The sequence below is a fragment of the Massilia sp. CT11-108 genome, assembly GCF_047302915.1.
Classification (GTDB): Bacteria; Pseudomonadota; Gammaproteobacteria; order Burkholderiales; family Burkholderiaceae_D; genus Telluria; species Telluria orientalis.
In genome coordinates this window covers 1-53,404 of record NZ_JBKYMO010000004.1, presented here as the reverse complement: position 1 = coordinate 53,404, position 53,404 = coordinate 1, and the positions used below count along the sequence as shown (strand labels likewise).

Sequence of the window (53,404 nt, the reverse complement as noted above, 5' to 3'; positions counted from 1 at the left end):
TTCGAACGTGCACAGCTCGCTGGCCAGCAGCGACAGCGGCGCGGGCCGCGGGGGGGGGCAATAAAGCGCGCCGCAAAGCCCCACCGGGGCGCCCGGGGCGGGGGGGGTGGTGGGGGGGCCGCCCGCCGGCGGGGGGGCGCGCGCCCCCCCCCCCTTTTTTTTTAAATCAACCGCCCACCCCCGACATCAACACCTCTATTTTCGGCGGCCGCGTCATTTTTTTAAAACCCCCGGGGCGTGACGCCCACGACGAGGTCGCAGCTCGCGCCCGGCTGCAGGGTGAACGGCACGGCCGCGCAGGCGCCCGTATCCGCCTGCAACGCGTACGGGCCGGTGAACGTGGCGGCCGTCACGGTGGCCGCGTTGGCGCCGGTATTGGCCAGCGTGATGCGGTGCGTGGGCGAGGTGCCGTTGACGTCGGCCGCGCCGAAGTCGAAGGATTGCGGGTTCACGGTCAGCATCGGCACGGGCACGGCGACGCCAGTGCCACCGAGTGCGACCGTGAACTGGTTGCCCGCGTCCGTCATCAGGACGAGGGTCGCGGCGCGCTGGCCGGCGGCCGTCGGTTTGAAGCCGACGTCGATCGTGCAGCTGGCCGACGCCGCAACCGACACGTTGGTGGCGCAGGTGCCGCCGAGGACGAAGTCGGACGCCTGCGCGCCATCCAGCACGAGCGATGCGACCTTCAGCGCGGCCGTGCCGCCGTTCGACAGGGTGATCGTGTGGGTCGCGGCGCTCTTGCCGACCTGCGTATCCGCGAAGGCGACGGGGCCCGCTTCCGACAGCGCCGGTTTCGCCGCCGGCGCCGTGGTGCCGGTACCGCTGATCGACACCTGCAGCGGCGCCGCATTCGACGTCACGGCCAGCGTGGCCGCGGCGGTGCCGGATGCCGTCGGCGCGAAGGCCAGGGTCACGGTGCAGTTGGCGCCGACATCCAGGGTCGTGCCGCACGTTTTGCTCGCGATGGTGACGGTGGATGCGCCCGAGACGGCGACGCCGTTCAAGGTGAGCGCCACGTTGCCCGTGTTGGCGAGGGTGACGGTCTGCGTCGCGGCCGGCGCCCCGATCGTCTGCGTGCCGAACGCCACAGCCGATGGATTGGCCTTGACGGCCGGTGCGGGCGCGGCGACGGTGCCGGACAATGCCACGGTCACGGCGCCGTTCGACGCGTTCGAGCCCAGCGACAGGTTGCCGCTGAACGCGCCGTTCGTCGACGAATTCGCGGTCACGGTCACGGTGCAACTGCCGCCGGCCGGGACGGCCGTGCCGGTCGCGCACGTGCCGCCCAGCGTGAACACGCCCGCGTTGGCGCCGCCGACGGCGATGCTGGAGAAGGTCAGCGCGGCCTGGCCCGTGTTGTTGACGGTGATGCTCTTCGCGGGCGACGCGACGCCGGCGACGAGGGCGCCGAAGTCGATCGCATTGGCCGACAGCGCGACGGTCGCCTGCGCGACGGCGTTGCCGGTACCGGAGAGGGCCACGGTGCTGGAGCCGCCCGTCGCGTTGTGCGCGATGACGAGCGATGCGCCGCGTGCGCCGGAGACGGTGGGTTTGAAGGTGACCTGCACGGTGCAGTTGGCGCCCGCCGCCAGCGACGTGCCGTTGGCGCAGGTGCCGCCGCTGATGGCGTAGTCGCCCGCGGCCGCGCCGGACAGGGTCAACGTACCCACGTTCAGGGCTGCGTTGCCCGTGTTGGACAAGGTGGTGGCGAGCGGCGATGCCGACTGGCCGATGGTGCTGGCCGCAAAGCTCAGCGAGGCCGGATTGACGGCAGCCGCCGGTGCGGCGGTCACGGTCGGGTTGCCGATGAAGGCGGCGAGGTCCGCGATTTCCGCCGTCGTGAATTTGCCGTTGAACAGCGTGCCCATGCCGCCCTTGTTGGCGCTGAAGGCGCTGCTGATCACGCTCGGGTTATTCGCCGCGGCGAGGATGCCGTTGACGTTGGCGGCGGGTGACGGCCCGTGGCACGACGCGCAGGACGTGCCGCCGCTGGTCGGCCCGTTCAGGTACAGGTTCTTGCCGTTCAGTGCATCGGCCGCGTGCACGGCCGGGACGAACGCAAGGACGGCGAGAACGGTATAAACACTTCTTTGCAGCCCGGTCATAGTGACTCCCAGATTCGTTCAAAGGGCACAGCCACCAAGGGCCAGTGCATTCATCCCGCAGTGCGCCAGCGCGCACCAGCGCCAGTCGCGGACGCGCTGGTAGAGCAGCGCCAGCGCCAGTCCCGGTGGCAGCACGAGCGCCGCCGCGTGCCAGCCGGCGCCCACATGCAGCAGCGCGAACGCGGCCGCCGACAAAGCTACCGGTATCGGTACCGATGCAAACGCCGCGCGCCGGATCAGCCACTCCTGCAAGCCGGCACGCACCACCCACTCCTCCAGCACGGGCGCCAGCAACAGCAGTCGCGCCAGGGCGGCGGCGTCGGGCGCAACGAGCTGGCCGGTGCAGACCAGGTGCTGGGACAGCAGGGCAATGGGTGGCATATCAGGTTGTTACTGCGGAAATCGTCCGGTTAATACCGGCCGTTGTGAAAAGGTTCAGTCCGTTTGAAAAAAAAATTCGCTGGACGAACCAATGAGCACCATTGCGGTGTCAAAACGCCATGTTTGCCACTTCCGCCACACGGTTTAATGCGCGGAAATGGATCGTCGTCAAAGAGACATCGTGGGTAGAATCGTTGTGGTTGAGGCTCTTCAACTCGTGCGCGTTTGCGCCAGATCGACACGGCATGGCTGCGCCGCTTGGCAGACTACGTTCATGACACATTACCGCGACAACCGGGTCCCGGGCGGGACCTTTTTCTTTACGGTGCGCTTGTTGGATCGAGACAGCACCTTACTTACGGACCATTTCTCGGCTTTCGGCGAAGCGATGCGCCAGGCGCGCATCCGCAAACCGTTCCACGTCGATGCCTGGGTCGTGCTGCCGAACCACGCGCACGCCATCTGGACCCTGCCGCCGGGCGACCACGACTGCGCGTCGCGCTGGCGCGCCGTCAAGATCGCCTTTTCCAAGGCCTTGCATAAAGCCTGCCTGCCGGGCGGCGCCAAGGGCAAGGGCGATGGCGGCACGGGCGACGGCGCCATCTGGGAACGTCACTATCGCGACTACCGCGTGGGCGACGACGAGGAATACGCCAGCCTCGTCGACTACGTGCACGGCAACCCGATGCGCCATGGCCTCTGCCAACAGCCATCGGAATGGCCGTGGTCGTCGCTGCACCGTTTTATTTCGGCCGGATTCACGCCGCCCGCGCTGCCGCTGGCGCTGCCGCCGTGGATGCGGCCGGCAGGCCAGCCCGGGCACATCGCACGTCCGTAGCGGGCGAAAAAAAAGGCCTGCATGTGCAGGCCTTTCTACCTTGGGAGTAAAGCTGGAGACGCTTAGAAGCTGTAGCGCGCACCCACGGTCCAAGCGTCGGCCTTGGCGCCGAAATCCTTGCTCTTGCCGTAGCGCTCGTACTCTGCGGTCAGGGCAACCTGCTGGTTCAGGTTGTACTGCACGCCGACCGCGCCGTAGGCACCGGTATCGGTGTTCTTCATGTTCAGCGCGGCGGTTTCCAGCTTGCGCTCGCTGTGCTGCAGGCCCAGCTTGCCGTACACGGAGAACTGGTCGTTGACCGGGTAGTTGTACTTGCCGGCGACATAGTAGCTGTTGCCCTTGGTGCGGCCGCTGCCGTTGACGCCGTTGGCGGTGTAGTTGAAATCCGAGTTGCGGAAGTCGGTATAGCCGGCTTCGACGCCCCAGTTCTGGTCGAATTCATAGCCGCCGAAGATCTTGCCCGAGGCCTTGTAGCCGTCGCTGTCGAAATTCGTCAGGCCGCCGACCGAGGAATTCACGTGGTCCGCCGTGGCGATGCCGACGCCGACGTAGGCGCGCGGTTGGGTCTGGGTGGTCTGGGCTTGGGCCGCGCCGACGGCGGCAGTGGTGGCGATCAGTGCAACGATGAGCTTTTTCATGTTACGGATTCCCTTTGCGTTGTTTGACTGGTTCGCGATTCGATCGTGAATCGTGATGTGGTCAAGATAGCACCGCGAATTGGTGAAGTCCGTGCAGAACTCGTAAGACTTGTAATCGAATGTAACTTAATGACCCTAAATTCAGTAGTGCTTTAACGAAAATTGGGCAGAGATAACAACGATTTAGCTCACGTAACGAAAAGTTAGATTGATGCGTGGTCCAACCAGTTTGGCCGTCTTGTTGATGCCGTGCTGCCAGTTCGCCTGCAGGTTCCCCGCCATCAACAGCAGGCTGCCATCCGTCAGGTCCAGTTTGACGGTGCGTTTGCTGCGCTTGTGGCGCAGGATGAATGTGCGGGAGGCGCCGTAGCTGAGCGAGGCGATGACCGGCTGCGGTCCCAGTTCCGGCTCGTCGTCGCTGTGCATGCCCATGCTGTCCGCGCCGTCGCGGTAGTGATTCAGCAGGACGCTGTTGTAGCGCCGTCCCGTCGCCTGCTCGACCGCGGCGCGCAGTGTTTCCAGCAGCGGTGTCAGCGGCAGCGGATGCAGGGTCAGGCCGGAATAGGTATAGCCGGCTTCGCCATACCAGGCCGTCAGGCGGGGTTGCAGATAGCGCTTGCCATACACGACGACGGTGTCGGCACGCCATGATGTCTCGGCAAGCAGGCGCGCCAGGATCTCGGCATTGCCGATCGGTATAGGAAGCTGGGCCAGCATGGACAACTCGCCATCCTCGATCGGGATGGGGATCAAATCCATGCTTGTGGAAAACAAATCCATTCGACAATATTGCTATGATGAGAGGATCTCATCGACCAGGCATTTTCTCATGAACAAACGCCAGTTCCTCGGCGCCGCGGCGGTCGCGGGCGCCCTTCCGATCGCCGGCCACGCGGCGCAACCGTCCGGCCGCGGCCCTGCCCTGCTGACAGTCACTGGAGACATTTCGCACAGCAATCGCGGGCCGCTCGACCCGGCGCTGGACCAGATGATGCACAAGCACCAGGTCACGTTCGCGAAAGCCTGGGCGTTCGATTACGCCAGCCTGCTGGCCCTGCCGCCCGTGACGATCCGCCCGACCCTGGAGTACGACGGCAGGCCGCACACGCTGCGCGGCCCGCTACTGACGGACGTGCTGGCGCGCGCCGGCGCAACGGTGGGCGACAGGACGATCCTGATCTTGCGCGCGGTGGATGGCTACAACGTGGAACTGCCGGTCGCGCAGGCGCGTGCGCGGCGCTTCATCGTGGCCACGCACATCGATGGCAATCCGATGCCGCTGGGAGGACTTGGGCCGCTATGGGCCGTGTACGACGCCGACCGGGTGGCCGAGATGGCGGCACTGCCGCTGCCGCAGCGCTTTGCCGCCTGCCCGTGGGCGCTGTACCACGTGGAGGTGAAAGCCTGATCAGGCGTAGGCTTCGGCCAGGCTCATCACGCGCGGCGTGACCTTGATGCCGACGTTGCCGAACAGGGTGTCGAGCGCGGCCAGGTTGGCCGTGCATTCCTCGGTCTTCCAACCGTTGAACAGGTCGGTGCCGTTCTTCTGGAAATGCAGGTCGAGGACTTTGCCCTTGTCCTTGTGGACATAGGTCTGTTGGTAAGTGCTCTCGAAGCCGAGCTCGGCCAGGGCCGTCAGCACGGCCCGCGGCGGATTGTCCGGATCGGTGGCCATGAATACGCCGAACGTCTTACCCGGCGGCTTTGCTGCCACGTCGACTTCATAAATGCCCGGTGCCTTGGTGACACTCGTACTTTTCAGGAACAGCATGCTGTCGTCCTCCACGCATGACGGCGGCGCCGTCATCCAATAAATTAAAATCAGACACAGCTTATTGCAGTATGGGAACTTTGTCGACGAATGGTTTTCGAGATTTTGCTCTAGTGCAACAGGTCAGGCGGACAATAACCCGATGACACTGCCCGCAACGAGGGCACCGCACGCCAGCATGCCGACGATGAAGCCGATCTCGCGCTTGGCCGGATCGCGGTAATAGCCGAGCGCATACAGAATCCGTCCGACGCACCACAGCAGCCCGCCCGCGGCCGCCCAGCGATCGCCCAGATAGTGGCCGCACAGCCATAGCGGCGCCAGCACCAGCGGCAATTGTTCCAGCGTGTTCGCCTGCGCCCGTTGCGCGCTCTGGAACGGCAGCGGCCCCTCCATCATTGGGGCGGGCACGTTGTACTTGTTCCTGGCCCAGCCGGCCATGACGCCGGTCCAGAAATACACGCCCAGTGCGGCCAGCGTGGCCCATGCAGTCAACATCATGTGGTCTCCAACAAAAAAGCCCATCTGTTTGGGCAGACAGGCTTTTTACAACATGACGCACAACGGCGCAATCACGCCGGTCCAGGTTTTCAGCTCCGGCGGCGGCGCACACCCAGCGCCAGCATGCCGGCACCGACCAATGCAAGCGATGCGGGCTCCGGTACGTAGGCGCCATTGACCCGGATCGCCGGCACGTTATAGTAACTTTCGAAACGTCCCAATGCCTCACCGTCGAGTGAACGGTAGATCCCCTGATCCCAGGATTCGTCACGGTTGTAATAATAAAAATTCTGGTTGGATTCACCGTCGAACGAGAACTCGATCAGGTAATTCCAGTATTCGTTGATCACGACGTCGGGAACGTTGAAGTCGATCCACGCGAGCCCGTTGGTGGTGACCACCGAACTGCCGGACGCGAGCGTGTCGAGCTTCGCGACGTCGTTGCCCAACGAGTCGATCGTATATATGCCCCAATGCAATTCGGTGTTGGCCAGGTCCACATAGACGCCGACGCTCGATATGGTTTCCTGGGTCGTCACCCGGAAACCGATACCGCGCCCCATGGACCACGCGTCGTTCGAATGCGTCGAACCGATGTACCCCGCCGGGTCGTTAGGCGGGATAAAAGTGATCGGCGCAGCCGCCGCCAGACTGCTCACCACAAACATCGTGCTCGCTACACCGGCTTTCCAGAATTTGTTAAACATGGATTTGCCCTCCCCTCGTGTTTTAGCGCGAGAGGAGACGCAAAAATAATGCCCGAATTTTTTCTTTCGAAAATACAGGGCGTTACGCCATCAAGGAAAAATCCCGACAGTGAATTGTAAATTCCGTCGACAAAATACGTGACATGGCGTTACATACCGCGAGGCTTGCGCCGCGCCAGATCCCATGTCGCGGAGGCGAGGGCGTCGTACAGTGCGCCCGTCGGACCGTCCCAGGCCGCGACGGCCGCGTGCTGGCGCGCCACGGTCGCCGCATCGCCGCGCGCGATGGGTCCGGACAGCGCCGCTTCCGGCCCCAGCCGCAGCACATTCGATAAAGTTTCGGTCGCGAGCGGCCGCGCCAGTTCGCGCGCCACGTCGGCCGGGATGCCGGCGGCCTCGTAGGCGCGCAGCGCGGCATCCATCACGGTCACCAGGTAGTTCGACGCGAACACGGCGGCCGCGTGATACACGGTCTTGGCGGCGGGGTCGATCCGCACGGGCCGCGCACCGATCGCCTCGAAGGCGGGCAGCAGGACCGCCAGCGCGGCTACATCGCCTTCCACGCCGCAGAACGTGCCGTCGAACGCCGCCGCGACCGCGGCCGGATCGGCGAAGCTGCGCACCGGATGCACGCTGGCCACGACAGCCCCCGCCTGGCGCAACGCCTCCAGCGCCGTGGACGCCTTGGCGCCGCTGCAATGAAACACGACGGCGCCCGCCATCGGCGCGGATTGCGCCAGGGCGGCGGCGACACCGGCGATGGCATCGTCCGCCACGGCCAGCATCCACACGTCGGCCGGCCGCAACGTGCCATCGCCATCGGCCGGCGTACCGGCGCCGATGAATGCGACGGCGTCGCGCGCGCTGTCAGGGCCGCGCGTTTTGACGTCCTGCACGGCGAACACGCCGCGCGCAACAAACAGGCGGCCGAGGGCGCGGCCCACGTGGCCGGCGCCGACGATGTTCAGGGTCGTCATCATTGACTGGACTCAGAAACGGGACTTAGAAACGGGAGCCCGGCTGGCGCAGGAATTCGACTTCTTCCGGCGTCGACGCGCGCCCGAGGATCTCGTTACGGTGCGGGAAGCGGCCGAAGCGCGCGATCACGCCGCGGTGGCGGTGCGCGTAATCGAGCATCTCGTCGAAGCCCGGATGTTCGGCCGCCAGCACGCCGAACAGTTCGACGGCGCGCTCCTGCATGTACGCGTCCTCGGCGTGCTCGAACGGCATGTAGGCGAAGGCGCGCTGCAGCGGCGGCAGCTCGCGGTCGGCGCCGCTGTCGACGAGAGATTTCGCGGCCGCCAGCGCCAGCGCATCGCCGGCGAAGGACAGGGGCGTGTTGCGATGGGCGTTGCGGGTGAACTGGTCGAGCACGAGGATGCGCGCGAGGGTGCCCCGCGGTCCCTGCGCATCCCATTCGCGCAGGCCGCCGGCCAGCGCCTGTTCGATGGCGGCGCCGAAGCGGTCGCGGATGACGGCATCGAATTCGTCCTTCTTGACGAACCATTCGCGGCGCGGTTTTCCGGCGTCAAGGCTGCCCGGTGCGCCGAACCAGAAATCGAGAACGTCCTGGGGTGTCATTCATGTCCCTTCATATCAATTGCGTGCATGCGAAAGCTGGAAGCCGTCCACGCCTTCGAACGTGCACAGCTCGCTGGCCAGCAGCGACAGCGGCGCGCCCGGCTTGCCGGGCAATTCCAGCGCGACGAAATGCCACTCCTGGCAGCCCTTCTCGCTGGAGATCGTGAGCGAGCCGCCGGCGATCTCGTAGCCGCGCTCCAGCGCCGCCTGGCGCAGCGTCTCTTCCTGCGGATAGACGCCGGGCTTGAAGTGCAGCGTGACGGCCACCGCATGGCGCGACGGCAGCAGGCCCACGGCCTTGTTCAGGTAGATCATGATCATCGCGGAGAAGAACGCGAGACCCATCGCGGCCATGTAGAACCCGAGGCCCACGAGGATGCCGATCACGGACGACGACCAGATCGACGCCGCCGTCGTCAGGCCGCTGATGTTGAAGCCCGAACGCATGATGACGCCGGCGCCGAGGAAACCGATGCCCGTCACGACGCCCTGGATCACGCGCGTGGGATCCACCAGTGCCACGGACGACCCGTGCCCGCCGAACCAGTGGCTCGGATAGCCGGCGACGATCGTCAGCGCGCACGACGCCATGCACACGAGGCCATACGTGCGCATGCCGGCCGCGCGGCCGTGGTACGAACGCTCGTAGCCGACCATGAGGCCCAGCAGCAGCGCGCCCGCCAGGTTCAGGAGGATCAGCGCGTTCGTGGCCAGTTCGGCCTGCGACCAGTACGCGCCGACCAGCTCCGGCAGCGTGAGGGCCAGGTCGTTCGATGCGGGAGCCGTCAAGGCTTTTTCCTGACCAGCTGTTTTTCGAATTCGACGTCGTGCTTGCTGATGCGCTTGACCTCTTGCGGACCGAGGCCGTTGACGAACGCCACGAACTCGTCGAGCTCGAGCGGCGCGCACAACGGCGGCGCGCCCGGCTTTTCGGACAGGAAGAACAGGCCGTCGCCGGTGCGCGCCATCGAATACGACGTCACGCCGGTGCGCCGCTTGAGTCGGTCGACGGCGGCACTGGCGCGGGTGGAACGTGCTCCTGCCATGTCAGATCTCCTTGGTACGCAGTTCGAGCCAGTCGCGCGCGGCGCCGGTCACGTGCGGCAGCAGGCGCGCGCGCACGCTGCGGTGGTAGTCGTTGAGCCACGCGACCTCGTCGCCGCGCATCAGCGACAGGTCGATGCAGCGCGTGTCGATGGGGCACAGGGTCAAGGTCTCGAAGCCGAGGAATTCGCTTTGAGGATCAATGGCTCCATCGCCCACCACGCGCGTCAGCACGAGGTTCTCGATGCGGATGCCCCACTGGCCGGGGCGGTAGATGCCCGGCTCGTTCGACGTGATCATGCCCGGTTCCATGGCCGTATGCGGCTCCGGCGGCGCCGACGGCGAGATCACCTGCGGCCCCTCGTGCACGTTGAGGAAGTAGCCGACGCCATGGCCGGTGCCGTGGCCGTAATCGATTCCAGCCGCCCAGATCGGGGCGCGCGCCAGCGCATCGAGCATCGGCCCTTTCGTCCCGCGCGGGAAGCGCGCGACGGACAGCGCGATCATCCCTTTCAGCACCAGGGTGAAGTCGCGCTTTTGCGCGGCGGACGGCGTGCCGACGGGGACGACGCGCGTGATGTCCGTCGTGCCGCCCAGGTACTGGCCGCCGGAGTCGATCAGCAGCAGGCCGTCGCCCTCGATCACGGCGCAGTTGTCTTCGGACGCACGGTAGTGCATGATCGCGCCGTTCGCATTGAAGCCGGCGATGGTGCCGAAGCTGGGGCTGACGAAGTGCGGACGGCGGGCGCGGGCCGCCGTGATCTGCTCGTCGATGTGGACTTCGTTCAGCGGCGTGCGGTTCGGATCGGCCAGCGTCCGCTCGAGCCATGCGAAAAATTCGCACAGGGCGGCGCCGTCCTGTTCCATCGTGTCGCGCACGTGGTCCATCTCGGCATCGAGCTTGCGCGATTTCGCCAGGGTCGTCGGGTTGATGGCTTCCACCACGCGCACATGCGCCGGCACGGCGGCGCGCATGCCGGCCGTGATGCGGCGCGGATCGACCAGCAGCGTGCTGTCGGGCGGCAGCGCCGCCAGCGCCTGCCGCGCCCCCTCGTACGGCGCCACGCGCACGCCGTCCTGTTCCAGGCGCGCACGCAGGCTCCCATCGATCTTGCCGTCGGCGACGAACAACGTGGCGCCCATCGCTTCCACGAGCGCGTGCGCGAGAAACACGGGATTGAAGCTGACGTCGGCGCCGCGCAGGTTGAACAGGTAGGCGATGTCGTCGAGCGTGGAGATGAAGTGACGTTCGGCGCCGAGCCTCGCCATCGCGTTGCGCGTCGCATGCAGTTTATCGGCGCGATCGAGCACCGCGAATGGCGCCACATGTTCGTAGACCGGCTCGGGCGGCAGGCCCGGGCGGTCATCCCAGATCTCGTCCAGCAGGTCGAGGTCCGTGCGCAGTTTCACACCGCGGGCGGCCAGCGCATCGCCCAGCAGGCGCGCGACGGCGAGACCCAGCACGCGCGCGTCCACGGCGACCGTCCGGCCTGCGTCGAGGGTGTCGGCCAGCCAGTCGATGTGCAGCAGGCTCGCGCCGGACGGGATCTTCATCAGCCGGATGCCCGTGCCGGCCAGTTCGTTCTCGGCCTGCGTGTAGTAGCGGCCGTCCGTCCACACGCCGGCGAAGTCGTGCGTGGCGATGAACGTGCCGACGGACCCCGTGAACCCGGACAGCCATTCGCGGCCCTTCCAGCGGCCGGGCAGGTATTCGGACAGGTGCGGATCGGCGGACGGTACGATGAAGGCATCGACCTGGTGGCGCGCCATCGCGGCGCGCAGCTTCTCGAGGCGCTCGGCGCGCACACGGGTGGAATCAGGTGCTGGCATGGTGGCTCGGTTGTCGGGTGATGTGTTTATCAAGCCGGTATGATACGCCCTCTGAAGCATACCGCCGACCCGCGCCGCCGGAAATCGCGCGCAAGCGCAAACTGACGGATAATCGCACGCCCAGGGATCAATCCGATCCTGCAACCGACCCTGAAATATCATGCAAGACTTTCACTACAACCGCGCCCGCGCGCTGCTGGCCAATGCCGAGGAAATCGTCAGCGCGGACACCGTCCAGGCGGCCGTACGCAACGTCGCCGAAGTGCTGAACCAGCGTTTCGACAATGACGACACGGGGGAATTTCCCCTGGTGCTGGGCGTCATGGGCGGCGCGGTGGTGTTCACCGGCAACCTGCTCCCGCAATTGACGTTCCCGCTCGAATTCGACTACATCCACGTCACCCGTTACGGCGACCTGGACCGTGGCGGCGAAGTCGTGTGGAAAGTCATCCCGCGCCAGGACGTCACGGGCCGCACGATCATCATCGTCGACGACATCCTCGACGAAGGCGAAACGCTGGCCCACGTGAAGCAGCGCCTGCTGGACATGGGCGCGGCCGAGGTGATCCTGGCCGTGTTTGCGGACAAGGAACTCGGTAAAGTGAAACCGGTGCAGGCGGACATCGTCGGCCTGACGGTGCCGAACCAGTTCGTCGTCGGCTTCGGCATGGATGCGCACGGGTATTGGCGCAATTTGCCGGGGTTGTGGGTGATTCGGGATGCGGACAAGGTGCTGGGCTAAGCGCCCGCCCCGTCGTTCCCGCGAAAGCGGGAACCCATACTGAGTTTCCGAAGTCGAAAAAGCTGCGTACTTCGGTACTTCAGCATGGATCCCCGCTTTCGCGGGGATGACGTGATCAGGCCTTCAGGCCCAGCCTTTCCCTTGCCGCCTGATACTGCTGCGTCAGGCGCTCCACCATCTCCGCGACAGTCGGCACGTCATCCATCAGCCCGACGCCCTGCCCCGCGCCCCAGATATCGCGCCACGCCTTGGCGCTGCCGGAACCAAAACTCATCTTGCTCTTGTCCGACACCGGCAGGTTGTCCGGATCCAGCCCGGCCGCCACGATCGATTTTTTCAGGTAGTTGCCGTGCACGCCCGTGAACAGATTCGTGTAGACGACGTCGGCCGCCGTCGATTCCACGATCGCGCTGCGGTAGGCGTCGGTGACGTTCGATTCGCGCGTGGCCAGCCAGCGCGAGCCGATGTAGGCGAAGTCGGCGCCCATCGCCTGCGCGGCGAGGATGGCGTCGCCCGTCGCGATGGAACCCGACAGCGCGATCGGGCCGTCGAAGAATTTGCGCACTTCGCCGACCAGCGCGAACGGCGACAGCGCGCCCGCATGGCCGCCGGCGCCGGCCGCGACGAGGATCAGGCCGTCGACACCCGCTTCCAGCGCCTTTTCCGCGTGACGGATCGAAACCACGTCGTGCATGACGATGCCGCCATAGGCGTGCACGGCGTCCAGCATCTCTTTCGGCGGCGCGCGCAGCGACGAGATGATGATCGGCACCTGGTGCTTCACGCACACGGCCACGTCGTGTTCCAGGCGGTCGTTCGACTGGTGCACGATCTGGTTGACGGCGATCGGGCCCACCTTCCGGTCCGGATGCAGTTCCTGGTAATCCGCCAGCTCGCGCTGCAGGTCCGTCAGCCACGTGTCGAGCAGCTCGGCCGGACGCGCGTTCAGCGCGGGAAAGGAACCGACGATGCCCGCCTTGCACTGCGCGGCCACCAGCGCGGGACCGCTGGCGATGAACATCGGCGACGCGATGACGGGGAGGGACAGGTTTTGCAGGACGGGAGGCAGCGCCATGGGTTTCTCGCGATAGTTGATCGGACCCGTCGATTATGGATTAGAAAAGCACGATCGTGCTAGATTCCGAGCTCTAAATTTGCAGCGCCGGCATCAATCGAACGGAATCTGTTCTTCGCGCCGGCGGATCTCCGCCCACACGGCGCGCTTGGTGTCGTCGTCGGCGCGGCCCCACGCGACGATCTCGTCGATGGTGCGCAGGCAGCCCTCGCACAGGCCCGTCACGGGCGACATCTTGCACACATTGATGCATGGGGACGGCACGGGCGTCTGTTGTTCCGGCAAAAGACGTGTCTCGTTCATGCCGCGGCCTGTGCAACTGTCGGTATTGTGTCGCGCCACTTGGAGCGCCGACTGGTCTGGGATATAGGACACATGGTGCGCAGATTAACCTACCGGGACGAATCGCGCTTGACCGACAAGCCCACCCGCGTAGACTGGGGCTCTTCCGTTGCGCGTTGCGCTTACCCCATCTGTAAGGTTCGCGCAAGCTTTGCCATCAAGACTGAACCCTCGATCGATGCCTCAGCCACGCGCCGGCGCATTGCCGACACACCCCACAAGGAGTGCCGATGTCCCTGAATCACAAGTTCCTGGCGCAAATGCGCGCTGCAACCCGATCCCTGATGCGCCGCGGCCCGTCCGTTGCCCGCACCGTCATCCGGGAATCCGTCAAGAATGCCACCGCCGTGCAGACCGCAGCGGTCAAAAGCGTGGAATCCATCACGCCGCCGGCCTCGAATTATCCGACCTACGACGCCTTTTCCGACATGCTGGCCGACCTGTCCCGCCTGGGCCAGAGTGCGAATCCGTTCAATGTGCCCCCGCTGTCGACGGGCGCGGCCGCGATCGGCCTGCCCGGCCATTTCATCGACGCCAGTTATTCGAACGACGCGGGCACCCGCGACTACAAACTGTATATCCCGAGCACGTATGCCGGACAGCCGGCGCCGCTGCTCGTGATGCTGCACGGCTGCTCGCAGCATCCCGACGACTTCGCGCTCGGCACGGGCATGAACGCCCTCGCCGAGGAATATGGCTGCCTCGTCGCTTATCCGGCCCAGTCGCAGCAGGCCAACGCGACGCGCTGCTGGAACTGGTTCAGCGCCGCGGACCAGCAGCGCGGCCAGGGCGAGCCATCGATCATCGCCGGGCTCACGCAGGACATCATGGCGCGCTACGTGATCGATCCGAAGCACGTCTACGTCGCGGGCCTGTCCGCGGGCGGCGCGATGGCGGCCATCATGGGCACGCTGTATCCGGAGCTGTACGCGGCCGTCGGTGTCCACTCCGGCCTGCCGTTCGCGGCGGCGCACGACCTGCCGTCGGCGATGGCCGCGATGAAGGGCGATTTCCGCACCGGCCACAAGCCGGGTAAATCGTTGCCGATCATCGTGTTCCACGGCGACCGCGACACGACCGTGCATCCGGCCAACGGCCACGAACTGATCAACCAGCGCCGGCGCCACCCATCGGAAGACGTCGTCGTCGAACCCGGCAACGTGCCAGATGGCCACGCCTATACGCGCACCGTGCACCGCCGGCCCGACGGCAGCATCCACGCGGAACACTGGGAGATCCACGGTTCCGGCCACGCCTGGTCGGGCGGCGATACGCGCGGCAGCTATACGGATGGCAAAGGCCCGAACGCGAGCCGCGAAATGATGCGGTTCTTCCGGACGGCGCGCTGACGCTTACATACCCGGCGCCTTGTCGGCCTGTTGCGCGATATGCTGTTCGAGGCAGGCCGGACACCAGCACCCGGCCGCTGCGCCGGGCACCGGCAGCGGGACCACGGGCGGCAGCTTCGTGCACCAGCACGGTGCACCATCGGTACCATCCGCCATCGCGCAACCGAATTCGGCGCCGCATTGTGAACAAGTGCTCATGCAAAGGTGACATCGTGTATCCAGATGTAATGCACCTTAACGGCCGGTGCCGGAAAATACAACATAGAACTTCTATAATGGCCACTGCGGTAGGCTATTGCCTGTAAAATCTCGCAAATTCTTTTCCGGACCCCCAATGAACGCAACGCTGAGCAATCTGACGGGCGACGACCAGAACAACGACCTGACTGCGGTCTCGCCGCAGATCAAGGCACAGATCCTGGCCGAAGCGCTCCCCTACATCCGTAATTTCCACGGCAAGACGATCGTCATCAAGTACGGCGGCAACGCGATGACCGACGAGCGCCTGAAGCACGGCTTCGCGCGCGACGTGATCCTGCTGAAGCTGGTCGGCATGAATCCGGTCGTGGTGCACGGCGGCGGTCCGCAGATCGACAACGCCCTGAAAAAAATCGGCAAGCAGGGCACCTTCGTGCAAGGCATGCGCATCACCGACGAAGAAACCATGGAAGTGGTGGAGTGGGTGCTGGGCGGCGAAGTCCAGCAGGACATCGTCATGCTGATCAACCACTACGGCGGCCAGGCCGTGGGCCTGACCGGCAAGGACGGCGGCCTGATCCGCGCACGCAGGATGGCCATGCCGGACAAGGAAAAGCCGGGCGAGTTCCTCGACATCGGTTTCGTCGGCGAAATCGAAGCGATCAATCCGGCCGTCGTGAAAGCGCTGCAGGACGACGCCTTCATCCCGATCATCTCGCCGATCGGTTTCGGCCAGGACGGCCAGGCCTACAACATCAACGCCGACGTCGTCGCCGGCAAGATCGCGGAAATCCTGAAAGCCGAAAAGCTGATCATGATGACGAATATCGCCGGCGTGCAGGACAAGAGCGGCAACCTGGTCACCGACCTGTCGGCACGCGAGATCGACGAGATGTTCGCAGACGGCACGATTTCCGGCGGCATGCTGCCAAAAATCTCGTCGGCGCTGGACGCCGCCAAGTCGGGCGTGAACACCGTGCACATCATCGATGGCCGCATCGAGCACTCTTTGTTGCTGGAAGTCTTGACCGAACAGGCTTTTGGCACTATGATCCGCTCGCACTGAATTTCTGTGGCGTCTGAATGGCGCCACAAGAATCACTGCCCTTGTAGCTCAGTGGTAGAGCACTCCCTTGGTAAGGGAGAGGCCACGTGTTCAATCCACGTCAAGGGCACCAGGATTTGTCCAGATTCCCGCCTGTTTTGGTATCCCCGATGCCTGACGTAACGGATAAGACAAGCATCTTGTTCACGCTGCGCGTTTGCGCGGCAGGAATGCAGGACACTCGCGGCGCGATGACAAGCGTCAGGATGCGAGAGAGGAGTAAAAGCTGGAGCGGTAGTTCAGTTGGTTAGAATACCGGCCTGTCACGCCGGGGGTCGCGGGTTCGAGTCCCGTCCGCTCCGCCAGAATTAAGAAAAAGGGTCCGATTTTTCGGACCCTTTTTTGTTTCGCATCCGCCGTTCCCGCGTGCGCGGGAAGTCATTTCCGGCAATGCCGGGAATGACGGCTCAGTAGACCCGTTCGATCGTCACCCCGCTTTGTTCAAGCAAAGCCGGCACACTCCCCGTCCCCAATAAATGCAGCACGCCGATCGCGGCCACGGTCCGGTCTTCCGCACGCAGCAATTGCAGCAGGCGCTCGGCCAGCCCGACGTTCCTCTCCTTCAGCAGCACCTGGGTCACGAAGCGGCCTGACACGCTCCGGTCCGTCTCGCACCGCTCCGCCATCCGGTCGAGCGCCTGCCGGTCCGCGGTACTCCAGGCCCGCACGACTTCCCGGGCCTCCGTGCGCTGGGCGCCGGATTCGATCGTGTCCATCATTTCTTCCAGAAACCGCCAGCGATCCGGCATCGGCAGGCGGTCCAGCTGCGCCAATTGGCCGCCCAGCGATTCCAGCGCCAGCACCCGGACGTGGTGCCGGCGCGCCTGGCGGGCCAGCCACGCATCGCTCGACAGGTCGACCCGGTACCCTTGGCGCGTGTATTCGGCCAGTGTCAGCATCGTCGCCAGCAGCACCGGTTTGAAGCTCAACATCGATGACGCGTCGAGGCCCCCCTGCTGCAACAGCCTGTCGAGACGCCGCTTCTGCTCGGGCGGCAGGCTGTCGTAGGCGGGATTGCCGGGCGCGAGCATGCCGTACGTGCGCAGCGCGTCCTGCAGGTCGGCACGCGGCTGGTCGGGATCGATCTCGAGCGCCAGCGTCGATGCCTCGGCCAGCGCGCCCGTGAGGCGGTCTTCGAGTGGATAGAAGTCCGGCAGGCCGACGTGCAAGGTGCCGAACAGATGCATCACGTGGCCGTCCAGCGTGAGCCGGAACAGCGCACCGCGGTCGGTCGCATGGGCCAGCGGCGTGGCCAGCAGGCATACCAGAATCAGGTGGAAGAAGCGGCGCATACGCATCCTCGCGGAAGTCATCCTTGACCCATTCTGGATCGGCCCGACAGCCGGGCATGCGATCTGGATCAGAGGAAGAAACGCGCTGCGTCATGCCGATATAATCTGAACTCCCTTGTCCGTTCCGTTCCCACCGTGTCCAAGCTCCCCTCGCCTGTCTGGCTGTTCGACCTCGACAACACGCTGCACGATGCATCGCACGCGATCTTTCCGGCGATCAGCGCCAACATGAACACGTACATCGCGCGCGTGCTCGGCGACGGCGTCACGCCCGCGAGCCAGGAAACCGTCGACGCGGCCCGCGTCGGCTACTGGAAGCGCTACGGCGCGACGCTGCTGGGCATGATCCGCCACCACCGCGTCGACGCGGCCGACTTCCTGCGCCAGACGCACGACATCGGCGCCCTGCACGAGCTGGTGCGCTACGAGCGCGGCCTGGAGCGCCTGCTGCGCCGCCTGCCGGGACGCAAGATCCTGCTGACGAACGCGCCCACCGCGTATTCGACGGGCGTCGTGCGCCACATCGACCTGCAGCGCCAGTTCGCCCACCACGTCGCGATCGAGGACATGCGCGTGCACGGCCGGCTGCATCCCAAGCCGTCGAAGCTGATGCTGCGCCGCCTGCTGCGGCGCCACGGCGTGTCGGCGCGGCGCTGCATCCTCGTCGAGGACACGCTCATCAACCTCAAGCGCGCCAAGCAGCTCGGCCTGCGCACGGCCTGGGTCACGCAATACCTGCGCTACAGCGATCCGATCGGCAAAGCCCCCCTGCCGAAGATGGTCAAACGCCCCGGTTACGTCGATGTCAAAGTAAAATCCGTTCTTCGGCTGCCCGCGCACCTGCACCGGCTCGCCCCCAGACATCACACGGAGAACCTCTAACAACATGGCAAGCACCAAGCCGGGCCAACGCAAGCAGCAGATCCTCCAGGCCCTGGCGGCCATGCTCGAACACCCGAAGGGCGAGAAGATCACCACGGCGGCGCTGGCCGCCCGGCTGTCGGTGTCGGAAGCGGCCCTGTACCGCCATTTCGCCAGCAAGGCGCAGATGTTCGAGGGCCTGATCGAATTCATCGAGGGCACCGTGTTCACCCTGTTCAACCAGGTCGCGGAACGCGAGGACAATGGCGTCGCGCAGGCGCATGCGATGCTGCAGATCCTGCTGTCGTTCTCCGCCAGCAATCCGGGCATGACGCGCGTGCTGATCGGCGATGCCCTCGTCGGCGAGGACGACCGCCTGGTCCTGCGCATGAACCAGTTCTACGACAAGGTCGAGCTGGCGTTCAAGCAGGCGCTGCGCGTGGCCAGCACGCAGGGCCACGGCCGTGAGGAAGACGTGGCCGCGCGCGCCGGGATGCTCGTCGCGTACGTGACGGGACGCTGGCACCGCTACGCCAAGAGCGGTTTCAAGCAGCACCCTGTCGAGAACAGCCCGCTGCAGCTGGCCCTCCTCCTCGCCGCCTGATATCGATCGCCATGAGCGCCATGGACGCCACCGTGTTCGCCCTGCTCGATGACGCGAGCCCCGAAGGCCATGCGCAGGCGCGCTCGCGCCTGTACGAGGGCTATGCGGGCGTGCTGGCATGCCAGCACGTGGAAGACTGGCCGCGCTTGCTGGACGGCGTCCAGGACGCCCTCGCGCGCGGCCTGCACGCCGTGCCGGTGCTGACCTATGAACTGGGCGAGCAGTTGCTCGGCATCGCGGCACCGCGCGAGCTGCACGCGGCGCTGGCGCAGGTGCTGCTGTTCGAGCGCTACACGATGCTGGATGCGGACCAGGTCGACGCGTGGCTCGCCGCAGACGAAGCCAGTGGCCCGGCCGGCATCGGCGCCGTGCGCGCCAACGTCGACGAGGCCACGTTCGCCCAGGCCATCGACCGCATCCGCGACTACATCGCGGCCGGCGACACCTACCAGGTCAACTACACGTACCGTCTCCGCTTCGACGCCTTCGGCGACATCAGGCAGCTGTACGCGCGCCTGCGCGCACGCCAGCCGGTGCCCTACGGCGCCCTCGTCTCCCTGCCGGATGGCCGCGCGGTGCTGTCGCTGTCGCCGGAACTGTTCGTGCGCCATGACGCGGGCCGCCTGCTGGCGCGTCCGATGAAGGGCACGGCGCCCGCGGACCTGCACGACGATGTCGTGAACGCCGTGCGCGCGCAGCAGCTGGCCGCCGATCCGAAGAACCGCGCCGAGAACCTCATGATCGTCGACCTGCTGCGCAACGACCTGGGACGCATCGCGCGCACCGGCAGCGTGGGCGTGCCCGCGCTGTTCGAGGTGAAGCGCTACAGCAGCGTGCTGCAGATGACGTCCACCGTGCAGGCCCAGCTCGCGCCGGGCACCACGTTGCAGGACATCTTCACGGCCCTGTATCCCTGCGGCTCGATCACGGGCGCGCCCAAGCGCCGCACGATGGAAATCATCCGCGAACTGGAGCCGGCCGCGCGCGGCATCTACACGGGCGCGATCGGCTGGATCGATCCGCCGGCGGGCAGCGGGTTCGGGACGCTGCAGCATGCGCGGTTCGGCGATTTCTGTTTATCCGTCCCGATCCGCACGCTGACCCTGCTGCCGGAACAGAACGGCGTGCGGCACGGAGAGCTCGGTGTGGGCGCGGGCATCGTGTACGACAGCGACGCGGGCGCCGAGTTTGCCGAATGCCGGCTCAAGGCCGGCTTCCTCACGGGCCTGCCGAACGACTTCGAGATCTTCGAGACCATCCACGCCACGCGCGCGGACGGGTGCCGTCACCTGGAACGCCACCTTGCGCGCCTGGGTGCATCGGCCGCGTATTTCGGCCATCCGTTCAAGCCGGACCTGGCGCGTGCAGCCGTGGTGGAAGCCTGTGCCGCGCTGCCGGACGACGCCCCGCACCGCGTGCGGCTCGCGCTGCGTCCCGACGGCGAGATCGTCGTGCAGACGGGGGCGCTGGCGCCCTTGCAGGAACCGGTCGCCGTGCTGCTGGCGGACGCGCCCACGCGCGCGCACGACGTCTTCCTGCGCCATAAGACGAGCATCCGCAGCCGCTACGACGCCGCCTGGCGCGCGGCGGAAAGCGCGGGCGCCTTCGACACGCTGTTCTTCAACGAGCGCGGCGAATTGACGGAGGGCGGCCGCAGCAACGTGTTCGTGAAGATCGGCGGCCGCTGGTACACACCGCCGCTGTCGTCCGGCGTGCTGCCCGGCGTGATGCGGGGCGTGCTGCTGGACGATCCGGCCTGGGGCGCGATCGAATGCCCGCTCACGCGCGCGAGCCTCGCGCGTGCGCAGGAAATCGTCGTCTGCAACGCGCTGCGCGGGCCGCTGCGCGCCGTGCTGCGCAAGTAAAAAGGGCCAGCACGAGGCCGGCCAAAACCGGCCAGTTACGGCCGGCACGCTTTTGGAGGAAGCGGGGATTCGGTGCTGCGGGCGTTCAGGCGGGGAGGTGCATCGTGGGACTCTTCTTCATTTGGATTCGATGAAGACAGTCTATTGAACCACCTCAACAAAATCGTTGATGTGCATCAAAATGCCCACGATGGGATGATTGGCGGGCTCAGCCTTTGAGTGCCTGCTCGATCTTGCCGACGAGGGTAGGATCTTCCGGCGTCACCTTGCTCGGGAAGTAATCGATGACTTTGCCGTTGCGGTCGATCAGGTATTTGTTGAAGTTCCACTTGGGCTGGTTGCCCGTCGCCTTGATCAGCTCCGAATACAGCGCATTGGCTTTATCTCCGGAGACGACGGTGCTCGTGAACATCGGGAACTTCACGCCGTACGTGTTGTAGCAAAGGTCGGCGATCTTCTTCGCGTCCGCGTCTTCCTGTTTAAAGTCGTTCGACGGGAAGCCCAACACGACGAGGCCGCGCGGCGCGTACTTCGCGTACAGCTTTTCCAGGCCTTCGTACTGCTTGGTGAAACCGCAGTAGCTGGCCGTGTTCACCACCAGCACGACCTTGCCGCTGTACTGGCACAGGTCCTGCGGCGCTTCGTCCTGCAGGCGGTTGAAGGTGTGCTTCAGCACGGCGGGGCAGCTGGCCGGCTGGGCGACGGGCTGGGCGGCCGGGGTCTGCGCCAGCGCGGGTGCCGCCGTCATCGTGGAGAACGTCGCGGCGGCGCCGAGGGAAAGCAGCAAAGCGGTGGACTTGAACATGGTCGGAAATCGCACGGGTTGGTGGATCTTCATTCTATGCCAATCGGCGCGGACCGGCAGGCTCAGCCGTCGACTCAGTTGTCTATCCTTACCTTCGACATGTCCGCCTTCGGCTGAGGCCATTCGAGCTTCATGCCCTGCATCGTTTCCAGCATCAGGTGCGCGATGATCAGGTTGCGGTGCGTCTTCGAATCGGCCGGCACGATGTACCACGGCGCGTGGTCGCAGTCCGTCGCGTTGATCGCGTCGGCGTAGGCGCCCTGGTAGACATCCCATTTCTCGCGCGCGGTGAGGTCGGCCGGGTCGAACTTCCAGTGCTTCTCCGGGTCGTCCAGGCGCGCCTGCAGGCGCTCGCGCTGCTCGTCTTTCGAGATGTGCAGGAAGACCTTCATGATCGCCGTCCCCGTCTCCGCCAGCATGCGTTCGAAGTCGCGGATGTGGGCGTAGCGGCGCTCGAGGTCCATCCCGTCCAGCGTGCCGAGAATGCGCGGCACGAGCACGTCCTCGTAATGGCTGCGGTTGAAGATCCCGATTTCTCCCTTGGCCGGCACGCGCGCGTGCACGCGCCAGAGGAAATCGTGGGCTTTTTCCTTCTCGGTCGGGGCCACGAAGCCGGTGGCGTGCAGGCCCATCGGATTGATCTGCGAGAACAGCGCGCGCACGGTGCCATCCTTGCCGGAGGTATCCATGCCCTGCAGGATCAGCAGCAGCTTCTGGTCGCGCGCGGCGTACAGCTTTTCCTGCAGCTTGGCCACTTCGGCCGTCAGCTCGGCAGTAAGCGCTCGCTCGCGCTCCTTGAGTTCGCCATTCTTGAGCTTGCCCTTCTTGTCGTCGCGCAGCGGGGTGGCGCCGGCATCCTTGTCGCGCAGTTCCAGGTTTTTCGGCGCGCGGAAGCGTTCCAGCATGCTCATGCGGCCTGTTCTCCCAGCTTGCGGTGTTCGATCAGCATGCAGTGGTTCATGACCACGTCGAGGCCGGCGGCGCGGGCCAGGTCGGCGGCGACCTGGTTCTCGATGCCGAGCTGCATCCACAGACAGCTGGCGCGCACGTCGATGGCGTCCTTGGCGATCGGCGGAATCTCTTCCGACTTGCGGAAGCAATCGACGATGTCGATGCGCGTGCCGGACGACGCCAGCGCGTCGGCCGCCTCCTGCAAGGTGGCGTAGACGGTCTCGCCGAGGATCACCTGGCCGGCGTAGGCGGGATTGACGGGGATGATGCGGTAGCCCTGCTCCTGCAGGTAGCTGGCGACTTCCAGGCTGGCGCGTTCGGGCTTGTTCGAGAGCCCGACGACGGCCACGGTCCGGGCTGCGCGGAGGATTTGTTCGATGGTTCGCATGCTAAGCCTGAGTTTGTCTTGTCGTTGACACTAGCTTATCAGGTTTGCATCATCAGACGGCGCAGGATACCGATTCGGGGTCAGAGCACATTTCGGCAAAGATTCGGGGTCAGAGCACATTTTTAAGCAATGGTTCTGAAGAACGCTTTGCGCAAGGGTCGCCATGCCGGGCGGGCTACCGGCATCGCTTACCAGGGCTTTGATTCGCAGAAGCCATTGTTCTAAAAAGTACTCTGACCCCGAATTTCGCGATAAATGTGCTCTGACCCCGAATTTGGGCAATAAAAAAGGCAGCCGGGGCTGCCTTTCTTTTGAGCGCTCGAAAAACGAGCGATCAGCGTCCTTTATGACGCAGCTTGGCGATGGCCGCCAGCTGGGCGATCGCCGCCGCCAGTTCGGCTTGCGCCTTGGCGTAGTCGATCTGCGAGTCCTTGTTGACCATCAGCTCTTCGGCCTTGCGCTTGGCTTCCTGGGCTTTCGCTTCGTCCAGGTCGGCACCGCGGATCGCGGTGTCGGCGAGGACGGTCACGCCTTTCGGCTGGACTTCCAGGATGCCGCCGGCAACGAACACGAACTCTTCGTCGCTGCGGCCCGCCACCTTGATGCGCACGGCACCCGGGCGGATGCGCGTGATCAACGGGGTGTGCATCGGGTAGATACCCAGCTCACCCGCTTCACCCGGCAACGCGACGAATTCCGCTTCGCCCGAAAAGATCTGCTCTTCGGCCGAGACGACGTCAACGTGAATGGTATTTGCCATAAGTGTCCTTTGAAGAGGCTAGCTCTTAAGCAGCCAGCTTCTTGGCCTTTTCGATCGCTTCTTCGATGGTGCCGACCATGTAGAACGCCTGCTCCGGCAGGTGGTCCAGCTCGCCCGACGCGATCATCTTGAAGCCCTTGATCGTGTCTTTCAGCGAGACGTACTTGCCCGGTGCGCCCGTGAACACTTCAGCGACGTGGAACGGCTGCGACAGGAAACGCTGCATCTTGCGCGCGCGTGCGACGACCAGCTTGTCTTCCGGTGCCAGTTCGTCCATGCCCAGAATCGCGATGATGTCACGCAGTTCCTTGTAGCGCTGCAGGGTGCCCTGCACGGCGCGCGCGGTCGTGTAGTGCTCTTCGCCGACGACCAGCGGATCCAGCTGGCGCGAGGTCGAGTCCAGCGGGTCGACTGCCGGGTAGATACCCAGCGAGGCGATGTCACGCGACAGAACGACGGTCGAGTCCAGGTGGGCGAAGGTCGTGGCAGGCGACGGGTCGGTCAAGTCGTCCGCAGGGACGTACACGGCCTGGATCGAGGTGATCGAACCGGTCTTGGTCGACGTGATGCGCTCTTGCAGGCGGCCCATTTCTTCGGCCAGCGTCGGCTGATAGCCCACGGCGGACGGCATACGGCCCAGCAATGCCGACACTTCGGTACCGGCCAGCGTGTAACGGTAGATGTTGTCGACGAAGAACAGAACGTCCTTGCCTTCGTCACGGAACGCTTCCGCCATCGTCAGGCCGGTCAGCGCGACGCGCAGACGGTTGCCCGGCGGTTCGTTCATCTGGCCGTAGACCATCGCGACCTTCGAGTTGCCCAGGTTGTCCAGATCGACGACCTTGGCATCGGCCATTTCGTGGTAGAAGTCGTTACCTTCACGGGTACGCTCACCCACGCCGGCGAACACGGACAGACCCGAGTGCGCCTTGGCGATGTTGTTGATCAGTTCCATCATGTTCACGGTCTTGCCGACGCCGGCGCCGCCGAACAGGCCGACCTTACCGCCTTTGGCGAACGGGCAGACCAGGTCGATCACCTTGATGCCGGTTTCCAGCAGGTCTTGCGACGGCGACAGCTCGTCGTAGGCCGGGGCGGTGCGGTGGATCGACGCGGTGCGTTCCTGGCTGACCGGACCGCGCTCGTCGATCGGGTTGCCCAGCACGTCCATGATGCGGCCCAGCGTGGCCGGACCAACCGGAACCATGATCGGGTTGCCGGTGTTCTGGATGGTCATGCCGCGACGCAGGCCTTCCGAGCTGCCCAGCGCGATGGTGCGGACGATGCCGTCGCCCAGCTGCTGCTGCACTTCCAGCGTCAGTTCGGAGCCTTCCATTTTCAGTGCGTCATACACCTTCGGCATGGCGTCGCGCGGGAATTCCACGTCAACCACCGCGCCGATACACTGAACGATTTTGCCATCAGCCATTTTCGTTCCTTCAGATATAGTTTTAATGTCGTTTCGTGAGGTCGCTACGTCGCTCAGCTGCTGATCGCAGCTGCGCCCGACACGATCTCGGAGAGTTCTTTGGTAATCGCCGCCTGGCGGGTCTTGTTGTAGACCAGCTTCAGCTCGCCGATGACGTTACCCGCGTTGTCGGTCGCGGCCTTCATTGCCACCATACGCGCCGATTGCTCGGACGCCAGGTTCTCGGCCACCGCCTGGTAGATCAGCGCTTCCACGTAACGGACCAGCAGCTCGTCGATCACGACTTGCGCGTCCGGCTCGTAGATGTAGTCCCACGAGTGGGCGCCGCTGTCCGCTTCCAGGTGACCGGCCGGCAGCGGGAGCAGCTGCTCGATGACCGGTTCCTGGCGCATGGTGTTGATGAACTTGGTGTAGCACAGGTACACCGCGTCCAGCTGACCATCCTGGTAAGCGTCGAGCATGACCTTGATCGGGCCGATCAGCTTTTCCAGGTGCGGGGTGTCGCCGATCTGGGTGACGCTCGACACGACCTTCACGCCGACACGGTTCAGGAAACCCAGACCTTTATTGCCGATTGCAACGGCTTCAATGCGTTTGCCCGCGCTTTCCAGCTCGCGGGACTTCTGCGTCACCTGGCGCAGCACGTTGGTGTTCATGCCGCCGCACAGACCCTTGTCGGTCGTGACGACGATGAAGCCGACGGCTTTCGCCTCGACGTCCTTGGCTTGCGCCATGAACGCGTGGGTGTACTCCGGGTTCGCAGTGGCGAGGTTGGCCGTGATGTTACGGACCTTCTCGCTGTAGGGACGGGCGGCGCGCATCCGGTCCTGCGCCTTGCGCATCTTGGACGCGGCGACCATTTCCATCGCCTTGGTGATCTTCTTCGTATTTTCTACGCTCTTGATCTTGCCTCGTATCTCTTTGCCTGCTGCCATGAGCCCTTACTCCTTAAGGGGACGGGGGGAGAGCCCCCGTCCCGAGATCCATCAATAAGCCGGTCTTAGAACGACTTCTTGAAATCGGCGACGGCGGCGGCCAGCGCTGCTTCGCTGTCCTTGTCCAGTGCCTTGGTCTCTTCGATCTTCGACAGCAGCGCGCCGTGGCTCGACTTCAGGAAGCCATGCAGGCCCGCTTCGAAATCCAGCACGCGCTTGACGTCGATGCTGTCGAAGTAGCCCTTGTTCACTGCGAACAGCGAGGCGGCCATCAGCGAGATCGGCAGCGGCGAGTACTGCTTCTGCTTCAGCAGTTCGGTCACGCGCGCACCGCGGTCCAGCTGCTTGCGGGTCGACTCGTCCAGGTCCGATGCGAACTGCGCGAACGCGGCCAGTTCACGGTACTGCGCCAGGTCGGTACGGATACCGCCGGACAGGCCCTTGATGATCTTGGTCTGAGCTGCGCCACCGACGCGCGACACCGAGATACCCGCGTTGATTGCCGGACGGATACCCGCGTTGAACAGCGAGGTTTCCAGGAAGATCTGACCGTCGGTAATCGAGATCACGTTGGTCGGCACGAATGCCGAGACGTCGCCCGCTTGCGTTTCGATGATCGGCAGTGCGGTCAGCGAACCGGTCTTGCCCTTGACGGCACCGTTCGTGAACTTCTCGACGTAGTCGGCGTTCACGCGTGCGGCACGCTCCAGCAGACGCGAGTGCAGGTAGAACACGTCGCCAGGATATGCTTCGCGGCCCGGCGGGCGGCGCAGCAGCAGCGAAATTTGACGATAAGCGACTGCCTGCTTCGACAGGTCATCATAGACGATCAGCGCGTCTTCGCCGCGGTCGCGGAAGTATTCGCCCATCGCGCAGCCCGAGTAGGCCGAGATGTATTGCATTGCTGCCGATTCCGACGCCGACGCGGCGACGACGATCGTGTATTCCATCGCGCCGTGCTCTTCCAGCGAGCGGACGATGTTCTTGATGGTCGAAGCCTTCTGGCCGATTGCGACGTACACGCAGGTGACGCCCTGGCCCTTCTGGTTGATGATCGAGTCGACTGCGACAGCCGATTTACCGGTCTGGCGGTCGCCGATGATCAGCTCGCGCTGGCCACGGCCGATCGGCACCATCGCGTCGATCGACTTGATACCGGTCTGCAGCGGCTGCGACACGGATTCACGGGCGATCACGCCCGGGGCGATCTTTTCGATCGGCGAGGTCAGCTTGGCGTCGATCGGACCCTTGCCGTCGATCGGCTGGCCCAGTGCGTTGACGACGCGGCCGCGCAGTTCCGGACCGACCGGCACTTCCAGGATGCGGCCCGTGGTCTTGACGGTGTCGCCTTCCGAGATGTTCTCGTAGGCACCCAGGATCACGGCGCCGACCGAGTCGCGCTCGAGGTTCATGGCGAGGCCGAAGGTGTTGCCCGGGAATTCCAGCATCTCGCCCTGCATCACGTCCGACAGACCATGGATGCGGCAGATACCGTCGGCGACGGAGATCACCGTGCCTTGGTTACGAACATCAGCCTGACCTTCGAGGCCCTGGATGCGGCTCTTGATCAGTTCGCTGATTTCAGACGAATTAAGTTGCATGAGTGCTAACTCCTAATAGTTTCTTGATGCGTAGGGCAAGTCCTGGACGCGGCGACGGTGCTTGTCTAGCGATTCTCAGGCGACCAGCGCGTTGTGCATCTGCTGCAGCTTCGCGCGGACCGAGGTATCGAGCACTTCATCGCCGACGACCACGCGCACGCCACCGATCAGCGACGGATCGACCACGACCGTGGGGTTCAGCTTGCGGCCAAATTTCTTTTCCAGCGTGGCGACCAGCGGGTTGAGCTGGTCGGCCGAAAGTTCAAACGCGCTGTGGATCGTCGCGTCGGCGGCGCCTTCCTGTGCGTTCTTGAGCACAGCAAACTGGGCACCGATTTCCGGCAGCAGGGCAACGCGGCCGTTCTCGGCCAGCATCGCAATAAAGTTCTTCGCTTCAGGGCTCAAAGGCGACTTGACCATCGACGCGATCGCATCGGCAAGCTGTGCGTGCGTGACGATCGGATTGGCAGCAAAAGCCTGCACATCCGGATTGGCACCGATCTGCGCCAGTTCCGCGACGGTGGCCGACCAGGCGGCCATGTCGCCCTGCTGGGCGACGCGGAACAGGGCTTCGGCGTAAGGGCGGGCGACGGTTGCGAGTTCAGCCATGATCAGAGCTCGGTCGACAGGCGGTTCAGCAGGTCGGCGTGGGCCGCTGCGTTGACTTCGCGCTTCAGGATCTGCTCGGCACCGGCGACGGCAAGGGTAGCCACCTGGCCACGCAGTTCTTCGCGCGCGCGGGTGATTTGCTGTTCCGCGTCGGCCTTGGCACCTTCGATGATGCGTGCGGCTTCGACGGATGCCTGCTGCTTGGCTTCTTCGATGATCGCTGCGGCGCGCTTTTCGGCGTCGGCGATACGCTTGGTGCTTTCGTCACGCGTTGCAGCCAGTTCGGCGGCGATGCGCTTTTCTGCGGCGGCCATTTCAGCCTTGCCACGGTCGGCGGCTGCCAGACCATTCGCGATCCTCTCGGCGCGCTCGTCGAGCGCTTTCATCAGCGGCGGCCACACGAATTTCATCGTGAAAACAACCAGGATGAAGAAGACCACGAACTGGGCAAACAAAGTTGCATTCAAGTTCACGGTGTATTCCTTCTCACAAAAACGGATGCCGAACCTGGGGGGTTCGGCTGTTCAGAACCGAATAATGATTCGATTAGGCGTGGAACGGATTTGCGAAAGCGAACAGCATGGCGATACCGACGCCGATCAGGAATGCCGCGTCGATCAGACCAGCCAGCAGGAACATCTTGGTCTGCAGGGTGTTCATCAGTTCAGGCTGACGTGCCGAAGCTTCCAGGTATTTGCCGCCCATCAGAGCGATACCGATACAGGCACCGATTGCACCCAGGCCGATGATCAGACCGCAAGCCAGCGCAACGTAAGAATAGTCAGTCATTAGATTTACTCCAAAAGTATGTTAAAAAATTAAAAATTTACAACTTCTTTACTACCACTATCTTGTTCGTTCTTGCGATCGCGTCTGTCAGTGGCTCTCGTGGGCCTGACCGATGTAGACCAGCGTCAGCATCATGAAGATGAATGCCTGCAGGACAACGATCAGGATGTGGAAGATCGCCCAGACCGAACCCGCAATCACGTGACCGACGAAGCCGAACGCGGTTGCCATGGAGCCCAACAGGGCGATCAACAGGAACAACAGCTCGCCGGCATACATGTTGCCGAACAGTCGCATAGCGAGCGACACGGTACGGGCTGCATATTCGATGATGTTCAACAGCAGGTTGAACGGAGCCATGTAGATGCCGAACGGTGCAGCGAACAGCTCATGCACCCAGCCACCGACGCCTTTGACTTTCAGGTTGTAGTACAGGACCACGGCCAGCACGCCCAGCGCGATGCCCATGGTGCCGTTCAGGTCGGCGGTCGGGACGACGCGGTGGGTCGGGAACAGGTGCTCGACGCCGAGGACGCGGAACAGGGACGAGAACAGGTCGACCGGGAGGAAGTCCAGCGAGTTCATCAGGGCAACCCAGACGAACACGGTCAGGGCCAGCGGTGCGATGAAGCTGCGGTCACCGTGGATGATGGATTTCGACTGGTCTTCGACCATCTCGACGATCATTTCGACGAAGGCCTGGAAACGGCCCGGCACACCCGCGGTAGCGTTGCGCGCGGCCAGCCACATGATCAGGCAGCCGACCACGCCGGCAAAGATCGACCAGAAAATGGTATCGATATTCCAGACGTGGAAATCGACCACGAAGCTCTGGTGACCTGCAGTCAGGTGGTGGAGGTGGTGCTGGATATATTCACTTGCGGTTGGCGCATGCTCCGCCGCGGTTTCTACCGTGTTCGTCATTGTTTATGCCCAAATAATAAAATGATGTAACTTTTCAGCGCCACGATGAACCCGCCCAGCAGGGCCAGCCAGTTCAGGCCGTGGTACAGCCGCGCCGTTGCGTACAGCAGCGCGAGCGTTAAAGCAATCTTTACAAATTCCCAGATGAAAAATGTGGCAGGGTTTGGACCGCCCATTTTTTGTGAACTGGCGAACAGGCGAAACGCCATGATGCCATTGGGCACGACACAACACATCCCGCCAAGTACCGCCGAAAACATCGCAGCCCACCCCCCAAGCAGTCCGGCGATCACGCCGGCCACAAGTGTTGCCAGGATTTGCAGGGAGACCAAGCGCAGCATTTTTCTGTTCTTTTCGCGCCAGCCGTGGTGGAACCGTGTAACGGTATGGTAATTACATGAATCAGCGGGATTATAAGGTGTTATCGGAGCCATAGTCAAACTCTTCGCTCCGCGCGCCTGCTTATATCGGGTGTAAAAACGACAAAATAAATTACCTGGAAACTGTTAAATTTTCTACGAAATGTTGTGTATTTGCGACTGTTGAGCGAGGTAAACCGATAGTTTCGGCCATGCATATACCAGCCGGTACGGTCTGGTAACGCGACCAGGGGCACGCTCACCGACGTGCTCGATTTGCACCGCGGCAGTGAGGACGCTGTGCGCTGGGAGTGCGTGGCGCGTCGCCGTGGTGCATCCGTTGTGGATAAAAGAATGCCGGGCGCGCAGCCCGGCATCGGTGCGGGGGTGTCCGCGTCAGGCGCGCAGGCGCGCGAGCACGGTGTCGAGGACGTCGAGGTCGGCGAAGTCGATGATCATCTGTCCCCTGCCCTTCGGCCCCATCTTGAACACGACGGGCGTCGCCAGGCGGTCGGACAGTTCTTCCTCGAGGCGCACGATGTCGCCCGACTTTTCCTTCTGGCGCGCGGCAGCCGGCGGCGCGTTCTGCTCTTCCAGCGCGCGCGCGACCAGCTTTTCCGTTTCGCGCACGGACATGCGCTTGGCGATCACCTGGTTCGCCAGTGCGATCTGGCTGGCCGCGTCGACGGCCAGCAGCGCGCGTGCATGCCCCATGTCGATGTCGCCCGCCATCAGCATCGTCTGCACGGGTTGCGCCAGGTTCACGAGGCGCAGCAGGTTCGACACGGCACTGCGCGAGCGGCCGACGGCCTGCGCCGCCTGCTCGTGGGTAAAACTGAATTCCGAGATCAGGCGCGCGATGCCCTGCGCTTCTTCCAGCGGGTTCAGGTCTTCGCGCTGGATGTTTTCGATCAGCGCCATCGCGGCGGCGTTCTGGTCATCCACTTCGCGCACGAGGACGGGGATCTCGTCCAGGCCCGCCAGCTGGGCCGCGCGGAAGCGGCGTTCGCCGGCGATGATCTCGTAGCGCGCGCCGGACGGCGACTGGTCGATCGGCCGCACGAGCACCGGCTGCATGATGCCCTGGGATTTGATGGACGATGCAAGCTCGGCCAGCGAACCGTCGTCCATGCGCGTGCGCGGCTGGTATTTGCCTGCCTGGATCTGACCGACCGGCAGCAGGGACGGCGCACCGCTTGGCGCGGCCGGCGTCTCGGGAGCGTCTCCACCCAGCAGCGCGTCGAGACCGCGGCCGAGTCCTTTGAGTTTTTTGGTTGCCATGACTTATGCTGGTTCTGGTTACATTGTCTTGATGCGTTCGACCATCTCGGCGCCGAAGGCAATATAAGCCTGCGCGCCTTTCGAGGACGGATCGAACGTGACGCCCGGGATGCCGTACGACGGCGCTTCCGCCAGGCGCACGTTGCGCGGGATGATTGTCTTGAACACCTTGTCGCCGAAGTGCTGCTCGAGCTGGGCCGACACCTGCTGCGACAGGGTCATGCGCGGGTCGAACATCACGCGCAGCAGGCCGATGATGCGCAGATCATGGTTCAGGTTCGCATGCACCTTCTTGATCGTGTTCACGAGATCCGACAGGCCCTCAAGAGCGTAGTACTCGCACTGCATCGGGATGATGACGCCGTGCGCGGACACGAGGCCGTTCAGGGTCAGCATCGACAGCGCGGGCGGGCAGTCGATCAGGATGAAGTCGTAGTCGGCGTCGACCTTCGCCAGTGCTTCCTTCAGGCGGCGCTCGCGGTTTTCCAGTTCGACCATCTCCACTTCGGCACCGGCCAGTTCGCGGTTGGCGGGCAGCACGTCGAAGCGCCCTGCTTCGCTGCGCAGGCGCGCCGTGGCCACGTCGGCCTCGCCCAGCAGCACCTCATAGATGGACGAGGTCAGCCCCGCCTTGTTGATGCCCGCGCCCATGGTGGCGTTGCCCTGCGGGTCGAGGTCGACCAGCAGCACGCGCTGGTCAAGCTTGGCGAGACCGGCGGACAGGTTCACGCTGGTGGTGGTCTTTCCGACCCCGCCCTTCTGGTTTGCTACGCAAAAAATTTTCGCCATGTATGCCTTTATCAGTCATACGGTTAATATCATTAAAACGGTTTATACGATTTATATGATATTAACGGTATAAACTGTTTATACAGTTTATATGCTTATGCTTCGACGGGATTGTTTCACGTGGAACGTTCGATGAATACCAGGTGGCGCTCGGCGCCTAGCCTCGGTACGTCCAGCGGTTCCACCTTGTCGACCTTCCACTCTGCCGGCAGCCGTTCCTGTTCGTCTTTCGGGGCCACCCCTTTCAAGGCGATGTAGCGTCCGCCGTCTGCCAGCAGGTGCGAGGACCAGTTGACGAAATCCGACAGGTCGGCAAAAGCACGCGAGGTGATGACGTCGAATTTGTCGCTCACCTGCAGTTGCTCCACTCGTGCCGTGTACACCGTGACGTTGGCCAGGCCCAGTTCCGCCTTCACCTGCGTAAGAAACGCCGTTTTTTTGTGGACCGTGTCGATCATCGACACTTTCATGTCTGGCCGCACGATTGCCAGCACGATGCCGGGCAGACCACCGCCCGAACCCACGTCCAGCACATTCTGCGCGGCCGCAAAGGCCGGTACGGCGGCCAGCGAGTCCAGCAGATGGTGCGTGACCATCTGCATCGGGTCGCGCAGCGACGTCAGGTTGTAGACCGCATTCCACTTGAACATCAGGGCCAGGTAATTCATCAGCTTGTCCTGCTGGGCCGGATTCACGTCGAGACCCATCGCGGCGATCCCCTCGCCCAGCACGGCGGACAAGGCCGCTCGATCGAAATTCTTCATGCGGCCGATTCCTCGTTCGGGACACTCCCAAAACCTTTGGCGCCGCGCTTTTTCAGGTGAACGAGCAGCAACGAAATGGCCGCCGGCGTCACACCAGAAATGCGCGAGGCCTGGCCCAGCGTTTCCGGCCGCTGCTTATCGAGCTTCTGGCGCACTTCGATCGACAACGCCGCGATCTCGAGATAGTTCAGGTTCTCGGGCAATTTCAGGTTTTCATAGTGATCGTGGCGTTCGACCTCGCGCGCCTGACGGTCGATGTAACCCGAATACTTCAGCTGGATCTCGACCTGCTCCTTCACGGCCGGATCTTCCACACCCGGGCCGCCCAGCGCCTGGCCGTCGACACCCTGCAGCGTAACCAGCTTGTCGTACTCGACACCCGGACGGCGCAGCAGGTCCGCCAGGTTGTATTCGCGCTCGATCGCTTGACCGATCACGCGTTCGGACTCGGCCGCGGCAAGGATGCGCGGGTTCACCCACGTCGCGCGCAGGCGCTCCAGTTCGCGTGCGACGGCTTCGCGCTTGCGCTCGAACGCTTCCCACTGCGCATCGCCGACGACGCCCAGCTTGCGGCCGATCTCCGTCAAGCGCATGTCCGCATTGTCTTCACGCAGCGACAGACGGTATTCCGCGCGGCTCGTGAACATGCGGTATGGCTCCGCGACGCCCTGCGTCGTGAGGTCGTCGACCAGCACGCCGAGGTAGGCTTCCGAGCGCGACGGCGTCCACGCGTCGCGGCCCTGCGTCTGCAGCGCCGCATTGATACCGGCGAGCATGCCCTGGGCCGCGGCTTCTTCGTAGCCGGTGGTGCCGTTGATCTGGCCGGCGAAGAACAGGCCCTGGACGGCCTTCGTCTCCAGCGACGCCTTCAGGCCGCGCGGGTCGAAATAATCGTATTCGATCGCGTAGCCGGGACGCAGGATGAACGCGTTTTCCAGGCCGCGCATCGAGCGCACCAGGGCCAGCTGCACGTCGAACGGGAGGCTCGTCGAGATACCGTTCGGATAGAACTCGTTGGTGGTCAGACCTTCCGGCTCGAGGAAGATCTGGTGCGACTCCTTCGATGCGAAGCGGTGGATCTTGTCTTCGATCGACGGGCAATAGCGCGGGCCGACGCCCTCGATCACGCCCGTGTACATCGGGCTGCGGTCGAGGCCGTTACGGATGATGTCGTGCGTCTGCGCATTCGTGTGGGTGACCCAGCACGGCAGCTGCTTGGGGTGCATCGCGGCATTGCCCATGTACGAGAACACGGGGACCGGATCGAGGTCGCCCGGCTGTTCCGTCATCACGGAGAAGTCGATGCTGCGGCCGTCGATGCGCGGCGGCGTGCCCGTTTTCAGGCGGCCCTGCGGCAGCTTCAATTCCTTCAGGCGCGACGATAGCGACACGGCAGGCGGATCGCCCGCACGGCCGGCCGAGTAATTCTGCAGACCGACGTGGATCTTACCGTCAAGGAAAGTACCTGCGGTCAGCACGACGGCGCGGGCACGGAAGCGCAGGCCAATCTGCGTGACGGCGCCAACGACGCGGTCGCCTTCGACCATCAGGTCGTCGACGGCCTGCTGGAACAGCCACAAATTCGGCTGGTTTTCCAGGCGCGAGCGGATCGCCTGCTTGTACAGCATGCGGTCGGCCTGGGCACGCGTGGCGCGCACGGCCGGGCCTTTCGAGGAGTTCAGGATACGGAACTGGATACCGGCTTCGTCGGTGGCGATGGCCATCGCGCCGCCCATGGCGTCCACTTCCTTGACGAGGTGGCCCTTGCCGATGCCGCCGATGGACGGGTTGCAGGACATGGCGCCCAGGGTTTCGATGTTATGAGTGAGCAACAGGGTCTTTTGGCCCATGCGCGCAGACGCGAGCGCCGCTTCGGTGCCGGCATGGCCGCCGCCAACGACGATCACGTCGAATTCAGTCGGAAATAGCATGATGGAGTGTGTTGCGAGGAGGATTAAGAAGGGATTATAGATTCTTTTTTCCATGCGGCTTCGGCTCGGCCGCGAAAACGACGATTTGTTTCACGTGAAACAATGCCGTGTTAGGATTTTCGCCACACTCACTCGAGCTTGCAGCGATGCCGAAACGTCGTCCTCTCACCTGTCTTTTGCTTGCCGCCAGCGCGACCGTCAGCGCGTATCCACGCTCGGATCTGCCGTCGACCACGTTCAGCCACAAGGACTGGGAACTTGTCTGTGACAACACGAGAACCTGTCGCGCAGCCGGCTACAATGAAGAAGACGACGGTCCGAACGCGACCATCCTGTTGACGCGCGCTGCCGGACCGCACCAGCCGATCAAGGTCGAGCTGCAGCTGGCGGAAGATGAACGCCATCCGGCCCCCGACCAGCTTGCGATGAGCATCGACGGCCGCGCCGTCGGCATCGTCCGCATCGAACCGAAATCGTCCACGCTCACGCTGACCGATGCGCAAATGCGTGCACTACTGCCGGCCCTGCTGAAGGACGGGCGCATCGCCTGGACCGGCCAGGGCACGACATGGACTATCTCGACGGCGGGCGCTAATGCCGTGCTGCTCAAGATGGACGAATTCCAGGGCCGGCTCGATACGCTTGGCGCATTGGTGCGGAAGGGCAGCAAACCAGAATCAAATGTTCTGCCACCATTGCCCGCGCCAGAGATCGAGGCGGCGCCGGTCAGCCAGGACAAGAACCCCATCAAGCTTACCCCGGCGCAGACCCGCGAGATCAAAACCGCATTGCGCAAGACCGTGAAGGAAGGCGATTGCGAACTGCTGGACTCGGCGTCCGAATCGGCGGGCAAGCTCGAGGTGCGTCCGCTCACGAAGGACAAACTGCTTGCATCGCACACCTGCCGGATCGCCGCGTACAACACGGGCGACGGCTACTGGGTCGTCAATAAGAAGCCGCCCTACTCGGCCGTCCCCGTCACCACGTCCGCCACGGATTACGATGACGGCGTCATTACCTCGTTCCAGAAAGGACGTGGCATTGCCGACTGCGTAGCAACCGCGACCTGGACATGGGACGGCCACACGTTTGCCCAGACCTCCGACAAAACATCCGGCATGTGCCGTCAGTTCACGCCCGGTGGCGCATGGGATTTACCGACGCTCGTGACGAACGTCCGAAAGTCGCGTTGACTGTTCCACGTGAAACAATCACCAGCCCAGCCGCTTGAACGTGTCGAACGCTGTCTTTACGATCAGCAGCCCGACAACGGCGAGGAACAGCTTGCGCACGAAGCCGCTGCCATGCTTCAGCGCCAGCTTGGTCCCGACCAGTGAGCCGGCGATCTGGCACACGGCCATCAGCAGGCCAAGCTGCCACAGCAGATGGCCGCTGTAGCCGAACCAGAGCAACGCCGAGATATTGCAGGCGACGTTGACGATCTTCGCCGCCGCCGACGCGCTGAGGAAGTCGAACCCGAAGAAGCGGACGAACAGGAAGATCAGGAAGCTGCCGGTGCCAGGACCAAAGAAGCCGTCATAGAAACCGATGGCGGCGCCGACACCCATCGCCAGCAGCCGCTCCTTCATGCCGCTGTGGGACGGCGCATGGACGGCGCCGAGGTCCTTCTTCTTGTACGTGTACACGGCCACCGCGACGAGGACCAGCGGCAGCAGACTCCTGACGAAATCGCCCGGCACGCGGGTCACCGTCCACGCACCGATGAACGACAGCGCGAATGCGGCGAGGGCCGCCGGCGCCGCCGTGCTCCAGGCGACCGTCACGCGCCGCGAGTATTTGACGGCCGCGACTGCCGTGCCAAACATCGCGGCCAGCTTGTTCGTGCCCAGTAGCGTCGCCGGTACCTCACGGGGGAACATGGCGAACATCGCCGGGATCTGGATCAATCCTCCCCCACCGACGACAGCATCCACGAGACCGGCAACGAAGGCCGCGACGGCCAGCAGGGCAAAATCGAACATGATGAATCACGCGTAAAAGCGCTATTGTAGTCCGACACCCTTGTTGCGACGCAACAAACTCAGACGGCCGCCGCCCGCCCCTCTTCCAGGAATTGCAGCAGCAGGCGGTTGACCTCGTCGGCCGCCGTCAGCTGCAGCCAGTGATCCGCGCCGCGGATGCGCTCGAAACGGAACTCGCCGTCGACGTAGTGCGCGGAGTCGCGCATCTGCTTTTCGCCCAGGGCCGGGTCGCGGTCGCTCCACAAGCCCATCACCGGCACTTTCACCTGGCGGTGTCCGCGCGGCAGGGCGAGACTCAGGTTGGCGCGGTAATAGTTCAGGGCGGCCGTCAGGCGGCCCGGCGGGGACAGGTCGCGCTTCCAGTGGTCGGCCTGACCGGGCTCGTCCGTGAACTGGCGCATGATGAACCAGTCGGCGGCGCGCAACGTATGCTCGGCGATGCCCGGCATGATGAAGCCGAGGATATACGTCATGCGCAAGCGCTGCAGGATGCCGGCACGCGCGATGGCGTACGGGTGACCGGTGGACATCGCCACGTAGCGGTGCACGCGCTCCGGCGCCAGCGTCGCGATCTGCCAGCCGATGATGCCGCCCCAGTCATGGCCGACGAGGAAGACCTTGTCGATGTGGAGGGCGTCGAGCAGGCCCAGCACGTCGCCGCGCAGCTTGTCCATCGTGTAGTCGAAGACGCCGCCCGGCGCGTCGCTGCGGCCGTAGCCGCGCAGGTCCGGGGCCAGCACGCGAAAGCCCGCGGCGGCCAGGACGGGGACCTGCTTGCGCCAGACGATGTGGGTGTCGGGAAAGCCGTGCAGCAGCAGCACGGCCGGTCCCTGCCCCGTCGTCGTCGTGTGGATGCGGATGCCGTTCACGTCCAGCATGAGGGATTCGTCGATCACGTGCGTCTCCTTGAAACCGGAGCGTGGAGCACCGCCGCGATCTCGCCGACGATACCCCGGCGGAACAACAACACGCAGGCAACAAAGATGAGGCCGGTGACGATGCCCACCGATTCTCCGAGTGATGCGAACCATTCTACATGCGTCTTCTCGGCCAGGAAGTTCCCCAGGTCGCCCAGCTTGTTTTCCAGTGCGACGATCAGGAAAGCGCCCAAAATCGGCCCGGCCAGGGTGCCCATGCCGCCGACCAGGGTCATCAGGATGACGAGGCCGGACATCGTCCAGTGCACGTCCGTCAGCGTTTCGAAGCCGAGCACGACGGTCTTCGTCGCGCCCGCCAGGCCGGCCAGTGCGGCCGACAGCACGAACGCGACGAGCTTGTAACGATCGACGTCGTAACCCAGAGAAATGGCGCGCGCCTCGTTTTCCTTGATCGCCTTCAGCACTTGCCCGAACGGCGAATGCACCGTGCGCACGATCAGGGCAAAGCCGGCGACGCAGATCGCCAGCACGACGTAGTACAAGGTCAGGTCGTTGCCGAGGTCGACGCTGCCCAGCAACTTGCCGCGCGGGACGCCCTGCAGCCCGTCCTCGCCATGCGTGAACGGCGCGCGCAGCGCCGCAAAATACACCATCTGCGCGAGCGCCAGCGTGATCATCGAAAAATAGATGCCCTGGCGCCGGATGGCCAGCAGCCCCATGACGAAACCCAGCGCCGCGGCCGCCAGCACGCCCAGCACGAGCGCCGCCTCGAACGGCAAGCCGAGCACCGCCAGCGCGTGGCCCGTGACGTAGCCGGCGCCGCCGAAGAAGGCCGCATGTCCGAACGACAGTAAGCCGGTGTAGCCGATCAGGAGGTTGAAGGCGCAGGCGAACAGCCCGAAGCACAGCAGCTTCATCAGGAAGACCGGATAGCCCACGAACGGTGCCGCCAGCGCCACCACCAATGCGAGGCCGTAGCCGAGTGTTCTGTTCATGGTCATCGCCTCATTTTTCTTTGCCGAACAGGCCGGCGGGACGCAGCAGCAGCACGACCACCATCACGACGAACACGACCACTTCCGACGCTTCCGGATAAAACACGCGCGTCAGCCCTTCGACGACGCCCAGCGCCAGGCCCGTGACGATGGAGCCGAGGATGGACCCCATGCCGCCGATCACGACGACGGCGAACACGACGATGATGAGATTGGAGCCCATCAGCGGCGTGACGTTGATGACGGGCGCCGCCAGCACGCCGGCAAAACCCGCCAGCGCGACGCCGAAGCCGTAGGTCAATGTCACCATCAACGGCACGTTGACGCCGAACGCTTCGACCAGTTTCGGGTTCTCCGTGCCTGCGCGCAGGTAGGCGCCCAGCCGCGTTTTTTCGATCGTGAACCACGTCGCCAGGCACACGACGAGCGAGGCGAACACGACCCAGGCGCGGTAGTTCGGCAGGATCATGAAGCCGAGGTCGGTGGCGCCGGACAGCGCTTCCGGCACGTCGAGGGTCTGGCCGGACACGCCGAAGAACGAGCGGAACACGCCTTCCAGCAGCAACGTGATGCCGAAGGTCAGCAGCAGGCCGTACAGGTGATCGAACTTGTAGAGCCAGCGCAGCATCGTCTTTTCGAACAGGATGCCGAACGCGCCGACGATGAGTGGCGCCAGCACGAGCATCGCCCAGTAATTCAGCCCGAACGACGTGACGCCGATGTACGCGGCGAACGCGCCCATCATGTACAGCGCGCCGTGCGAGAAATTGATCACGTTGAGCAGGCCGAAGATGACGGCCAGGCCCAGCGACAGCATCGCGTAGAACGAACCGTTCACCAGGCCCAGCAGCAGCTGGCTCATCATCGCCTGCAGGGGGACGCCGAAAATTTCCATATGACGTGCTTAGCCCAGGCTCACTTCCACGCCGCGCACTTGGTCTCGGCCTTGGTCGTGTACGCCTGGGTGCCCGGGATCGTGGCCACGACCTTGTAGTAATCCCATGGCGCCTTCGACTCGGCCGGCGTTTTCACCTGCATCAAGTACATGTCGTGCACCATGCGGCCGTCCGGACGGATCTCGCCATTCTTCGTGAACATGTCGTTGATCTTGGTCTTTTTCAGCTGGGCCATGACCTTGTTGCCATCGTCGGTGCCGATCGCCTTGACGGCGTTCAGGTAGTTCATCGCAGCGGAATAATCCGCCGCCTGCAGCGACGACGGCTCCTTCTTCATCTTCGCGAAGTATTTTTTCGCCCACGCACGGGTGTCGTTGTTCATGTCCCAGTACCACGCGTCCGTCAGGTAGAGTCCCTGCGTCGTCTGCAGCCCGAGGGTGTGGATATCGTTGATGAACACGAGCAGGCCCGCGATCTTCATCTTGCTCGTCAGGCCGAATTCCTTCGCCGCCTTGACCGAGTTGATGAAGTCGCCGCCGGCATTCGCCAACCCCAGCACTTGCGCTTTCGACGACTGGGCCTGTAGCAGGAACGACGAAAAATCGGACGCGCCCAGCGGATGCTTCACACTGCCCAGCACGGTGCCGCCATTGGCCTTGACGACGTCGGTCGTGTCCTTTTCCAGCGACTGGCCGAACGCGTAGTCGGCCGTCAGGAAATACCAGCTCTTGCCGCCCTGCTTCACGATCGTGGCGCCCGTGCCGCGGGCGAGCGCAACCGTGTCATAGGCATAGTGCACCGTGTACGGCGAGCACTGTTCGTTGGTCAGTTGCGCACTGCCGGAACCGATCGCGATGAAGACTTTTTTCTTTTCCGCCGCGACCTTGGCCATGGCGAGGGCCGCACCGGAATTCGTGCCGCCGATCAGCATATCGACGCCCTGCTGGTCGAACCATTCCCGCGCCTTGCTGGCGGCGATGTCCGGCTTGTTCTGGTGGTCGGCGACGATGAACTGGATTTTTTTACCGTTGATGGCGCCGCCCGCATCGGCGATCGCCATGCGCACGGCTTCGGCGCCGCCATTGCCGTCGATGTCGGAATACACGCCCGATAAATCCGTGATCATGCCGATTTTGATGGTGTCGCCCGAGATCTGGGCCAGCGCCGGCATGGACAAACCGGCCGCGAAGGTGGCGGCGGCAAAGGCAATCGCTGTTTTCATGTGGTCTCCATTGTCGATGATCAAACGCCCAGCAGCTCGGTCAATGCCGGCATGCTGGCCTGCAGCTCCGCGGCCGCGATCGTCGTGACGATGCGGCCGTGTTCCATGACGTAAAACCGGTCCGCCAGCGGCGCCGCGAACCGGAAATTCTGTTCCACCATGACGATCGTGTAGCCCTTCGCCTTGAGGGTCGTGATCATCTTCGCCAGCGCCTGCACGATCACGGGGGCGAGCCCTTCCGAGATCTCGTCCAGCAGCAACAGGCGCGCGCCCGTGCGCAGGATGCGCGCGACGGCCAGCATCTGCTGCTCGCCGCCGGACAGCCGCGTGCCCTGGCTGTGGCGCCGTTCGTACAAATTTGGGAACATCTCGTAGATCTCGGCGACGCTCATGCCAGCCTCCTGACCCGCCAGCTTCGGCGGCAACATCAGGTTTTCCTCGGCCGACAGCGACGCGAAAATGCCGCGCTCCTCCGGGCAGTAACCGATGCCGAGGTGGGCGATGCGGTGCGTGGGCGGGCGGATCGCCTCGACGCCATTGACCTTGATCGACCCGGTGCGCGCGCCCGTCAGGCCCATGATGGCGCGCAAGGTGGTCGTACGGCCCGCGCCGTTGCGGCCCAGCAGGGTGACGACTTCGCCCGGCTGCACGGTCAGGCTGACGCCGTGCAAAATGTGCGATTCGCCATACCAGGCTTGCAGGTTCTCGATCTCCAGTGCGGGCGTCATCCGTGTGCTCCCGCCAGGTTGTTGTCGGCGCTGCCCATGTACGCTTCGATGACCTGCGGATTGCGCGACACGTCCGCGTAACTGCCTTCCGCCAGCACGGCGCCCCGCTGCAGCACGGAGATGCGGTCGCAGATGCCGGACACGACGTTCATATTGTGTTCCACCATCAGGATTGTTCGGCCGCTCGCCACTTTCTTGATCAATGCCGTCACGCGGTGCACGTCTTCGTGGCCCATGCCTTGCGTCGGTTCGTCCAGCAGCATGAGTTCCGGCTCCATGCCGAGCGTCGTCGCGATCTCGAGCGCGCGCTTGCGGCCGTACGGCAGGTCGGCCGTGACCGTGTCCGCAAAGTTTTCCAGATCCACTTCGGCCAGCAAGGCCATGGCGCGATCGTTGAGCTGGTTCAGCGTTTTTTCGCTGCGCCAGAAATAAAAACTGGTGCCGAGGGCGCGCTGCAGGCCGATGCGCACGTTTTCCAGCACGGTGAGATGAGGAAAAACGGCCGAGATCTGGAACGAGCGGATGATGCCCATGCGCGCGATCTGCGCCGGTTTTTGCGAGGTGATGTCGGTGCCGTTGAACAGGATACGGCCGGCGGACGGAGAAAGAAATTTCGTCAGCAGGTTGAAGCACGTCGTCTTGCCGGCGCCATTGGGTCCGATGAGCGCGTGGATATGGCCGCGCTGCACCTGCAGACTCACCTGGTTGACCGCCGTAAAACCCTTGAATTCCTTCGTCAGATCACGTGTTTCCAGAATGACGTCCGGCATTGCGTCTCCCCCGCTTTCGTCCATTCAAGCTTTACAAATCATACACACTTTTGGAACTCGTCAAGATACAGCACGCGGCAGGCGGATCGCCCTGCGCTACGTCATGACGGCGCGCAAACCCGTTGTGCAAAAACGCACTATGACCACGTGCGGTCGATCAGCGCAGCCACCTTTTCGGCAATCATCAGGGTCGGGGAATTCGTGTTGCCGGAGGTGATCGTCGGCATGATCGACGCGTCGACGACGCGCAACCCTTTGACGCCTTTGACCCGCAATGTGCTGTCGACGACGGCGAGCGGATCGTCCATTTTTCCCATGCGGCAGGTGCCGACGGGATGGAAAATCGTCGTGCCGATGAGGCTGGCTGCTTCCGCCAGTTCTTCCTCCGTGCGGTAGTGCGGGCCCGGCTTGAATTCTTCCGGGCGGTATTGCGCCAGTGCGGGCGCCGCGACGATGCGCCGGGTCAGCGCCAGTGCGTCGGCCGCCACCTTGCGGTCTTCCGGCGTGCTGAGATAGTTCGGCGATATTTTCGGCGGCGCGTAACTGTCGTTCGCCGCCAGCCGGACGTGCCCCCGCGCCGTCGGCCGCAGGTTGCACACGCTGGCAGTAAAAGCCGGAAAACCGTGCAGCGGATCGCCGAATTTTTCCAGGGACAGCGGCTGCACATGGTATTCGAGGTTTGGCGTCGCCTGGCCGGGATCGGACCTGGCGAACGCACCCAGCTGCGACGGCGCCATCGACATCGGCCCGCTCTGGAACAGCAGGTATTGCACACCGATTTTCATCTTGCCGTACCACGACGCAGCGCTCGTGTTGAGCGAGCGGGCGCCCGTGATGCGGTAGACCATGCGCAGCTGCAAATGATCCTGCAAATTTTCGCCGACGCCGGGCGCATCGACGACGGGGTTGATCCCATGCTGATGCAGCAAAGCCGCCGGCCCGATGCCGGACAATTGCAGGATATGCGGCGAGCCGATGGCACCGGCGGCAAGCAGGGTTTCGCGCCGCGCCGTCGCCGTGAATGCCCGGCCGCCGCCCGTGAATTGCACGCCGCGGCAGACAACGCCCTGCTCCGTCTGCCCGATCAACAGCTTTTCGACGTGACAACCCGTCATGATCGCCAGGTTCGGCCGCGTGGAAGCCGGCCGGAGAAACGCTTTCGCCGTGTTCAGCCGGATACCGCGCCGCTGGTTGACTTCGAAATAGGCACAACCCGCGTTGTCGCCGCCGTTGAAATCGTCGACTTTCGGGATGCCCGTCTGGTGGGCCGCTTCGCGGAACGCGTCGAGGATCTCCCAGGACAGCCGCTGACGCTCCACCCGCCATTCGCCGCCGCTGCCGTGGATGGCGCTGGTACCGCCGTGATGGTCTTCGCTCGCCTTGAAAATGGGCAGGACATGATCCCAGCGCCAGGAGGGATCGCCCGTGATGGCGGCCCAGCGGTCGTAGTCCCCGGCCTGGCCGCGCATGTAGATCATGCCGTTGATCGACGAACTGCCGCCCAGGACTTTACCGCGCGGGTAGATCAGCGCGCGCCCTGCCAGGCCGGGATCGGCTTCCGTTTTATACAACCAGTCCGTGCGCGGGTTGCCGATGCAGTACAGGTAGCCGACGGGGATGTGGATCCACAGGTAATCGTCCTTGCCGCCCGCCTCGATCAGCAGCACCTGCACGTCGGACCTGCGGGTCAGGCGATTGGCCAGCACGCAGCCGGCGGTACCGGCCCCGACAATGATGACATCGAATTCCCCTGCGGACTCCATGGACCCTCGCATCTGATTCGGTTGAGCAAGCTTACCAGATGATCAAGCTCAACAAGGGGTCCCTGGACTGTGGATAAGCGTATGAATATCCACAGGTACGAAATGTGAGGAAGATCGGTTTTTCGCACAGTCGGGATTTTTATCCAGTTTTGCCACAAGGCACATACAAGACCAGCCCACCGTCTTATGCGAACCGTAAACGTTTGATGTTGTGGAAAAAATCCGGCTTATCCACAGAAGAGTGGCACCGTTAACTATTACTATTATTCTGTATACAAGCTTCTGGTTGTAAACCTGACGAGCCGCCTTGAAAGCTGCGGCCCTGTCGAAAAAAAATTTCTCGTCGCCGATCTCGACATCGTTCTGCTCAACAAAAAAAATCGACCGACTCCGGATGCGTTCATGACCACAACGCCTGCCCGACGTCGACCAGGCCAGCTACCCGCGACACCCAAACGCCCTGTTTCCGGGCCTTTTGTGGATAAGCTGCTGAATATCCACAGGATCGAATGTGCGGAACTGCCACGAAAGTCGATCTCGAATTTTTTTTCCAGTTTTGGTCCTCGACAGAAACAAGGTTTGTTCGACAGCTTTCGACGCACGTAAACCCTTGAGCTTGTGGAAAAAATCCCGTTTATCCACAGTTCAGCCGGCGTTTACTATCATTACTATCCTTTCTTTCTATCCAAGTTAACTAAAGAAGGACAACTCGCCCAGCAGCGATCGACGGCGAAGCAGACACGACGCGAACGCTCTTCTGTCTGCAAAAAAAAGAAACTGAACGCCGTCGCATCCAAAAAATGCTGACGTAACGACTGCTCGACTGCCGTTTGTCTACAGGAAGAACATGATGCCGAGGTCGCATCCGGAACAGCGTTCGCAGCCCGCGAACGTCCTGCCGGCAGACAAAACCAGCTCGACTGTGGAAAAGGCGCTGCATATCCACAGGATCGGATGTGCAGAACGGCCGTTTTTTCTGCTCGCCTGGTTTTTGTCCAACATCGGTTCAGCATCGATACAATGCTTGTCCAGCCGCTTCGTGAGCACGTAAACCGTTGACGCTGTAGACAAATTCCTTCTTATCCACAGGAAGGAAGGCGTTTACTATCACTACCATTTTTTATATATATCTTTGTTTTATTAATACAAAAACAGAGCGAACAGCGGGAACAAGCCGCCAAAACCGTCCGTCAACCCATCTAAAAACCAGGCTGAACCATGCGATTAGGGATCATCAGTGCGTTGCACGAAGAACAGCAGGGGCTCGTGGAGGCCATGGAAGGGGCCTACAAGCTCACGCACGGCATGCGCGAGTACTTCCTCGGACGACTGTGGGAAATCGACGCTGTGTGCGTTTTATCGCGTATAGGCAAGGTTGCAGCGGCACTGACGACCGCAACGCTTGTGGAGAAGTTCGGTGTTACCCACATCCTCTTTACGGGCGTGGCTGGCGCTGGAGACGCTTCGATCCGTGTCGGCGACATCGTCGTGGCCGAATCGCTCGTCCAGCACGACATGGATGCGAGCCCTTTGTTCCCCCGCTACGAAGTGCCGTTGACGGGTTTGACGCACTTCCTGTCCGACCACCACATGGCGTTGCAGCTGGCGGATGCGGCGCACCGCTTCCTGGAAGACGACTTCGCGCTTGCCGTCGACCCCGGGGAAAGGGCCGTATTCGCGCTCAGCGGGCCGCGGCTGCATCGAGGCCTGATCGCCAGCGCCGACCAGTTCGTGAGCGACAAGGACCGTCTGGACGCGTTGAATGAGGCATTGCCGGGTCTGCTGGCGGTGGAGATGGAAGGCGCCGCGGTTGCGCAGGCCTGTTTTGAGCTAGGCATCCCGTTCGGCGTGATCCGGACGATTTCCGACAACGCCAACGAACACGCGGCCACGGATTTCATGCGTTTCGTGAAATCCGTGGCCGCGCGGTATGCTTTTCACATCGTCAGGCAGTTTTGCCTGGGTTGGCAACATCAGGCCAACAGGGTATCCGCCGGCACGTAGTCATAGCCGAGATCCTTCGCGACGGCCGCATAGGTCACCTTGCCTTCGCAGACATTCAAGCCGCTCTTGAGGTGCGGATCGTCGCGCATGGCCTGCCGCCAGCCCTTCGTCGCCAACGCGACGGCATGACCGATCGTCGCGTTGTTCAGCGCAAATGTCGACGTGCGGGCCACTGCGCCCGGCATGTTCGCCACGCAATAGTGAACAACGCCGTCCACGACAAAGGTCGGATCGGCGTGCGTGGTCGGATGCGACGTCTCGAAACAGCCGCCCTGGTCGATCGCCACGTCGACGACGACAGCCCCTTTTTTCATTTTTGACACCATGTCGCGCGTGACGAGCTTCGGCGCCGCGGCACCGGGCACGAGCACGCCACCGATGACGAGGTCGGCCGACAGCACCGCTTCCTCGATCGCGTGCGCGTTCGAATACAGGGTCGAGATCCGGTTGCCGTAGACGAGGTCGAGCTGGCGCAGGCGGTCGACGTTCTTGTCGAGCACGGTGACACGTGCGCCGATGCCGACCGCCATCTGCAACGCATTCGTGCCGACGACGCCGGCGCCGATGATGACGATGTGGCCCGCCGCCACGCCCGGCACGCCGCCCAGCAGGATGCCGGCGCCGCCCTTCGATTTTTCCAGGTGGCTGGCGCCGGCCTGGATCGACATCCGCCCCGCCACCTCGCTCATCGGCGCCAGCAGCGGCAGGCCGCCGCCCGGGCCCGTGATGGTTTCGTACGCGATGCACACGGCGCCGGATTTCACGAGGGCCGCCGTCTGCTCCGGATCGGGCGCCAGGTGCAGATACGTGTACAGGATCTGTCCCGGACGCAGCATCGCGCATTCCTGCGGCTGCGGTTCCTTCACTTTCACGACCATGTCGGCCTGCGCGAAGATCTCTTGCGCCGACGGGACGATCGTGGCGCCGGCAGCCGCGTATTGCTCGTCCGTCAACCCGATGCCGGCACCGGCGCCGGTCTGCATGATGACCCGATGCCCGCGCGCGACCAGTTCGTGCACGCTGGGGGGCGTCAGGCCCACCCGGAATTCATTGTTTTTGATTTCTTTTGGTACGCCTATCAACATGTCTGCCTCCAGGTTAAACCTACGAAAAACATCTCCAAAAACAAAACGCCGCGGCGCAGGTTAGAAACCTGCTACCGCGGCGTCGCAGCCATCAGGACCCGGATTACAGACCGAGCGTCATCAGGCTTGCGTTACCTCCTGCCGCGGTCGTGTTGACGCACAAGGCGCGTTCCGCCACCAGCCGCCACAACGCCACCGGTTCGCCCGCACGGGTGTCGACGATGCCGACGATCGCCCCCGGACGGGCCGCCAGCCGCGCCTGCAGATCCCCGGGGAGACCCTGCTCGACGAGGGCCATGGCGAACTCGCTGCCGTCCAGCTCCTGCGCGTTGATGAAACGCACGTGTTCCTTGACGGCGATCGGCAACGCGGGCAGCGTTTCCGCCAGCACGAGCGCGCGGTTGCCCGTCGCGAACGCGGCCGCCAGCTGGTTCAGCAGGCTCGCCGTGCCGTTCGGCGCGCACAGGACGGTGCCGCGCGGAACGAAATCGAGCTGGTTGCGCTCGCCCGTCGGGCCCGGCAAGTCGATGCGCACGCCGTCCAGCGTCGTTTCCATGTAACCGTTTGCCAGGTTCGCGATGTCGCCGTGGCCGTTTGCGCACGCCCAGGCAAGCAGGCCGTCCAGCGCGTTATTGCTGCGGCGTGCGTGACGCAGCAGCGGCGCCGCATCCTGTTGCAGGCGCTTCAGGTACAACGGGCCGCCGGCCTTCGGACCGGTGCCGGATTTCCCCTCGCCACCGAACGGCTGGACGCCGACGACGGCGCCCACGATATTGCGGTTCACGTAGATGTTGCCGACGTGGGCCCGCGTCGTGATGAATTCGATCGTCTCGTCGATGCGCGAATGCACGCCCAGCGTGAGACCGTAGCCGGTCGCGTTGATCGTGTCGACGACCTTGTCCAGCTCGGAACGGCGCCAGCGCACGACGTGCAGCACGGGGCCGAAGACTTCGCGCTTCAGTTCGCTCATCGAGCCGATCTCGAGCACGGTCGGCGGCACAAACGTCCCCTGCGACAGCAACACGTCCGGCAAGACCAGCGAGAAATGCTGCTTCGCCGTCGCCTTCATGCGCTCGATGTGGCCGAGCAGGTTTTGCTGGGCTTCCTTGTCGATGACGGGGCCGATGTCGGTGGACAGGCGGTCCGGCACGCCCACGCGCAATTCCTGCATGGCGCCCTTGAGCATCTTGATCGTTTTATCGGCGATGTCTTCCTGCAGGAACAGCACCCGAAGGGCGGAGCAGCGCTGGCCGGCGCTGTCGAACGCGGAACTGAGCACATCCTGGACGACCTGCTCCGGCAGTGCGGAAGAATCGACGACCAGCGCGTTCTGGCCGCCCGTCTCGGCGATCAGCGGGATGTCGGCGCCTTCCTGTGCGGAACGTGCGGCCAACGTACGGTTGATCAATTGCGCAACCTCCGTCGAGCCCGTAAAAATGACGGCTTTTACACGTGCATCGGAGGTCAACGCGGCGCCGACGGTCTCGCCACGGCCCGGTAACAGCTGCAGCGCGCCTGTCGGCACACCCGCTTCGTGGAACAACTGCACGGCGCGGTGGGCGATCAGCGGCGTCTGCTCGGCCGGCTTTGCCAGCACGACATTGCCGGCGGCCAGCGCGGCGGCGACCTGGCCCGTGAAGATTGCGAGCGGGAAGTTCCAGGGGCTGATACATGCGACCGCGCCCAGCGCGCGCGCTTCCGGTGCATTGCGGATCTCGGCCGCGTAATAGCGCAGGAAATCGACCGCTTCGCGCACTTCCGCGATCGCGTTCGGCAGAGACTTGCCCGCTTCGCGCACGGCCAAGGCCATCAGTTCGCCGCGGTATTGCTCGAACAGATCGCCGACGCGGGCGATGATGTCGGCCCGGCCCGCATTGCCCATGCCTTCCCAGGCCGGTTTCGCGTTCACGGCGGCCTGCAGCGCGGTATCGACGTCGGCGGTGGTCGCTTCCGTCACCTGGCCGACGATGTCCGCCGACTGCGCGGGATTCACGATGTTCAGCGCACCGGCCGCTGCGACGGGACCGTCGACGAGCGGTGCGGCCACGTAATGGCGCGGCGTACCGAGGTCTGCGGCCAGTTCGGCCAGCACGTGTTCATTTGCCAGGTCGAGCCCGGCGGAGTTGCGGCGGCCGTCCGGGAACAGAGTCAGCGGCAGCGGAATGCGCGGGTGCGGCAGGCAGTGCGCGGCGCGCGCGGCTTCGAACGGATCGGTCAGCAGGGTGTCGATGGGCACGCTCTCGTCGACGATCTGGTTCACGAACGACGAATTCGCGCCGTTTTCCAGCAGGCGGCGCACGAGGTAGGCGAGCAGTGTCTCGTGCGAACCGACCGGCGCGTAGATCCGGCAGGCTTTACCGAGGTTCTCTTTGCCGACGACCTGGTCGTACAGCGTTTCTCCCATGCCGTGCAGGCACTGGAATTCGTAATCGGTGACGTTGCCGGCCTTCGCCCACGTGTAGATCACGGACAGCGAATGTGCATTGTGCGTGGCGAACTGGGCGTAGATCACGTCCGTCGCGGCGAGCAGCTTGCGCGCGCACGTGAGGTAAGACACGTCCGTGTAGATCTTGCGCGTGTACACCGGATAGCCCGGCAGGCCGTCGACCTGGGCGCGCTTGATTTCCGCATCCCAGTACGCGCCCTTGACGAGGCGGACCATGAATTTGCGGCCGCTGCGGCGGGCCAGGTCCACGACGAAATCGATCACGAACGGGCAGCGCTTCTGGTACGCCTGCACGACCAGGCCGATGCCTTCGAAGCCGGCCAAGGATGGATCGAAAGCAAGAGCTTCCAGCATGTCCAGCGAGATTTCCAGGCGGTCCGCTTCCTCGGCGTCGATATTGATGCCGATGTCGTATTCCTTGGCGAGCAGCACGAGGTTGCGCACGCGCGGCAGCAGTTCGCCCATCACGCGGGCATATTGCGCGCGGCTGTAGCGCGGATGCAGGGCCGACAGCTTGATCGAGATGCCCGGACCGTCCTTGATGCCGCGGCCATTGGAGGCCTTGCCGATCGCGTGGATGGCCGCTTCGTATGAGGCATAGTAATTGTCGGCGTCGGATTCCGTCAGCGCCGCTTCGCCCAGCATGTCGTAGGAATAGCGGTAACCGCGGGTTTCGTTTTCGACGCTGTTCTTCAAGGCTTCGGCTATTGTCTGGCCGGTGACGAACTGGTTGCCCAGCATGCGCATCGCGAGGTCGACGCCCTTGCGGATCAGCGGTTCGCCGCCTTTGGCGATCATGCGGGTCAACGCGGCACCGAGGCCCTTCTCGCTGCTGGACGACACGAGCTTGCCGGTGACGAGCAGGCCCCACGTGGCGGCGTTCACGAACAGCGACGGCGATTCGCCCAGGTGTTTTTTCCAGTCGCCCTTGCTGATCTTGTCGGCGATCAGGCGGTCGGCCGTTTCCGTGTCGGGTATGCGCAGCAGCGCTTCGGCCAGGCACATCAGTGCGACGCCTTCTTCCGACGACAGCGAGAATTCGTGCATCAGCGCATCCACGCCCGACGAGCGCGTACGTTTTTCGCGCACGGCCGACACGAGGCGGTGCGCCAGCATGTAGGCGTCGCCGTTGGCGCTGGCACCTTGCGCAAGCAGCCATTCCACGGCGGTGGTCTCGTCACGGCGGTAGGCGGCGGTGATCGCCGCACGCAGCGGCGTCTGTTCGCGGCGGGTTTCGGCCTGCAGGGCGTCGAAAGGGACGTAGGTGGAAGCCGGGAAGGCGGCAATGTTCATGAACGGTCAGGAAAAAATGGATGAGGACGAGCACCGGCAAACGCCGGTCTGGAGTGCGGATCAATGATTCGATTGTAGAAGGAAATCTTCTGGATTAATTCTGTTTTTACAGAAGACTAGCAATAGATAGTTTTTGGTGAGAGAATTTCACCAAATAATATTTATAGTGGAGAGAGAACACATGCTGGACAAGATCAGCAAGAAAATCCTGGCCGAACTACAGAGCGACGGGCGTATCAGCAACGTCGAGCTCGCCGCACGGGTCAACCTGTCGCCCGCCGCCTGCCTCGAGCGGGTGCGCAAGCTGCACGAGTCCGGCTACATCATGGGCTATACGGCCCAGCTGAATCCGCAGCTGCTGGACGTGTCGCTGCTGGTGTTCATCGAAGTGGTGCTGGACCGCACCACCCCGGAAGTCTTCGACGCGTTCAAGCAGAGCGTGCAATTGATTCCCGAAGTGCTCGAATGCCACATGGTGGCCGGCGGGTTCGATTACCTCGTCAAGGCGCGCGTGAAAGACATGGCAGCTTACCGCGAATTCCTCGGCAAGACACTGCTGCAGAAAGGCGTGCGCGAGACGCACACGTATGCGGTGATGGAAGAAGTCAAGAACACGACCAAGCTGCCCATCAAATGAAAAACGCCCTGGCAGGCAGGGCGTTGTATCTTCAGGCAATCTTTTCCATCTTTTCCGACGTTTCCGACTTCTGCGGAAGCATTTTTTGCGCCGAAGCGGACAGGTTTTCCAGGTTCTTGCGCAGCCAGCGGTGGGCCGGGCTGCGGCCGTCGCGTTCGTGCCAGAGCATGTCCAGGTGCACGGCCGGCAGCTGGAACGGCAGCTCGCGCCAGATCAGTTGTTCGGCCGCACCGGTCGACGCGATCAGGTGCTTCGGCAACACCGTGACCAGATCCGAGTTCGCGACCACGCGGCCGGCCGTGAAGAACTGGTTCACGGTCAGCAGGATGCGGCGCTCGCGGCCGAGCTGCGCCAGCGCTTCGTCGACGAGGCCGTGGGCGCGGCCCGAGAAGCTCACCAGCAGGTGGTTCGCCTTGCAATAATCGTCGAGGGAGAGCGTGCCCTGTGCGAGCGGGTGATTCTTGCGCATCACGACGACGTATTCTCCCGAATACAGGCGCTCGTGACGGATCGGCGAGCCCGTTTCGTACGACAGCTGGGCCGCGACGCCGGGGAAGAAGCCGACGGCCAGGTCGATGTCGCCGCGCAGCAGCATCGGCCGCGGTTCGCGCGTGGTCAGCGGCACCATGCGGATGTTGACGCCCGGCGCCTCTTTTTCGATCGACCGCACCAGAGAAGGCAGCCACAGGGCGGCAGTGGCGTCGGCCATCGCCATGCGGAACGTCGCCTGGGCCTTGGAAACGTCGAAGGTTTCCGGCATCACGGCCGCTTCCAGCGCGGCCAGCGCCTGGCGCACGGCGGGCCACAGCGCTTCCGCGCGCGGCGTCGGTTTCACACCGTAGGCCGTGCGGATCAGCAATTCGTCGCCGAGGCTTTCGCGCAGGCGTTTGATGGCGTTCGAGACGGCCGGCTGGGTCATCGCGAGGTGACCGGCGGCGCGTGTCAGGTTTTGCTCGGTCATGACGGCGTCGAAGACGCGGAGCAGGTTCAGATCAAGCGTGAGGAAGCTCATGGGACTCCGTTCAGGACGGGCAATAAATGGTTTGTCGGTACGGTAAGTGTACCCGATTTCCATTCACGATCAATATAATAGCTATTACCAAGTGTAATTAGATTTATATGTTGCGTTGCACTATAGTGACATCGAACGAATAGATCAGCTTGCTACTTAGTCTTCCCATGTCCTTCTCCGACACCCTTTTCCAGACCCCGGTGCTGGCTCTGCCCTTCACCCACCTGCTCTTGTGCATGGTCCAGCTGACCCTGCTGGGCGGCGTGTTGATGTTCTTCCGCCCCCTGCTGGTCGGCATCGTACGCGCGCTGGTACTGGTGGTGCGCCCGCGCCCGACGAAGGGCGAGCTGGCGGCACGCAGGCAGCGTGCGCAGGCCGCAGCGGTGGGATCGCACTGATCCTTACAGTCTAGTCTACACAGCTTCATTCCCGAAAGCGGGGGGCCCCGGAAAACGCGCCCCCGGGTTTTTTTGAAACAAGAAAAACCAGGGCCGCGGAAAAATTTGGGGGGGGGGTTTTTGGGGGGTTTTTTTTTTTTTTTTTTAAAAA

At 63.6% G+C, this 53,404-nt stretch carries 55 protein-coding genes and 2 tRNA genes; 14 read left to right on the top strand and 43 right to left on the bottom strand.

What is annotated here, in order from left to right; all coding sequences use genetic code 11:
* Positions 1–221: 221 nt before the first annotated feature.
* Together ACEN88_RS01240 and mrtJ are read right to left on the bottom strand one after the other, a co-directional pair.
* Positions 222–2,105 (bottom strand): beta strand repeat-containing protein, encoded by a 1,884-nt coding sequence (locus tag ACEN88_RS01240; RefSeq protein ID WP_413337012.1) that lies wholly within the window; start codon positions 2,103–2,105, stop codon positions 222–224.
* 18 nt (positions 2,106–2,123) lie between these two features.
* Entirely contained in the window at positions 2,124–2,486 is a 363-nt protein-coding gene (gene mrtJ / locus ACEN88_RS01235) for a JDVT-CTERM system glutamic-type intramembrane protease MrtJ (protein WP_413337011.1), read from the bottom strand.
* Positions 2,487–2,760: 274 nt separating this feature from the next.
* Between mrtJ and ACEN88_RS01230 the strand changes: the two genes are divergently transcribed.
* Positions 2,761–3,324, top strand: a complete 564-nt coding sequence (locus tag ACEN88_RS01230; RefSeq protein WP_413337010.1) for an REP-associated tyrosine transposase — start codon at positions 2,761–2,763, stop codon at positions 3,322–3,324.
* Positions 3,325–3,386: 62 nt separating this feature from the next.
* On the opposite strand, the gene ACEN88_RS01225 is transcribed toward ACEN88_RS01230, so the two are convergent.
* Together ACEN88_RS01225 and ACEN88_RS01220 are read right to left on the bottom strand one after the other, a co-directional pair.
* Positions 3,387–3,962, bottom strand: coding sequence for a porin family protein (locus ACEN88_RS01225; protein WP_413337009.1), 576 nt, complete (start codon positions 3,960–3,962; stop codon positions 3,387–3,389).
* Between the two features lie 183 nt (positions 3,963–4,145).
* Positions 4,146–4,721: an alpha-ketoglutarate-dependent dioxygenase AlkB family protein gene (locus ACEN88_RS01220; protein ID WP_413337008.1), complete on the bottom strand. Its 576-nt coding sequence runs from the start codon at positions 4,719–4,721 to the stop codon at positions 4,146–4,148.
* A 70-nt stretch (positions 4,722–4,791) separates the two neighbouring features.
* Between ACEN88_RS01220 and ACEN88_RS01215 the strand changes: the two genes are divergently transcribed.
* Positions 4,792–5,370 (top strand): molybdopterin-dependent oxidoreductase, encoded by a 579-nt coding sequence (locus ACEN88_RS01215; RefSeq protein WP_413337007.1) that lies wholly within the window; start codon positions 4,792–4,794, stop codon positions 5,368–5,370.
* Here ACEN88_RS01215 and ACEN88_RS01210 read toward each other — a convergent pair whose 3' ends face one another.
* From ACEN88_RS01210 to ACEN88_RS01175, 8 genes are all read right to left on the bottom strand, one after another.
* A complete protein-coding gene (locus ACEN88_RS01210) occupies positions 5,371–5,733 on the bottom strand; it encodes a hypothetical protein (protein ID WP_413337006.1) in 363 nt (120 codons plus the stop codon).
* A gap of 123 nt (positions 5,734–5,856) precedes the next feature.
* Positions 5,857–6,234 (bottom strand): MAPEG family protein, encoded by a 378-nt coding sequence (locus tag ACEN88_RS01205; RefSeq protein ID WP_413337005.1) that lies wholly within the window; start codon positions 6,232–6,234, stop codon positions 5,857–5,859.
* Positions 6,235–6,323: 89 nt separating this feature from the next.
* Positions 6,324–6,941, bottom strand: a complete 618-nt coding sequence (locus ACEN88_RS01200) for a PEP-CTERM sorting domain-containing protein (protein ID WP_413337004.1) — start codon at positions 6,939–6,941, stop codon at positions 6,324–6,326.
* A 149-nt stretch (positions 6,942–7,090) separates the two neighbouring features.
* On the bottom strand, positions 7,091–7,921 hold the full coding sequence (locus tag ACEN88_RS01195; protein ID WP_413337003.1) for a Rossmann-like and DUF2520 domain-containing protein: 831 nt from the start codon (positions 7,919–7,921) through the stop codon (positions 7,091–7,093).
* 22 nt (positions 7,922–7,943) lie between these two features.
* Positions 7,944–8,522, bottom strand: coding sequence for a DUF924 family protein (locus ACEN88_RS01190; RefSeq protein ID WP_413337002.1), 579 nt, complete (start codon positions 8,520–8,522; stop codon positions 7,944–7,946).
* 15 nt (positions 8,523–8,537) lie between these two features.
* The gene (locus ACEN88_RS01185) at positions 8,538–9,311 is read right to left on the bottom strand and encodes an MgtC/SapB family protein (RefSeq protein WP_413337001.1); all 774 of its coding nucleotides are present in this window, start codon (positions 9,309–9,311) and stop codon (positions 8,538–8,540) included.
* The gene (locus ACEN88_RS01180) at positions 9,308–9,568 is read right to left on the bottom strand and encodes a hypothetical protein (RefSeq protein ID WP_258817532.1); all 261 of its coding nucleotides are present in this window, start codon (positions 9,566–9,568) and stop codon (positions 9,308–9,310) included. The genes ACEN88_RS01185 and ACEN88_RS01180 overlap by 4 nt, the downstream gene beginning before the upstream one ends.
* Position 9,569: 1 nt before the next feature.
* A complete protein-coding gene (locus tag ACEN88_RS01175; RefSeq protein ID WP_413337000.1) occupies positions 9,570–11,396 on the bottom strand; it encodes an aminopeptidase P family protein in 1,827 nt (608 codons plus the stop codon).
* A 160-nt stretch (positions 11,397–11,556) separates the two neighbouring features.
* Here ACEN88_RS01175 and ACEN88_RS01170 point away from each other — a divergent pair, with 160 nt between their 5' ends.
* A complete protein-coding gene (locus tag ACEN88_RS01170; protein ID WP_413336999.1) occupies positions 11,557–12,138 on the top strand; it encodes a hypoxanthine-guanine phosphoribosyltransferase in 582 nt (193 codons plus the stop codon).
* Between the two features lie 115 nt (positions 12,139–12,253).
* Here ACEN88_RS01170 and ACEN88_RS01165 read toward each other — a convergent pair whose 3' ends face one another.
* Both ACEN88_RS01165 and ACEN88_RS01160 read right to left on the bottom strand, forming a co-directional pair.
* Positions 12,254–13,213, bottom strand: coding sequence for an NAD(P)H-dependent flavin oxidoreductase (locus ACEN88_RS01165; RefSeq protein WP_413336998.1), 960 nt, complete (start codon positions 13,211–13,213; stop codon positions 12,254–12,256).
* A gap of 93 nt (positions 13,214–13,306) precedes the next feature.
* Positions 13,307–13,516, bottom strand: a complete 210-nt coding sequence (locus ACEN88_RS01160; protein ID WP_413336997.1) for a DUF1289 domain-containing protein — start codon at positions 13,514–13,516, stop codon at positions 13,307–13,309.
* A 269-nt stretch (positions 13,517–13,785) separates the two neighbouring features.
* Here ACEN88_RS01160 and ACEN88_RS01155 point away from each other — a divergent pair, with 269 nt between their 5' ends.
* Positions 13,786–14,904 (top strand): alpha/beta hydrolase family esterase, encoded by a 1,119-nt coding sequence (locus ACEN88_RS01155; protein ID WP_413336996.1) that lies wholly within the window; start codon positions 13,786–13,788, stop codon positions 14,902–14,904.
* Between the two features lie 3 nt (positions 14,905–14,907).
* Here the strand turns inward: ACEN88_RS01155 and ACEN88_RS01150 are convergent, their stop codons facing one another.
* The gene (locus ACEN88_RS01150) at positions 14,908–15,102 is read right to left on the bottom strand and encodes a cysteine-rich CWC family protein (protein WP_413336995.1); all 195 of its coding nucleotides are present in this window, start codon (positions 15,100–15,102) and stop codon (positions 14,908–14,910) included.
* Positions 15,103–15,238: 136 nt separating this feature from the next.
* On the opposite strand from ACEN88_RS01150, the gene argB reads away from it, so the two are divergent.
* The 3 genes from argB to ACEN88_RS01135 all read left to right on the top strand — a co-directional run bounded on the left by argB (position 15,239) and on the right by ACEN88_RS01135 (position 16,512).
* The gene (gene argB / locus ACEN88_RS01145) at positions 15,239–16,168 is read left to right on the top strand and encodes an acetylglutamate kinase (protein ID WP_413336994.1); all 930 of its coding nucleotides are present in this window, start codon (positions 15,239–15,241) and stop codon (positions 16,166–16,168) included.
* Between the two features lie 37 nt (positions 16,169–16,205).
* Positions 16,206–16,280, top strand: a tRNA-Thr gene (locus ACEN88_RS01140).
* 155 nt (positions 16,281–16,435) lie between these two features.
* Positions 16,436–16,512, top strand: a tRNA-Asp gene (locus ACEN88_RS01135).
* A gap of 102 nt (positions 16,513–16,614) precedes the next feature.
* Here ACEN88_RS01135 and ACEN88_RS01130 read toward each other — a convergent pair.
* Complete coding sequence (locus tag ACEN88_RS01130) at positions 16,615–17,499, bottom strand: TraB/GumN family protein (protein ID WP_413336993.1); 885 nt, start codon at positions 17,497–17,499, stop codon at positions 16,615–16,617.
* Between the two features lie 105 nt (positions 17,500–17,604).
* On the opposite strand from ACEN88_RS01130, the gene ACEN88_RS01125 reads away from it, so the two are divergent.
* Genes ACEN88_RS01125 through ACEN88_RS01115 form a run of 3 tightly spaced genes read left to right on the top strand, consistent with a single transcriptional unit; the run spans position 17,605 to position 20,829 of the window.
* On the top strand, positions 17,605–18,381 hold the full coding sequence (locus ACEN88_RS01125; protein ID WP_413337014.1) for an HAD-IA family hydrolase: 777 nt from the start codon (positions 17,605–17,607) through the stop codon (positions 18,379–18,381).
* A gap of 4 nt (positions 18,382–18,385) precedes the next feature.
* Positions 18,386–18,964 carry a nucleoid occlusion factor SlmA gene (gene slmA / locus ACEN88_RS01120; RefSeq protein WP_413336992.1) on the top strand — a complete coding sequence of 193 codons (579 nt, stop codon included), beginning with the start codon at positions 18,386–18,388 and terminating at the stop codon, positions 18,962–18,964.
* 20 nt (positions 18,965–18,984) lie between these two features.
* Positions 18,985–20,829 (top strand): chorismate-binding protein, encoded by a 1,845-nt coding sequence (locus ACEN88_RS01115; RefSeq protein WP_413337013.1) that lies wholly within the window; start codon positions 18,985–18,987, stop codon positions 20,827–20,829.
* Positions 20,830–21,037: 208 nt separating this feature from the next.
* On the opposite strand, the gene ACEN88_RS01110 is transcribed toward ACEN88_RS01115, so the two are convergent.
* From ACEN88_RS01110 to mnmG, 16 genes are all read right to left on the bottom strand, one after another.
* On the bottom strand, positions 21,038–21,634 hold the full coding sequence (locus ACEN88_RS01110; RefSeq protein WP_413336991.1) for a glutathione peroxidase: 597 nt from the start codon (positions 21,632–21,634) through the stop codon (positions 21,038–21,040).
* Between the two features lie 74 nt (positions 21,635–21,708).
* Positions 21,709–22,545, bottom strand: a complete 837-nt coding sequence (locus ACEN88_RS01105; RefSeq protein WP_413336990.1) for a PPK2 family polyphosphate kinase — start codon at positions 22,543–22,545, stop codon at positions 21,709–21,711.
* Positions 22,542–22,973, bottom strand: coding sequence for a CoA-binding protein (locus ACEN88_RS01100; RefSeq protein ID WP_413336989.1), 432 nt, complete (start codon positions 22,971–22,973; stop codon positions 22,542–22,544). Before ACEN88_RS01100 ends, ACEN88_RS01105 begins: the two co-directional genes overlap by 4 nt.
* A gap of 334 nt (positions 22,974–23,307) precedes the next feature.
* The gene (locus ACEN88_RS01095; protein ID WP_413336988.1) at positions 23,308–23,733 is read right to left on the bottom strand and encodes a F0F1 ATP synthase subunit epsilon; all 426 of its coding nucleotides are present in this window, start codon (positions 23,731–23,733) and stop codon (positions 23,308–23,310) included.
* Positions 23,734–23,758: 25 nt separating this feature from the next.
* A complete protein-coding gene (gene atpD, locus ACEN88_RS01090) occupies positions 23,759–25,162 on the bottom strand; it encodes a F0F1 ATP synthase subunit beta (RefSeq protein ID WP_105378643.1) in 1,404 nt (467 codons plus the stop codon).
* Positions 25,163–25,215: 53 nt separating this feature from the next.
* Positions 25,216–26,097, bottom strand: a complete 882-nt coding sequence (gene atpG, locus ACEN88_RS01085; RefSeq protein ID WP_056133854.1) for a F0F1 ATP synthase subunit gamma — start codon at positions 26,095–26,097, stop codon at positions 25,216–25,218.
* Between the two features lie 65 nt (positions 26,098–26,162).
* The gene (gene atpA, locus ACEN88_RS01080; RefSeq protein WP_413336987.1) at positions 26,163–27,698 is read right to left on the bottom strand and encodes a F0F1 ATP synthase subunit alpha; all 1,536 of its coding nucleotides are present in this window, start codon (positions 27,696–27,698) and stop codon (positions 26,163–26,165) included.
* Between the two features lie 75 nt (positions 27,699–27,773).
* The gene (locus tag ACEN88_RS01075) at positions 27,774–28,307 is read right to left on the bottom strand and encodes a F0F1 ATP synthase subunit delta (RefSeq protein ID WP_413336986.1); all 534 of its coding nucleotides are present in this window, start codon (positions 28,305–28,307) and stop codon (positions 27,774–27,776) included.
* 2 nt (positions 28,308–28,309) lie between these two features.
* Positions 28,310–28,780 (bottom strand): F0F1 ATP synthase subunit B, encoded by a 471-nt coding sequence (locus ACEN88_RS01070; protein WP_056133845.1) that lies wholly within the window; start codon positions 28,778–28,780, stop codon positions 28,310–28,312.
* A 73-nt stretch (positions 28,781–28,853) separates the two neighbouring features.
* The gene (gene atpE, locus ACEN88_RS01065; protein WP_056133842.1) at positions 28,854–29,096 is read right to left on the bottom strand and encodes a F0F1 ATP synthase subunit C; all 243 of its coding nucleotides are present in this window, start codon (positions 29,094–29,096) and stop codon (positions 28,854–28,856) included.
* An 87-nt stretch (positions 29,097–29,183) separates the two neighbouring features.
* A complete protein-coding gene (gene atpB, locus ACEN88_RS01060) occupies positions 29,184–30,020 on the bottom strand; it encodes a F0F1 ATP synthase subunit A (protein ID WP_371764107.1) in 837 nt (278 codons plus the stop codon).
* Complete coding sequence (locus ACEN88_RS01055) at positions 30,017–30,361, bottom strand: ATP synthase subunit I (protein ID WP_056133835.1); 345 nt, start codon at positions 30,359–30,361, stop codon at positions 30,017–30,019. Before ACEN88_RS01055 ends, atpB begins: the two co-directional genes overlap by 4 nt.
* 414 nt (positions 30,362–30,775) lie before the next feature.
* Positions 30,776–31,660 carry a ParB/RepB/Spo0J family partition protein gene (locus ACEN88_RS01050; protein WP_413336985.1) on the bottom strand — a complete coding sequence of 295 codons (885 nt, stop codon included), beginning with the start codon at positions 31,658–31,660 and terminating at the stop codon, positions 30,776–30,778.
* An 18-nt stretch (positions 31,661–31,678) separates the two neighbouring features.
* On the bottom strand, positions 31,679–32,449 hold the full coding sequence (locus ACEN88_RS01045; RefSeq protein WP_036237197.1) for a ParA family protein: 771 nt from the start codon (positions 32,447–32,449) through the stop codon (positions 31,679–31,681).
* A 116-nt stretch (positions 32,450–32,565) separates the two neighbouring features.
* Entirely contained in the window at positions 32,566–33,213 is a 648-nt protein-coding gene (gene rsmG, locus ACEN88_RS01040) for a 16S rRNA (guanine(527)-N(7))-methyltransferase RsmG (protein ID WP_413336984.1), read from the bottom strand.
* Positions 33,210–35,144, bottom strand: coding sequence for a tRNA uridine-5-carboxymethylaminomethyl(34) synthesis enzyme MnmG (mnmG, locus tag ACEN88_RS01035; protein ID WP_413336983.1), 1,935 nt, complete (start codon positions 35,142–35,144; stop codon positions 33,210–33,212). The genes rsmG and mnmG overlap by 4 nt, the downstream gene beginning before the upstream one ends.
* A gap of 146 nt (positions 35,145–35,290) precedes the next feature.
* Between mnmG and ACEN88_RS01030 the strand changes: the two genes are divergently transcribed.
* Complete coding sequence (locus ACEN88_RS01030; protein ID WP_413336982.1) at positions 35,291–36,337, top strand: DUF1176 domain-containing protein; 1,047 nt, start codon at positions 35,291–35,293, stop codon at positions 36,335–36,337.
* 18 nt (positions 36,338–36,355) lie between these two features.
* On the opposite strand, the gene ACEN88_RS01025 is transcribed toward ACEN88_RS01030, so the two are convergent.
* The 8 genes from ACEN88_RS01025 to ACEN88_RS00990 form a co-directional block, all read right to left on the bottom strand.
* The gene (locus ACEN88_RS01025) at positions 36,356–37,126 is read right to left on the bottom strand and encodes a sulfite exporter TauE/SafE family protein (protein WP_413336981.1); all 771 of its coding nucleotides are present in this window, start codon (positions 37,124–37,126) and stop codon (positions 36,356–36,358) included.
* Between the two features lie 59 nt (positions 37,127–37,185).
* Positions 37,186–38,022 (bottom strand): alpha/beta fold hydrolase, encoded by an 837-nt coding sequence (locus tag ACEN88_RS01020; protein ID WP_413336980.1) that lies wholly within the window; start codon positions 38,020–38,022, stop codon positions 37,186–37,188.
* Positions 38,019–38,999, bottom strand: a complete 981-nt coding sequence (locus tag ACEN88_RS01015) for a branched-chain amino acid ABC transporter permease (protein ID WP_413336979.1) — start codon at positions 38,997–38,999, stop codon at positions 38,019–38,021. Before ACEN88_RS01015 ends, ACEN88_RS01020 begins: the two co-directional genes overlap by 4 nt.
* 10 nt (positions 39,000–39,009) lie before the next feature.
* Positions 39,010–39,894 carry a branched-chain amino acid ABC transporter permease gene (locus ACEN88_RS01010; RefSeq protein WP_413336978.1) on the bottom strand — a complete coding sequence of 295 codons (885 nt, stop codon included), beginning with the start codon at positions 39,892–39,894 and terminating at the stop codon, positions 39,010–39,012.
* Positions 39,895–39,914: 20 nt separating this feature from the next.
* The gene (locus ACEN88_RS01005; protein WP_413336977.1) at positions 39,915–41,117 is read right to left on the bottom strand and encodes an ABC transporter substrate-binding protein; all 1,203 of its coding nucleotides are present in this window, start codon (positions 41,115–41,117) and stop codon (positions 39,915–39,917) included.
* Positions 41,118–41,137: 20 nt separating this feature from the next.
* Positions 41,138–41,845: an ABC transporter ATP-binding protein gene (locus ACEN88_RS01000; RefSeq protein WP_413336976.1), complete on the bottom strand. Its 708-nt coding sequence runs from the start codon at positions 41,843–41,845 to the stop codon at positions 41,138–41,140.
* A complete protein-coding gene (locus ACEN88_RS00995; RefSeq protein ID WP_413336975.1) occupies positions 41,842–42,615 on the bottom strand; it encodes an ABC transporter ATP-binding protein in 774 nt (257 codons plus the stop codon). The genes ACEN88_RS01000 and ACEN88_RS00995 overlap by 4 nt, the downstream gene beginning before the upstream one ends.
* Positions 42,616–42,752: 137 nt before the next feature.
* The gene (locus tag ACEN88_RS00990; RefSeq protein WP_413336974.1) at positions 42,753–44,378 is read right to left on the bottom strand and encodes a GMC family oxidoreductase; all 1,626 of its coding nucleotides are present in this window, start codon (positions 44,376–44,378) and stop codon (positions 42,753–42,755) included.
* 1,218 nt (positions 44,379–45,596) lie between these two features.
* On the opposite strand from ACEN88_RS00990, the gene ACEN88_RS00985 reads away from it, so the two are divergent.
* The gene (locus ACEN88_RS00985; protein ID WP_413336973.1) at positions 45,597–46,382 is read left to right on the top strand and encodes a 5'-methylthioadenosine/adenosylhomocysteine nucleosidase; all 786 of its coding nucleotides are present in this window, start codon (positions 45,597–45,599) and stop codon (positions 46,380–46,382) included.
* Here the strand turns inward: ACEN88_RS00985 and ald are convergent.
* Both ald and putA read right to left on the bottom strand, forming a co-directional pair.
* Complete coding sequence (gene ald / locus ACEN88_RS00980; RefSeq protein WP_413336972.1) at positions 46,352–47,467, bottom strand: alanine dehydrogenase; 1,116 nt, start codon at positions 47,465–47,467, stop codon at positions 46,352–46,354. The two genes, ACEN88_RS00985 and ald, sit on opposite strands and share 31 nt — an antisense overlap.
* A gap of 103 nt (positions 47,468–47,570) precedes the next feature.
* A complete protein-coding gene (gene putA / locus ACEN88_RS00975; protein WP_413336971.1) occupies positions 47,571–51,206 on the bottom strand; it encodes a trifunctional transcriptional regulator/proline dehydrogenase/L-glutamate gamma-semialdehyde dehydrogenase in 3,636 nt (1,211 codons plus the stop codon).
* A 181-nt stretch (positions 51,207–51,387) separates the two neighbouring features.
* Between putA and ACEN88_RS00970 the strand changes: the two genes are divergently transcribed.
* Entirely contained in the window at positions 51,388–51,843 is a 456-nt protein-coding gene (locus tag ACEN88_RS00970; protein WP_036171419.1) for an Lrp/AsnC ligand binding domain-containing protein, read from the top strand.
* Positions 51,844–51,874: 31 nt separating this feature from the next.
* Here the strand turns inward: ACEN88_RS00970 and ACEN88_RS00965 are convergent, their stop codons facing one another.
* Positions 51,875–52,855, bottom strand: coding sequence for a LysR family transcriptional regulator (locus ACEN88_RS00965; protein WP_056133791.1), 981 nt, complete (start codon positions 52,853–52,855; stop codon positions 51,875–51,877).
* A 200-nt stretch (positions 52,856–53,055) separates the two neighbouring features.
* Here ACEN88_RS00965 and ACEN88_RS00960 point away from each other — a divergent pair, with 200 nt between their 5' ends.
* Positions 53,056–53,253 (top strand): hypothetical protein, encoded by a 198-nt coding sequence (locus tag ACEN88_RS00960; RefSeq protein WP_156403983.1) that lies wholly within the window; start codon positions 53,056–53,058, stop codon positions 53,251–53,253.
* The last annotated feature ends 151 nt before the right edge of the window (positions 53,254–53,404 follow it).

Excerpts from the sequence above, each read along its gene's own strand:
- ACEN88_RS01115 (WP_413337013.1), top strand. The coding sequence starts at position 18,985 with ATGGACGCCACCGTGTTCGCCCTGCTCGATGACGCGAGCCCCGAAGGC.
- atpA (WP_413336987.1), bottom strand. The coding sequence starts at position 27,698 with ATGCAACTTAATTCGTCTGAAATCAGCGAACTGATCAAGAGCCGCATC.
- ACEN88_RS00985 (WP_413336973.1), top strand. The coding sequence starts at position 45,597 with ATGCGATTAGGGATCATCAGTGCGTTGCACGAAGAACAGCAGGGGCTC.
- ald (WP_413336972.1), bottom strand. The coding sequence starts at position 47,467 with ATGTTGATAGGCGTACCAAAAGAAATCAAAAACAATGAATTCCGGGTG.
- putA (WP_413336971.1), bottom strand. The coding sequence starts at position 51,206 with ATGAACATTGCCGCCTTCCCGGCTTCCACCTACGTCCCTTTCGACGCC.
- ACEN88_RS00990 (WP_413336974.1), bottom strand. The coding sequence starts at position 44,378 with ATGGAGTCCGCAGGGGAATTCGATGTCATCATTGTCGGGGCCGGTACC.
- mrtJ (WP_413337011.1), bottom strand. The coding sequence starts at position 2,486 with ATGCCACCCATTGCCCTGCTGTCCCAGCACCTGGTCTGCACCGGCCAG.
- ACEN88_RS01165 (WP_413336998.1), bottom strand. The coding sequence starts at position 13,213 with ATGGCGCTGCCTCCCGTCCTGCAAAACCTGTCCCTCCCCGTCATCGCG.
- atpB (WP_371764107.1), bottom strand. The coding sequence starts at position 30,020 with ATGACGAACACGGTAGAAACCGCGGCGGAGCATGCGCCAACCGCAAGT.
- ACEN88_RS01075 (WP_413336986.1), bottom strand. The coding sequence starts at position 28,307 with ATGGCTGAACTCGCAACCGTCGCCCGCCCTTACGCCGAAGCCCTGTTC.
- ACEN88_RS01210 (WP_413337006.1), bottom strand. The coding sequence starts at position 5,733 with ATGCTGTTCCTGAAAAGTACGAGTGTCACCAAGGCACCGGGCATTTAT.
- ACEN88_RS01195 (WP_413337003.1), bottom strand. The coding sequence starts at position 7,921 with ATGATGACGACCCTGAACATCGTCGGCGCCGGCCACGTGGGCCGCGCC.
- ACEN88_RS01095 (WP_413336988.1), bottom strand. The coding sequence starts at position 23,733 with ATGGCAAATACCATTCACGTTGACGTCGTCTCGGCCGAAGAGCAGATC.
- mnmG (WP_413336983.1), bottom strand. The coding sequence starts at position 35,144 with ATGCTATTTCCGACTGAATTCGACGTGATCGTCGTTGGCGGCGGCCAT.
- argB (WP_413336994.1), top strand. The coding sequence starts at position 15,239 with ATGAACGCAACGCTGAGCAATCTGACGGGCGACGACCAGAACAACGAC.
- ACEN88_RS01055 (WP_056133835.1), bottom strand. The coding sequence starts at position 30,361 with ATGCTGCGCTTGGTCTCCCTGCAAATCCTGGCAACACTTGTGGCCGGC.
- ACEN88_RS01130 (WP_413336993.1), bottom strand. The coding sequence starts at position 17,499 with ATGCGCCGCTTCTTCCACCTGATTCTGGTATGCCTGCTGGCCACGCCG.
- ACEN88_RS01100 (WP_413336989.1), bottom strand. The coding sequence starts at position 22,973 with ATGCGAACCATCGAACAAATCCTCCGCGCAGCCCGGACCGTGGCCGTC.
- ACEN88_RS01160 (WP_413336997.1), bottom strand. The coding sequence starts at position 13,516 with ATGAACGAGACACGTCTTTTGCCGGAACAACAGACGCCCGTGCCGTCC.
- ACEN88_RS01015 (WP_413336979.1), bottom strand. The coding sequence starts at position 38,999 with ATGAACAGAACACTCGGCTACGGCCTCGCATTGGTGGTGGCGCTGGCG.
- atpD (WP_105378643.1), bottom strand. The coding sequence starts at position 25,162 with ATGGCTGATGGCAAAATCGTTCAGTGTATCGGCGCGGTGGTTGACGTG.
- ACEN88_RS01175 (WP_413337000.1), bottom strand. The coding sequence starts at position 11,396 with ATGCCAGCACCTGATTCCACCCGTGTGCGCGCCGAGCGCCTCGAGAAG.
- ACEN88_RS01155 (WP_413336996.1), top strand. The coding sequence starts at position 13,786 with ATGTCCCTGAATCACAAGTTCCTGGCGCAAATGCGCGCTGCAACCCGA.
- ACEN88_RS01240 (WP_413337012.1), bottom strand. The coding sequence starts at position 2,105 with ATGACCGGGCTGCAAAGAAGTGTTTATACCGTTCTCGCCGTCCTTGCG.
- rsmG (WP_413336984.1), bottom strand. The coding sequence starts at position 33,213 with ATGAAGAATTTCGATCGAGCGGCCTTGTCCGCCGTGCTGGGCGAGGGG.
- ACEN88_RS00970 (WP_036171419.1), top strand. The coding sequence starts at position 51,388 with ATGCTGGACAAGATCAGCAAGAAAATCCTGGCCGAACTACAGAGCGAC.
- ACEN88_RS01225 (WP_413337009.1), bottom strand. The coding sequence starts at position 3,962 with ATGAAAAAGCTCATCGTTGCACTGATCGCCACCACTGCCGCCGTCGGC.
- atpE (WP_056133842.1), bottom strand. The coding sequence starts at position 29,096 with ATGACTGACTATTCTTACGTTGCGCTGGCTTGCGGTCTGATCATCGGC.
- ACEN88_RS01215 (WP_413337007.1), top strand. The coding sequence starts at position 4,792 with ATGAACAAACGCCAGTTCCTCGGCGCCGCGGCGGTCGCGGGCGCCCTT.
- atpG (WP_056133854.1), bottom strand. The coding sequence starts at position 26,097 with ATGGCAGCAGGCAAAGAGATACGAGGCAAGATCAAGAGCGTAGAAAAT.
- ACEN88_RS01200 (WP_413337004.1), bottom strand. The coding sequence starts at position 6,941 with ATGTTTAACAAATTCTGGAAAGCCGGTGTAGCGAGCACGATGTTTGTG.
- ACEN88_RS01230 (WP_413337010.1), top strand. The coding sequence starts at position 2,761 with ATGACACATTACCGCGACAACCGGGTCCCGGGCGGGACCTTTTTCTTT.
- ACEN88_RS01180 (WP_258817532.1), bottom strand. The coding sequence starts at position 9,568 with ATGGCAGGAGCACGTTCCACCCGCGCCAGTGCCGCCGTCGACCGACTC.
- ACEN88_RS01000 (WP_413336976.1), bottom strand. The coding sequence starts at position 41,845 with ATGACGCCCGCACTGGAGATCGAGAACCTGCAAGCCTGGTATGGCGAA.
- ACEN88_RS01205 (WP_413337005.1), bottom strand. The coding sequence starts at position 6,234 with ATGATGTTGACTGCATGGGCCACGCTGGCCGCACTGGGCGTGTATTTC.
- ACEN88_RS01105 (WP_413336990.1), bottom strand. The coding sequence starts at position 22,545 with ATGAGCATGCTGGAACGCTTCCGCGCGCCGAAAAACCTGGAACTGCGC.
- ACEN88_RS01170 (WP_413336999.1), top strand. The coding sequence starts at position 11,557 with ATGCAAGACTTTCACTACAACCGCGCCCGCGCGCTGCTGGCCAATGCC.
- ACEN88_RS01150 (WP_413336995.1), bottom strand. The coding sequence starts at position 15,102 with ATGAGCACTTGTTCACAATGCGGCGCCGAATTCGGTTGCGCGATGGCG.
- ACEN88_RS01050 (WP_413336985.1), bottom strand. The coding sequence starts at position 31,660 with ATGGCAACCAAAAAACTCAAAGGACTCGGCCGCGGTCTCGACGCGCTG.
- ACEN88_RS01220 (WP_413337008.1), bottom strand. The coding sequence starts at position 4,721 with ATGGATTTGATCCCCATCCCGATCGAGGATGGCGAGTTGTCCATGCTG.
- ACEN88_RS00965 (WP_056133791.1), bottom strand. The coding sequence starts at position 52,855 with ATGAGCTTCCTCACGCTTGATCTGAACCTGCTCCGCGTCTTCGACGCC.
- ACEN88_RS01005 (WP_413336977.1), bottom strand. The coding sequence starts at position 41,117 with ATGAAAACAGCGATTGCCTTTGCCGCCGCCACCTTCGCGGCCGGTTTG.
- ACEN88_RS01010 (WP_413336978.1), bottom strand. The coding sequence starts at position 39,894 with ATGGAAATTTTCGGCGTCCCCCTGCAGGCGATGATGAGCCAGCTGCTG.
- ACEN88_RS01190 (WP_413337002.1), bottom strand. The coding sequence starts at position 8,522 with ATGACACCCCAGGACGTTCTCGATTTCTGGTTCGGCGCACCGGGCAGC.
- ACEN88_RS01045 (WP_036237197.1), bottom strand. The coding sequence starts at position 32,449 with ATGGCGAAAATTTTTTGCGTAGCAAACCAGAAGGGCGGGGTCGGAAAG.
- slmA (WP_413336992.1), top strand. The coding sequence starts at position 18,386 with ATGGCAAGCACCAAGCCGGGCCAACGCAAGCAGCAGATCCTCCAGGCC.
- ACEN88_RS01030 (WP_413336982.1), top strand. The coding sequence starts at position 35,291 with ATGCCGAAACGTCGTCCTCTCACCTGTCTTTTGCTTGCCGCCAGCGCG.
- ACEN88_RS00995 (WP_413336975.1), bottom strand. The coding sequence starts at position 42,615 with ATGCCGGACGTCATTCTGGAAACACGTGATCTGACGAAGGAATTCAAG.
- ACEN88_RS01110 (WP_413336991.1), bottom strand. The coding sequence starts at position 21,634 with ATGTTCAAGTCCACCGCTTTGCTGCTTTCCCTCGGCGCCGCCGCGACG.
- ACEN88_RS01025 (WP_413336981.1), bottom strand. The coding sequence starts at position 37,126 with ATGTTCGATTTTGCCCTGCTGGCCGTCGCGGCCTTCGTTGCCGGTCTC.